At 63.6% G+C, this 57,671-nt stretch carries 41 protein-coding genes, 1 tRNA gene and 1 pseudogene (1 of these 43 running past the window's edge); 11 read left to right on the top strand and 32 right to left on the bottom strand.

All coding sequences use genetic code 11. From position 1 onward, the window contains the following. On the bottom strand, positions 1-4,038 hold the 5' portion of the coding sequence (locus tag ACQ7JA_RS23050) for a glucoamylase family protein (protein ID WP_430902042.1). 4,002 nt of this gene lie to the left of the window's left edge; the window shows 4,038 of its 8,040 coding nt (coding positions 1-4,038); its start codon is at positions 4,036-4,038; its stop codon lies beyond the left edge, outside the window. 207 nt (positions 4,039-4,245) lie between these two features. Next, a complete protein-coding gene (locus tag ACQ7JA_RS23045; RefSeq protein WP_430902041.1) occupies positions 4,246-6,180 on the bottom strand; it encodes an aminotransferase class V-fold PLP-dependent enzyme in 1,935 nt (644 codons plus the stop codon). A gap of 149 nt (positions 6,181-6,329) precedes the next feature. Here ACQ7JA_RS23045 and ACQ7JA_RS23040 point away from each other — a divergent pair, with 149 nt between their 5' ends. The 3 genes from ACQ7JA_RS23040 to ACQ7JA_RS23030 all read left to right on the top strand — a co-directional run bounded on the left by ACQ7JA_RS23040 (position 6,330) and on the right by ACQ7JA_RS23030 (position 9,851). Beyond that, on the top strand, positions 6,330-6,815 hold the full coding sequence (locus ACQ7JA_RS23040; protein WP_430902040.1) for an Lrp/AsnC family transcriptional regulator: 486 nt from the start codon (positions 6,330-6,332) through the stop codon (positions 6,813-6,815). An 81-nt stretch (positions 6,816-6,896) separates the two neighbouring features. Then, positions 6,897-8,027, top strand: coding sequence for a branched-chain amino acid ABC transporter substrate-binding protein (locus ACQ7JA_RS23035; RefSeq protein WP_430902039.1), 1,131 nt, complete (start codon positions 6,897-6,899; stop codon positions 8,025-8,027). A gap of 12 nt (positions 8,028-8,039) precedes the next feature. Next, entirely contained in the window at positions 8,040-9,851 is a 1,812-nt protein-coding gene (locus ACQ7JA_RS23030; RefSeq protein ID WP_430902038.1) for a DUF885 domain-containing protein, read from the top strand. Between the two features lie 70 nt (positions 9,852-9,921). On the opposite strand, the gene prfH is transcribed toward ACQ7JA_RS23030, so the two are convergent. After that, entirely contained in the window at positions 9,922-10,545 is a 624-nt protein-coding gene (gene prfH, locus ACQ7JA_RS23025) for a peptide chain release factor H (protein ID WP_430902037.1), read from the bottom strand. Beyond that, positions 10,545-11,738: an RNA ligase RtcB family protein gene (locus ACQ7JA_RS23020; protein ID WP_430902036.1), complete on the bottom strand. Its 1,194-nt coding sequence runs from the start codon at positions 11,736-11,738 to the stop codon at positions 10,545-10,547. Before ACQ7JA_RS23020 ends, prfH begins: the two co-directional genes overlap by 1 nt. 282 nt (positions 11,739-12,020) lie before the next feature. Here ACQ7JA_RS23020 and ACQ7JA_RS23015 point away from each other — a divergent pair, with 282 nt between their 5' ends. Beyond that, on the top strand, positions 12,021-13,475 hold the full coding sequence (locus ACQ7JA_RS23015) for a hypothetical protein (protein WP_430902035.1): 1,455 nt from the start codon (positions 12,021-12,023) through the stop codon (positions 13,473-13,475). Between the two features lie 43 nt (positions 13,476-13,518). On the opposite strand, the gene ACQ7JA_RS23010 is transcribed toward ACQ7JA_RS23015, so the two are convergent. The 6 genes from ACQ7JA_RS23010 to ACQ7JA_RS22985 form a co-directional block, all read right to left on the bottom strand. After that, the gene (locus ACQ7JA_RS23010) at positions 13,519-13,929 is read right to left on the bottom strand and encodes a YybH family protein (protein ID WP_430902034.1); all 411 of its coding nucleotides are present in this window, start codon (positions 13,927-13,929) and stop codon (positions 13,519-13,521) included. A 103-nt stretch (positions 13,930-14,032) separates the two neighbouring features. Next, a complete protein-coding gene (locus ACQ7JA_RS23005; RefSeq protein ID WP_430902033.1) occupies positions 14,033-14,392 on the bottom strand; it encodes a VOC family protein in 360 nt (119 codons plus the stop codon). A gap of 44 nt (positions 14,393-14,436) precedes the next feature. Next, positions 14,437-16,125 carry a M14 family zinc carboxypeptidase gene (locus tag ACQ7JA_RS23000; RefSeq protein WP_430902032.1) on the bottom strand — a complete coding sequence of 563 codons (1,689 nt, stop codon included), beginning with the start codon at positions 16,123-16,125 and terminating at the stop codon, positions 14,437-14,439. A gap of 24 nt (positions 16,126-16,149) precedes the next feature. After that, positions 16,150-17,658 (bottom strand): HAMP domain-containing sensor histidine kinase, encoded by a 1,509-nt coding sequence (locus tag ACQ7JA_RS22995; RefSeq protein WP_430902031.1) that lies wholly within the window; start codon positions 17,656-17,658, stop codon positions 16,150-16,152. After that, positions 17,655-18,638, bottom strand: coding sequence for a hypothetical protein (locus ACQ7JA_RS22990; RefSeq protein ID WP_430902030.1), 984 nt, complete (start codon positions 18,636-18,638; stop codon positions 17,655-17,657). Before ACQ7JA_RS22990 ends, ACQ7JA_RS22995 begins: the two co-directional genes overlap by 4 nt. Before the next feature lie 6 nt (positions 18,639-18,644). Then, positions 18,645-19,295 carry a response regulator gene (locus ACQ7JA_RS22985; RefSeq protein WP_258826508.1) on the bottom strand — a complete coding sequence of 217 codons (651 nt, stop codon included), beginning with the start codon at positions 19,293-19,295 and terminating at the stop codon, positions 18,645-18,647. 310 nt (positions 19,296-19,605) lie between these two features. Here ACQ7JA_RS22985 and ACQ7JA_RS22980 point away from each other — a divergent pair, with 310 nt between their 5' ends. The 3 genes from ACQ7JA_RS22980 (at position 19,606) to ACQ7JA_RS22970 (ending at position 24,391) form a co-directional block, all read left to right on the top strand. Further along, positions 19,606-20,271, top strand: a complete 666-nt coding sequence (locus ACQ7JA_RS22980) for a TonB family protein (RefSeq protein WP_430902029.1) — start codon at positions 19,606-19,608, stop codon at positions 20,269-20,271. A 141-nt stretch (positions 20,272-20,412) separates the two neighbouring features. Then, the gene (locus ACQ7JA_RS22975; RefSeq protein WP_430902028.1) at positions 20,413-22,689 is read left to right on the top strand and encodes a M28 family peptidase; all 2,277 of its coding nucleotides are present in this window, start codon (positions 20,413-20,415) and stop codon (positions 22,687-22,689) included. 67 nt (positions 22,690-22,756) lie between these two features. Continuing rightward, positions 22,757-24,391 (top strand): M28 family peptidase, encoded by a 1,635-nt coding sequence (locus ACQ7JA_RS22970; protein WP_430902027.1) that lies wholly within the window; start codon positions 22,757-22,759, stop codon positions 24,389-24,391. 128 nt (positions 24,392-24,519) lie between these two features. Here the strand turns inward: ACQ7JA_RS22970 and ACQ7JA_RS22965 are convergent, their stop codons facing one another. Both ACQ7JA_RS22965 and ACQ7JA_RS22960 read right to left on the bottom strand, forming a co-directional pair. After that, complete coding sequence (locus tag ACQ7JA_RS22965; RefSeq protein WP_430902026.1) at positions 24,520-26,043, bottom strand: acetyl-CoA hydrolase/transferase family protein; 1,524 nt, start codon at positions 26,041-26,043, stop codon at positions 24,520-24,522. A gap of 21 nt (positions 26,044-26,064) precedes the next feature. Beyond that, on the bottom strand, positions 26,065-27,006 hold the full coding sequence (locus ACQ7JA_RS22960; protein ID WP_430902025.1) for a bestrophin family protein: 942 nt from the start codon (positions 27,004-27,006) through the stop codon (positions 26,065-26,067). Between the two features lie 117 nt (positions 27,007-27,123). Between ACQ7JA_RS22960 and hpaR the strand changes: the two genes are divergently transcribed. After that, on the top strand, positions 27,124-27,588 hold the full coding sequence (hpaR, locus tag ACQ7JA_RS22955; RefSeq protein WP_430902024.1) for a homoprotocatechuate degradation operon regulator HpaR: 465 nt from the start codon (positions 27,124-27,126) through the stop codon (positions 27,586-27,588). A 126-nt stretch (positions 27,589-27,714) separates the two neighbouring features. Here hpaR and ACQ7JA_RS22950 read toward each other — a convergent pair whose 3' ends face one another. From ACQ7JA_RS22950 to ACQ7JA_RS22935, 4 genes are all read right to left on the bottom strand, one after another. Continuing rightward, on the bottom strand, positions 27,715-28,422 hold the full coding sequence (locus tag ACQ7JA_RS22950; RefSeq protein WP_430902023.1) for a LamG-like jellyroll fold domain-containing protein: 708 nt from the start codon (positions 28,420-28,422) through the stop codon (positions 27,715-27,717). 56 nt (positions 28,423-28,478) lie between these two features. Continuing rightward, positions 28,479-29,003: a superoxide dismutase [Cu-Zn] SodC gene (gene sodC, locus ACQ7JA_RS22945; protein ID WP_430902022.1), complete on the bottom strand. Its 525-nt coding sequence runs from the start codon at positions 29,001-29,003 to the stop codon at positions 28,479-28,481. 103 nt (positions 29,004-29,106) lie between these two features. Further along, positions 29,107-30,111: a helix-turn-helix transcriptional regulator gene (locus ACQ7JA_RS22940; protein WP_430902021.1), complete on the bottom strand. Its 1,005-nt coding sequence runs from the start codon at positions 30,109-30,111 to the stop codon at positions 29,107-29,109. A 72-nt stretch (positions 30,112-30,183) separates the two neighbouring features. Continuing rightward, a complete protein-coding gene (locus tag ACQ7JA_RS22935; RefSeq protein ID WP_430902020.1) occupies positions 30,184-32,949 on the bottom strand; it encodes an ATP-binding protein in 2,766 nt (921 codons plus the stop codon). A 241-nt stretch (positions 32,950-33,190) separates the two neighbouring features. Between ACQ7JA_RS22935 and ACQ7JA_RS22930 the strand changes: the two genes are divergently transcribed. Beyond that, positions 33,191-33,532, top strand: coding sequence for a hypothetical protein (locus ACQ7JA_RS22930; RefSeq protein ID WP_430902019.1), 342 nt, complete (start codon positions 33,191-33,193; stop codon positions 33,530-33,532). 15 nt (positions 33,533-33,547) lie between these two features. Here ACQ7JA_RS22930 and ACQ7JA_RS22925 read toward each other — a convergent pair whose 3' ends face one another. Continuing rightward, positions 33,548-33,985 carry a phytanoyl-CoA dioxygenase family protein gene (locus ACQ7JA_RS22925; protein WP_430902018.1) on the bottom strand — a complete coding sequence of 146 codons (438 nt, stop codon included), beginning with the start codon at positions 33,983-33,985 and terminating at the stop codon, positions 33,548-33,550. A gap of 524 nt (positions 33,986-34,509) precedes the next feature. Here ACQ7JA_RS22925 and ACQ7JA_RS22920 point away from each other — a divergent pair. Further along, positions 34,510-36,270, top strand: a complete 1,761-nt coding sequence (locus tag ACQ7JA_RS22920) for an ATP-dependent nuclease (protein ID WP_430902017.1) — start codon at positions 34,510-34,512, stop codon at positions 36,268-36,270. 206 nt (positions 36,271-36,476) lie between these two features. Here the strand turns inward: ACQ7JA_RS22920 and ACQ7JA_RS22915 are convergent. Beyond that, positions 36,477-37,300: pseudogene (locus ACQ7JA_RS22915) on the bottom strand (DNA-directed RNA polymerase subunit beta'); the annotation flags it as partial. Positions 37,301-37,457: 157 nt separating this feature from the next. On the opposite strand from ACQ7JA_RS22915, the gene ACQ7JA_RS22910 reads away from it, so the two are divergent. Continuing rightward, the gene (locus tag ACQ7JA_RS22910) at positions 37,458-37,901 is read left to right on the top strand and encodes a very short patch repair endonuclease (protein WP_430902016.1); all 444 of its coding nucleotides are present in this window, start codon (positions 37,458-37,460) and stop codon (positions 37,899-37,901) included. Between the two features lie 2 nt (positions 37,902-37,903). Here the strand turns inward: ACQ7JA_RS22910 and ACQ7JA_RS22905 are convergent, their stop codons facing one another. The 14 genes from ACQ7JA_RS22905 to ACQ7JA_RS22840 all read right to left on the bottom strand — a co-directional run bounded on the left by ACQ7JA_RS22905 (position 37,904) and on the right by ACQ7JA_RS22840 (position 57,549). Then, positions 37,904-39,337: a 5-methylcytosine restriction system specificity protein McrC gene (locus ACQ7JA_RS22905; protein ID WP_430902015.1), complete on the bottom strand. Its 1,434-nt coding sequence runs from the start codon at positions 39,335-39,337 to the stop codon at positions 37,904-37,906. Then, entirely contained in the window at positions 39,334-40,713 is a 1,380-nt protein-coding gene (locus tag ACQ7JA_RS22900) for an McrB family protein (RefSeq protein ID WP_430902014.1), read from the bottom strand. Before ACQ7JA_RS22900 ends, ACQ7JA_RS22905 begins: the two co-directional genes overlap by 4 nt. Next, entirely contained in the window at positions 40,706-42,169 is a 1,464-nt protein-coding gene (locus tag ACQ7JA_RS22895; protein WP_430902013.1) for an AAA family ATPase, read from the bottom strand. Before ACQ7JA_RS22895 ends, ACQ7JA_RS22900 begins: the two co-directional genes overlap by 8 nt. A 26-nt stretch (positions 42,170-42,195) precedes the next feature. Next, a complete protein-coding gene (locus tag ACQ7JA_RS22890; protein ID WP_430902012.1) occupies positions 42,196-43,362 on the bottom strand; it encodes a DNA cytosine methyltransferase in 1,167 nt (388 codons plus the stop codon). Continuing rightward, complete coding sequence (locus ACQ7JA_RS22885; protein ID WP_430902011.1) at positions 43,359-44,711, bottom strand: DNA cytosine methyltransferase; 1,353 nt, start codon at positions 44,709-44,711, stop codon at positions 43,359-43,361. The genes ACQ7JA_RS22890 and ACQ7JA_RS22885 overlap by 4 nt, the downstream gene beginning before the upstream one ends. Positions 44,712-45,020: 309 nt before the next feature. Continuing rightward, positions 45,021-49,268 (bottom strand): DNA-directed RNA polymerase subunit beta', encoded by a 4,248-nt coding sequence (gene rpoC, locus ACQ7JA_RS22880; protein ID WP_430902010.1) that lies wholly within the window; start codon positions 49,266-49,268, stop codon positions 45,021-45,023. Between the two features lie 228 nt (positions 49,269-49,496). Continuing rightward, positions 49,497-53,606 (bottom strand): DNA-directed RNA polymerase subunit beta, encoded by a 4,110-nt coding sequence (gene rpoB / locus ACQ7JA_RS22875; RefSeq protein WP_430902009.1) that lies wholly within the window; start codon positions 53,604-53,606, stop codon positions 49,497-49,499. A gap of 310 nt (positions 53,607-53,916) precedes the next feature. Further along, positions 53,917-54,294 (bottom strand): 50S ribosomal protein L7/L12, encoded by a 378-nt coding sequence (rplL, locus tag ACQ7JA_RS22870; protein ID WP_211518321.1) that lies wholly within the window; start codon positions 54,292-54,294, stop codon positions 53,917-53,919. A 69-nt stretch (positions 54,295-54,363) separates the two neighbouring features. Beyond that, positions 54,364-54,888: a 50S ribosomal protein L10 gene (rplJ, locus tag ACQ7JA_RS22865; RefSeq protein WP_258826530.1), complete on the bottom strand. Its 525-nt coding sequence runs from the start codon at positions 54,886-54,888 to the stop codon at positions 54,364-54,366. Positions 54,889-55,196: 308 nt separating this feature from the next. After that, positions 55,197-55,892 carry a 50S ribosomal protein L1 gene (gene rplA / locus ACQ7JA_RS22860; RefSeq protein WP_430902008.1) on the bottom strand — a complete coding sequence of 232 codons (696 nt, stop codon included), beginning with the start codon at positions 55,890-55,892 and terminating at the stop codon, positions 55,197-55,199. Beyond that, on the bottom strand, positions 55,892-56,323 hold the full coding sequence (rplK, locus tag ACQ7JA_RS22855; protein WP_211526658.1) for a 50S ribosomal protein L11: 432 nt from the start codon (positions 56,321-56,323) through the stop codon (positions 55,892-55,894). The genes rplA and rplK overlap by 1 nt, the downstream gene beginning before the upstream one ends. A gap of 110 nt (positions 56,324-56,433) precedes the next feature. Then, a complete protein-coding gene (gene nusG / locus ACQ7JA_RS22850; RefSeq protein ID WP_258826532.1) occupies positions 56,434-57,048 on the bottom strand; it encodes a transcription termination/antitermination protein NusG in 615 nt (204 codons plus the stop codon). Then, positions 57,048-57,437, bottom strand: coding sequence for a preprotein translocase subunit SecE (gene secE / locus ACQ7JA_RS22845; RefSeq protein ID WP_258826533.1), 390 nt, complete (start codon positions 57,435-57,437; stop codon positions 57,048-57,050). The genes nusG and secE overlap by 1 nt, the downstream gene beginning before the upstream one ends. 36 nt (positions 57,438-57,473) lie before the next feature. After that, positions 57,474-57,549, bottom strand: a tRNA-Trp gene (locus ACQ7JA_RS22840). Positions 57,550-57,671: the final 122 nt, after the last annotated feature.

Here is a 57,671-nt window from a genome sequence, read left to right as displayed (position 1 = left end):
GACGCGCAGCGGGCGCTTCAATCGCCACCAATGGCGCTGGCCGAGCTGGCCCTGGGCCACCGCCATATAGCTGGCCATGCTGGCTTCCGAAGCCAGCAGGTCGCAGCTGCCGGCGTCGAGGCGCTCTTCGCGCACATGGCAGCCGAGCGCCAGCAGGCCGATGGCAGGGTCGTACAGGGCCGCGCAATCCATCGCGGCGAAGCCGCGCGCCTGAACGGCGAGACCCTGGAAGCGTTTCATCAGCTTGCGCGCGTGTTCGCGTCCGTCGCGCACGTGGCGCGCCAGGCCGGGATGCATGCCGGGCAGGGGCTCGAAGGCGGCGAGCTCGCGCAAGGTGGGGATGCGCGTGAGGCCGGCGTCGAGCACGTATTCCTGCTCGGCGCGCATCCAGGGCGCGAGCTGCAGGAGGTCGTCCTGCAGGGCGTGGCAGTGCGCCACCAGCCGCGCGGCCCAGTCGCGCAGGGGATCCTCATCTTCCAGTGCGGCGCGCGGCAGGCCTGCATGCAGGGCCTCGCCCGCCGCGACGATGTGGCGCAGGCAGTCGGCCAGGCCGGGCAAGGTGTCGGCCGCACGGCAGCGCTGCGGGTCGAGCGCGGCCCAGGCGGCGGCCACCAGTTCGCGCTCGCGCATCGAGCGTCCGGCCGCCAGTTCGTCCACCACGTGCAGTGTCGCGCGGACGCCTTCCAGCGCCTGCGGTCCGGCGATGGGTGCGTCCGGCAGTTCGTCGAGTCCGGCGCCGAGAATACGCAGCGACAGCGCGAGCCAGCCGCTGCCGGACGTGGACACGGTGGCCGGCTCGATCGGCGCCAGCCTGGCGTTGTCGTAGGCCGCCAGGAAGTGGCCGCGCCAGCGCTCCAGCATGCCCATCGAGGAGAGCGCGCCGTCCAGCCGCTCGTGCAGGGCGCCCAGCGGCAGGAAGCCGAAGTCGCGCGCGGCCAGCGTCGACAACAGGGACACGGCCATGCCCTCGGGCGTGGTGCGTGCGTCGGCCAGCATCTCCGGCTGCTCCTGCACGCTTTCCGGCGGCAGCCAGTTGTTGGCGGGGCCGGCGAAGTCCTCGAAGAAGGCCCAGCTGCGCCGGGCAACCCGCTGCAGCAAGGCCTGGCGCGCCGCCGACAGGCGCGGCGGGCGCGCACGCGCCGGCAGTCCGGTCCACCATGCGAGCAGGGGCGAGAGGAACCAGACCAGCAGCAGCGGCGCGGACGGGAACAGCGAATAGGGATTGGCGAAAGTCAGCAGCAGGGCGATGGCAACCGCCAGCACGGGCGCGAACCACATCGTCACGAGATAGTGGACGACCGCGGGCATGGCGCGCGTCCTGGCCGGTTCGGGCCACTTGAACAGGGCGCGCAGCAGCGCATCGCACTGGGACCAGGCGGCGTGCGGCAGGAAGCTGGTGGCCAGCGCCGCGCGCACCAGCGGCACGCGCGCGCCCCATGTCCAGGCTTCGAGGTGCTGGCGCCAGGGGGCGTCGTGCGGCCGGTCGATGAGCGCCACCAGGCTTCCCAGCAGCCCGGGCAGGAAGAACACCGCGAGCACGGCCGCGGTCCAGAAAGCCGGTTGGGTCAGCGCCGTCCAGCACAGCACCAGCAGGAGCAGCAGCGCCGGCGCCACCAGGCTGTCGCGCAGCGCGTCGAACAGGCGCCAGCGCGCCTGCGCCGTCATCAGGCCGGGGCGCCGCAGCCGTCCGGCCGACTGCCAGGCGGCGCGTACGGCGCGGCGCCGCGCCACGGCATGCTCGCCGTAACCGCAGGGGAAGGCCTGCTCCAGGCGGACTTCCTCGTCGCGGCGTGCGTGCAGGCAGCCTTCGTCCACGATGCCAGGTTCTAGAGGCTCGCCCCCCATCATCCGCTCCCAGGCATCGACCTCGTAGATCGCGGCCCAGCCGAACATGCCCTGGGCCTCGGACTCGCGCAGCGCCTGCGGTGCGGCCCAGCTGCCCCTGCCCTCGGCCCACAGGCGCTGGTAACGGCAATCCTGCCTGCCGGGGAGCGCGCCGCCGAGCGCCGGGCGCAGCATGGCGTGGCCTTCCACGACGCGGGTCGCGCCGGCGTCGAGGACCACCTGGTTGAGCGGATGCGCCATCGCCGCGACCAGCTTGCGCGCCGCGTCGCGCGGCAGGTCGATGGCGGCGTCCAGCGCGATCACATAGCGCGCTTCCGCCAGCCCGGCGCTGCCGCCCGCCACGGTGGCAAAGCGCGCGCGTCCCTCGTCCTCGGGTTTCGCGGCCAGCCAGGCATGCAGGTCGGCCAGCTGGCCGCGGCGCCCTGCCCTCGTGCGCATGCGCGAACGCTGCAGCAGGAGGAAAGGCTCGACGCGTACCCTGTGCGTGGCCGGCTGGCCGTCCTCGTCGACGACCGGGAAGCGGTGTTCGCGCGCGTGCCTGCGATTGAGTTCCTCGATCGCGCCCACCGCCTGCGCCACCAGCGCCGCGTCGCCGGGCAGCTCCTCTTCTGCCGCCTCGGGCAGATCGGCCAGCAGGCAAAAGCGCAGGCGCGGATCGCGGTTGGCCAGGTAGCGCTGTTCGAGATCGCGGCACAGGCCGGCGACCTGCTCCGCATGCGCCAGCTGCGCCGACACGGCCACCAGGGTAAGTTGATCGGCCGGGATGCCGGCCTCGAAATCCATGCGCGGCATGGCCTGGGGGCGCGGCGCCAGCCAGGCCGCCATCATGTCGCTCAGCGCGACCGCCAGCTGGCTGGCGCCGGCCAGGGACAACAGTCCGATCGCCGCCTGCAGCGCCGGGCCGGCTCCCTGCGTGCGTGCGCAGGCGACGACACAAACAGCGAACAGCAGCGACAGGAGGGCCACCGCGCCGATGCGCAGGACCAGCGGCGCATGCGGCCTGCGCAGGCGTGCCGCCAGGCCGGATTGCGGCCGCAGGCGCTGCATCAGCGCTTCGCGTCCCGGGCCGGCGAGGTAGTAGCCGATGTGGCGGCGGCGCAGGTCGAGGCCGCCCTCGCCCGGCGCGCGGTGCACGCCCGCCAGCGCCAGCGCCTCCTGGGCAACTTCCGCTTCCAGGCGGCGCGCGCGCAGCGCCAGGGTTTCGACGGCATGGCGGTACAGGTCGCGCGTCGGGCCGTCCATGCGCGGGTAGCTGCCGTCCGGATCGGCGCGCAGCAGCGCCTCCACCGGGCTGGCCTCTTCCAGCAGCGCGCGCCAGTTGACACCGCCGAGCAGGCGCAGGCTCGCCAGGCAGTGCGCGGTGATCGCCGCGTCAAGCGCCAGTGCACCGCGCTCGCGCTCGACCAGCTGGCCGATGCCGGACCCTTCGTCCTGCAGGCGCGCGTCGATCCAGGCCAGCGCCTGTTCCAGTGCGCCGCCGCGGCCATGCAGGCGGCGCGCCAGTTCCGCCACGAAGGCGGCGCCCAGCGGCTGCACGGCGCGCGCCATGTCCGCCACCAGCAGGATCAGGTCGCCCGAGCGCTGCTGCGCGGTATCGAGCATGCGGCCGGCCCAGTCGGCGGCCAGCAGGCGTTCGCGGCAGGCCTCGGCGCTGCGCCCGGCCACGTGGCGCAGGGTGTCGAGCAGGGCCAGGCGCAGCGCGCCGGGCAGCAGGCGCAGCTCGGCCAGCCGCAGCGCCTTGTCCTCGAGTCCATCCTGGTAGGCGGCGAGCATGGCGGCCAGTTCGGCGCGCGTGATCTTCCCTCCTCCCTGCGCCACCGCCTCGCCGGCCAGCGCGTGGATGCGCGCCTGGCCGTCGGGCGCCAGCCGCGGCAGCACGCCTTCGTCATGCAGCAGCTGGCCGCGCGCTTCGCGCAACTGGGCGTCGATCAGGGGATAGCCGTCGAGGACGACGCCGGCGGCGGCCGGCAGTTCGCAGCCCTTCAGGCGCGCGCCTTCGAGCGCGTCGCAGGCGGCATCGAAGGCGGTAAGCTGGGTGGACAGCAGCATGCGCAGCGCGGGCGCGCCATCGCCGCGCTCCAGCCGGTGGCTTGAAGCGAGCCGCTGGAAATGCGCCGCAAACTGGGCGGCCTGGGAAGCCGCTTGCTCGTCGATGGCGGCGGATCCGGCCTTCGCTTTGGTTTCTTGCTTCAACAGGGACCTCGACACAGAGGCGTGCGCAGTCGACCGCTGGCGCGCAAGGCGCCCGGGGCGGATCGGGAGGACGGGAAACGCTGGGCGCGCACGGCCACCGCCATGCTAGGAGATGCGGGCGGCGGTCACTGTGCGGTGGCGTACACAGGCGGCCGATGGGCCGGCCTGTGCCGCCGGTGTGGTAGGGAGAACAGGCCTTTTGGCAGATCAGCCGGCCAGCGCCAGGCCACCGGCCACGTGCCAGCATTGGGCATGGCCGAGGCGGCGCAGGGTGCGCGCGGCGCGCGCGCTGCGGTTGCCGCTGCGGCACACGAAGACCAGGGGACGCGGCTGGTCGAGCCATTGGGCGGCCTGGCCGGCCAGCTGCGACAGCGGCACGTGCTGCGCCGCGCGTCCGTGCAGGCGGGCGGCGCCGGCCTTGTGCTCGGGCAGCTCGCGCACGTCGACCAGCAGGGCGTCGGGGTGCGATTCGAGGTAGGCGGCGGCCGAGACGGCATCCAGGTCGATGCCTTCGTCCGGCAGCGGGTCGACGCCCGGCCGCGAAACCGCCGGTTCGCCGATGCGGTGGCAGCACAGGGCGCCGCCGGCGACGCCCTCCAGGCTCGAGGCGCCGAACACGAAGCGCACGTCGTCCAGCGCCAGCACACCGTCGCGGGGGCGGCCGAACAGGAAGGCGCCGCCGCGCTGCACCAGGAGGTCGTGGCCGAGGGCGATTCCCGCTCCTTCGCCCGGCCAGCCCGGCAGCACGTTCATCAATTCTCCCAGCGCGTCGGCGCCGCCGGCGCCATGGCTGGTGTCGAAACAGGCGAGCAGGCGACAACAGCGCGCGCGCAGCTCGGCCGCGATGCGCGGCGCCAGCGCCGCCGGCGGATCGATCGCGATGCAGTCCTGGCCCGCTTCGTCGAACAGCAGCCAGCCGCTGGCCCCGCAGGATTCGAGCTGCTGCAGCGCGGCCGCCGGGCGCGCTTCGAGCAGGGCACGGCCGCAGCGCAGGATGCGCTCGCAGGCGGCGTCGATGAAGGCCTCGTCCGCGAGGGGACCGAAGGACAGGCGCACCGCGGACGCGCTGCAGGCGCCAGGCACGCCCATCGCATCCAGGACATAGCTGGGCGCGGCCCTGGAAGCCGAACAGGCCGAGCCGGCGCTGACCCGCACGCCGGCGGCGTCGAACACGTCGAGCAGTTCCTTGCTGCTCACGCCCGGCACCGAGAAGTTCAGGGTGGTCGGCAGCGTCTGCGCCAGCGGCGCGTTGAAGACCAGGCCCGGGAAGGCCTCGGCCAGGGCGGCGGCCAGGCGCTCGCGCATGGCCGTCAGCTGCCCATGGGTGCGGAAGGTGCCGCCTTGTTCGAGCGCTGCCAGGACGGCGCCCAGGGCAGCGATGCCGCTCATGTTCTCGGTGCCCGAGCGCTGTCCGGCCTCCTGCCCGCCGCCGCACATCAGGGGCGTGTAGGGAGCGCCTTCGCGCACGTACAGCAGGCCGATGCCCTTGGGCGCGTACAGCTTGTGGCCCGAGAAGGGAGCATAGTCGATGCGGCTGCGATCGAGCTGCAGGGGCAGCTTGCCGAGCGCCTGCACGCAGTCGACCATCCACAGGGCCGGGCTGGCGCTTTCCTGCAGGACAGCGGCGATGCCGTCCAGGTCGGACACGACGCCGGTCTCGTTGTTGGCGGCCATGGTGCACACAAACGCGGCGCGCGGCGCCAGTTCGCGCAGCACGTCGAGGCGGTGGCGTCCGTCGGCGCCGACCGGCAGCGCGCGCAGCTCCAGGTTGAGGCCCAGCAGGCGGTTCCAGTGCGCCAGGCTTTCCGGCACCGCCTTGTGTTCGGTGGCGCCGTACAGCAGCAGGTCGCCGCAGACTTCGCCGTGCAGGCGGCGTTCGCGCACCGCGCACAGCGCCGACAGCACGGCGGTCTGGATGCCCTCGGTCGCCCCGCTCGTGAACATCACCCGCCCCGTCGCCGCGCCCAGCACCCGGCGCGCCAAGGCGCGGGTGCCGTCCAGCAGCGCCTTGGCGCGCAGGCCGGCCGCGTGGCTGCTGCTCGGGTTGCCGAAGCAGGTGTGCATGGCCGCGGTGGCGGCCTCGATGGCGGCCGGCAGGACCGGGGAAGTGGCGTTGGCGTCGAGGTACAGTTCGCTGTTCATAAACCAATTACAAAAAAGTAAATATTTGCTGCGGAGCGTGTTATTTTTAAGTAATATGTTACGGAGTCGTGCCGGTAAAGATATCCCAATTTTTCGCCTTTGTGGCTGATAATTGGCATATGTGTTCTCCACATATCGATATAGGGAAAATGAACTCTCTCGACAAGTTTGATTGCGCTATTCTTGCTGCATTGCAGGCGGATGCCACCCTCTCGATTTCCGGCCTCAGCGAAAAGGTCGGACTGTCCAGTACGCCCTGCTGGAAACGCGTCAAACGGCTCGAGGAAGAGGGCTATATCGAAAGCCGCGTCAGCATCGTCAACCGCGAGAAAGTCGGCCTGCCCGTCACCGTGTTCGTGAGCGTGCGCACCAGCGAACATGACGAAAAGTGGCTTGCGCGCTTCGCCTCGGCGGTGGTGGCGCTGCCCGAAGTGCTGGAATTCCACCGCATGAGCGGCGACGTCGACTACCTGCTCAAGGTCGTCACCACCGACATCGCCGGCTACGACCGCTTCTACAAGAAGCTGATCAAGGCGGCGCGCCTGACCGGCGTGTCCTCGGCCTTCTCCATGGAGCAGATCAAGTGCACCACGGCGCTGCCGCTGGAGCTGATCTCGCACGGCCTGCCCTCCTGATTTCCTGCCGGGCGAGTGCTTCGCCCGGCCATCGATGTGTGCGATGATGGCGTCCGTTCGAATACAACGGAGACCAAGGGAATGCCATCCAAACTGCACCTGGCGGCGCTCATCGCTGCGCTGCTCGCCACCGCCACTTCCGCCAACGCCGCCGAACAGGTCGTGAAAATCGGCGTCAGCGGCCCGCTGTCGGGCGCCAATGCCTTCGCCGGCAAGGACAACGAGAACGGCGTGCGCCTCGCCATCGAGGAACTCAACGCGCAGAAGCTGCTGGTGGGCGGCAACACGGTCCGCTTCGAGCTGCAGTCAGAGGACGACGGCGGCGATCCGAAACAGGGCGTGACCGTGGCGCAGAAATTCGCCGACGCCAAGGTGAAGTACGTGCTCGGCCCCTACAACTCGGGCGTGGCGATTCCCGCCTCGCGCGTCTACAACGACAACGGCATCCTGATGTCGACCGTCGGCACCAATCCGAAGATCACGGCAGCCGGCTATCCGACCGTGTTCCGCATCGTCGCCAGCGACACCCAGGTGGGCGGTTCGGTGGCAGCCTACGCGGCCAAGGAACTGAAGGTGAAGAATGTCGGCGTGATCGACGACCGCACCGCCTTCGGCCAGGGCATCGCCATGGAATTCAAGCGCCAGGCCCAGGCCAACGGCATGAAGGTCGCCGGCCACGAATACACCACCGACAAGGCCACCGACTTCGCCGCCATCCTCACTGCCTTGAAAGCGAAGCGCGTGGACGCGGTGTTCTTCGGCGGCTACGCCCCGCAGGCGGCCCCGATGGCGCGCCAGATGAAGGCGCTCGGTCTGAACGTGCCGCTGCTGGGCGGCGATACCCTGTGCAGCCCGGAGATGGCCAAGCTCGGCGGCCCCGCCGTTGGCGAGAACGTGCGCTGCGCCCAGGCCGGCGCCATCGTCGCCAGGCAGCCGGGCGGCCCGGCCTTCATCAACGGCTACAAGGCCCGCTTCAAGCGCGACCCGGATGTCTACGCGCCCTCCTTCTACGACCAGACCAAGTTCATTGCCCAGGCCATGAAGAGCGCCAATTCGGTCGACCCGGCCAAGGTCGGCGCGGCCATGCATGCCATCAGCTACCAGGGCGTGGTCGGCACCTATGGCTACGACCCGAAGGGCAACCTGAAGAAGACCACGGTCACCGTCTACACCTTCAAGAACGGCGCCCTGACGCCGCTGGCCAGCTACTAAGGATTCGCAACGATGAAAACCCGATTCACCCTGCTTACGCTGGCCACGGCTGCGCTGCTGGCCTGTGCGCCGGCGGGCGCGGCGCAGCAGGCCGCCCCTGCCGTCAAGCCAGCACCCGCCGCGGCGACGCCCGAATCGCGCCAGATCAACGCCCTCGCCGACGAGTACTACGAATCGCTGGCGCGCTTCGAGCCGGTCTGGGCCACCGAGAACGGCGACAGCCGCTTCAACGACCAGCTGGGCCTGTCGATCTCGCCCAAGGTGCGCCAGCAGCAGTTCGCGCGCTACCGCAGCTACCTCAAGCGCCTGTCCAGCATCCCGCGCGACAAGCTGGGCCAGCGCGACCAGACCAGCTACGACATCCTCAAGTTCGAGCTCGACACGGCGCTGCGCCTGGCCGCCTTCCCCGAGCACCTGATCCCGATCGACCAGATGGTCAGCATGCCGGTGATCCTGGCGAACTACGCGAGCGGCCAGGGCGCCCAGCCCTTGACCACGCCGCGCGAATACCGCGCCTACCTGAACCGCCTGGCGCAGCTGGTGCCGCACATCGACCAGTCCATCGTCAACATGCGCGAAGGGATCAAGCGCGGCGTCGTGCAGCCGCGCGAGCCGATGCAGTCCGCCCTGCCACAATTCAAGCAGCTGGTCGCCGGCAAGGCCGAGGACAGCATCTTCTACACGCCGATCGCCAATCTGCCGGCCAGCTTCACGGCGGCCGAGAAGCGCAGCCTGACGGCAGCCTACCGCAAGACCATCGCCAGCAAACTAAATCCGGCCTTGCGGCGCCTGTCGACCTTCCTCGAGAAGGACTACCTGCCGAAGACCCGCACGAGCGCCGGCTGGAACGCGCTGCCGAACGGCGCCGCCTGGTACGCGGCCCGCGTGGCGGGCATGACCACGACGACTCTCACGCCGGAGCAGATCCACGAGATCGGCATCAAGGAAGTCGCGCGCATCCAGGGCGAGTACGGCGTCGTCGGACCGAAGATGGGCTACACCGGCCCGGCCGCCGGCCTGCCGCGCTGGGTGTCGGAACAGCCGAAGTACAAGCCTTTCACCTCGGACCAGCAGGTGATCGACGTCTACCGCGAACTCGATGCGAAGGTGCGCACCAAGCTGCCGGCCCTGTTCACCCTGATGCCGAAGTCCCCGCTCGACCTGCGCCTGGAACCGGAACTGTCGCGCGCCACCGCTTCCGACCACTACACCCCGCCGGCCGTGGACGGCTCGCGCCCGGGCGTGTTCTGGTCGGTGGTGAACGATCCGAAGCAGTACGGCAGCACCGGCATGGTGACGCTCTACCTGCACGAAGGCCAGCCGGGCCACCACTTCCACATCGCCCTGGTGCAGGAACTGGGCCTGCCGAACTTCCGCAAGTTCGGCGGCAACAACGCCTTCACCGAGGGCTGGGCGCTGTACGCCGAGACCCTGGGCAAGGAGATGGGCCTGTTCGAGAAGCCGGAAGATTATTTCGGCCACCTGAACGACGAGATGCTGCGCGCCGCCCGCCTGGTGGTCGATACCGGCCTGCATGCGAAGGGCTGGAGCCGCGCCAAAGCGATCCAGTATTTCCAGGATACGCTGGGCTACTCCGAGTCCGAGGCCCGCGCGCAGATCGAGCGCTATATGGTGTGGCCGGGCCAGGCGCTGGGCTACAAGATCGGCTCGCTGAAGATCATGGAACTGCGCAAGCGTGCGGAAAGCGCGCTGGGCGAGAAATTCAGCCTGCCGAAGTTCCACGAGATCGTGCTGGGTGAAGGCACCTTGCCGCTGGCGGTGCTGGAGGCGAAGGTGGATCGCTGGATTGCCGCGAGCAGGTAACAAGGCAATAAGCGCTGCGCGAACAAAAAACCGGGGTCAGTTCACATGCCCCGGTTTTCTTTTTTCGCCGTCAACGCTCGGCGAACTCGTTGCCGACAAACCGCTTGGCCACCACGTCAGCCGCCCGCGAGCAATGCCGCAGCCTGCGCTGCGCCCTGCTCTCCCGGCTCGCCTGCTCGGCGTGCTCCTGCACCTTCGCGCCGAGCAGCGCCAGTGCGGCCGCCTTGTTGGCGCTCTGGCTGCGCGATCCGCCGACCTTCACCGACAGGCCGGTGGCGACGTGCGTGGCCCGCACAGCCGTCTCGGTCTTGTTGGCGTGCTGGCCGCCGGGTCCGGACGAGCGCATGGTCTCGAACCTGACCTCCATGCCGAAATCGCGCGCCGGCTCGGCGAACAGCATGACGTCGAGGTACCAGTTCTTGCGCCGGTGCTGCGGACGCAAGGGGCTGGGGCAGACCCACAGGATGGTGCCGGCATAGGGCGTGGCGAACTGCCGGCAGGCCGCGTCCTCGCCTTCCAGCGCCAGGACGGCCGACTGCAGCAGCCCGCTCGCGCCGCCCCGCACTTCCTCGACGAGGGTGAGCCCGAGCCCGGCGGCACGGGCCTTCGCTTCCAGGTGAGCGATCAGCTTGACCACACCGAGGCAGCATTCTTCGGGACCGGTATTGGCCGAGACTTGCATGAGAATAGCCATCAGCAGCACTCCCCACGCGTCTTGTAGGTCAGCACCGGTCGGAAGCTTGCCACCACCTCGACCAGGCCCGCTCCCACCAGGCTGTCGATCACGGTGTCGATCGGCTTGTAGGCGGCGCCGGCTTCTTCATACACGAGGTCCTTGTCGTTGCAGATGATCCGGCTGCCCAGCGCACCCTTCGCGACATCCCTGGACGACATGCTGCGCCCGAGGCGTGCCTTGCAATCGGAGCGCATCCACTTGCGTCCGGCGCCATGGGCGAGCGAGCCGAGGCTTGCCGGTGCAGCCGCGGCAATGGGCCGCACCAGGAAGCTGAGGTGGTCGCGCGAACCGGGAATCAGGACCAGGTCCCCGGCCATCGGCGTGGCGCCCTTGCGGTGCACCCAGCCGTCGATGCCATCGAAACGCTCGCGCGTGACCGTGTTGTGGTTGACGTCCAGGCGCAACGCGCCCTGTACACCCAGGCGGACCAGCACCCGCACCGCGATCAGCCAGCGGTTGAGTTCCGCGAAGGCTACGGCTGCCGTGTGGCGGCGGATGTAGTCGAGCGCCTCAGGCGTCGATTCCTCGAGCCCGTGGTGGCCGAAACGTTCGACGTGTTCGCGCAGGATGCTTGCGCCCAGCCCGCGCGAGCCGCTGTGCACGACCAGATTCAGCAGCTTCGCGTTGAGTACCTGCGCCGCTTCATCGCCGGCGCTTGAAGCCTGTTCGAGCTTTTGCAGCTCCAGGAAGTGGTTCCCGGAGCCCAGGTTGGCAATTGCGCGCATGAAGCCCGTGTCCAGGCCGGCATTCGCCAGGGCCAGCTCGACCTCGCGCATTCTTCCTTCGACCTCCGGAAACGCGTCGGCCATGCGGCGCAGCTCGTCGTCACGGATCGGTCCGTCGATATTGCCGACGAGCCGGTCCAGTTTGTCGAGCTTGTATTTCGCGGCGGGCAGGCTGGTCGTCCAGACCGACACGCCGCAGCCGATATCCGATCCCACGAGCGCCGGATAGAAGCGCCCCTTGGTGAAGAAGGACGCGCCGATCGGATAGCCGCGACCCGGATGAAGATCAGGCATGCCGACAGCACGCACCATGCCGGGCAGCTGAACGGTTTTTGCTAACTGCTGGATTGCCGCGCCTTCGATCCACAGACGTGGGGCGGCAACGAGGGTCGCACGATCGGCGACCGGAGAAATATGATTTCCCATTGAATTCCCGTATTCATTTTTAGAGTTCCGGGAGCGGGACGAGGCGAGGCTGAGAGTTTGTTGGCGCCTACGCGACGACACCGACCCAGAGATTGGAGGCTGCTGGGCTGACTGGGTAACGCATGGGTGCCTCCTGTAGGGTCGGTTGATGGAGGCGCAATACTAGCGGATGAGGGAGTGTCAATGCAATGCGCGGGGCTTGTTTTGTTGTTAAGTCACGACATCGGACGTCCTCCTTTTGCAGGACCTCAGCACGACAGCATTGCTGCCGTTAACCCACGTATGAGCACGATATCGTCCCTCTTCCATCTGCAGGCGGCCACGCCCTATCAGGCCCCGTCCAGCCGTTCCGGCAGTGCCGTACAGGCTGTCGCCGCAGCACCATCGGCCGTCGTCAAACTGAGCAAGGACGGCCTTGCGGCAGCCGGGGAAGCGGCGCAGACACCCGTCACGACGGCCATGCGCTACAAGGATCTGGGCGCGGAACTGCTCGCGGCTTTCAAGACCCGCGCCATCAAGCCGGCAGCGGATGCGGCGATCCCGGACGATGTCGACAACCGCTTCGCGCTGGGCGTCACAACGGCGAGCGGGACGAAAGTCGACCTCGTGCTGGCCAATCGTGGTGACGAGATGTTCGTGCGCGTGGATGCGGACGCGGACCTCGGCGAAGACGAGCGCGAAGCCCTGGCCGGCCTGGCGAAAGGCTTCCAGGTGGCGATCGACGGCATGGCGATCGACCCGCCCAGGATACGGCTCGGCGAACTGGCGCGCCTCGATCCCCTGCTCGAGTCGATCGCGCTGCGCGCCGATGTGACGCTGCCGGGCGAGCCACCCCAGCAGCAGTCGCTGGACCTGCAGATCGATGCGAACCGGCGCTCGCTCGCCATCGACGGGCCGCGCGGTGCGATCTCTCTCGGCATCGACACCGGCAAGCTGGAACTGCTGGGCACGAAGCAGCAGCAGGCGCGGGCCATCGACACCTACCTGAAAGGCTTCGACCACGCCGTCCGCCGCGGCCATGGGAACACGGAACTGGCCACGATGTTCAAGGACGCGTTCAGCGACTTGAGCCGCACGTCAAACCGCGATGCGATCGATACCGGCATGCTGGCGGGAGAACGCAAGCCGCTGTCGAAAGTGGACCGCGCCGTGCTGACCGGCCTGGCGGACTTCGAGGCATCGGTCACCGAGGCGCCGCGGCAGGACAATCCGGCGCGCCGCGAGGAAGTCACGGGCTTTCATTACGCGCTGTCGCAGGCCACGCGGATGGAAGAAAAGGATGCGCGGCGTTCCCTGTCGCAGGTCCAGAATTCGCAGATGAAGGCGCAGTTCCATGAGGCGCTGAACAAGGGCGACCTCCCGGCTTTCGACTTCCGCTCCGAGACGCAGAACTACCGCTACCACGAGATCGACGACAGCGCGAGCAGCACGGTGCCCCTCGGCTACAAGGATGGCCGCCTGACGGGTGCGCGCATGGAGCAGTCGCTCAGCGAATCCGAGCGCGTGCGCAAATACGTGCTCGGCCGGCTGATGTCCGACGAGACGATACCGGACCAGTATGTGCTGGTGCGCGACCTGATGGACGCGCTGGCGCCGTATCAGCCTGGCCAGACCGGCACCCTCGACACGGGCGATAGCAGGAACGAGCGTTACCAGGGCTCGCTCGATGCGCTGAACGAAGAGCTGGTCTTGCTGGGCACGCGGCTGGCGCTTGTCGACCGCGATGCGCGGCTGTGATCAAGAGGACGACCGCAGGATACCGTCCCTCATCGATGTCTAATCAAGCGCCCGCGGGCTTGGAGATATGCTGATGGGCCACCAGCCATTCGCCCGAGCGCTTCTGCAGGCAGAAGGTGGCCCTGACGAGGTCTTCGAAGATCCTGCCGCCCTGCAGGGTGCCGCCGCATTTGATCAAGCCGCTCGCGAAGGCGACCTCGCTCCCTGCCACCACATCCAGCTCGGTGAATTCGAAGGTATCTTCTCCCTGCGTCTGGGGTTGCCAGCTGCTCCAGCTGGCGCGATAGGCGTCGGCGCCCCGGTAGAGCAAGGGTGGCAGGACATCGTAGACCAGGACATCGGGGTCATGCCCTTGCAGGATGGCGTCGTGTGCGCCGGTGCGGGTTGCGGTGGCCCAGGCCAGCAGGAGCTGGCGTACGCGTTCGGCGTCGGCAATACTCTGTTCCTGTTTCATCGTGCTTCCTTTCGTTTTGTCGGCGTGACCAACAACGACGTTCGGGGAAACAGGAATTCGACAGGGGCGCGAATATAATTTTCCGGCGAAGGACCAGGTCAGGCTACTGTTCGTCCGCCGTCCACACGGCCAGCTCATAGCCGTCGGGATCGATGAAGTGGAAGCGCCGCCCGCCGGGAAAAGAAAAGACATCCCGGCTGATGCGGCCTCCCGCATTCACGATCCTGCGCGCAACCTGCTCCAGGTCGTCGGAATACAGGATGACCAGGGGGCCGCCCGGGCGGACAGCCTCCCCGGTCGTGAATCCGCCTGTCAGCCGGCCGTCCGTGAATTCCGTGTAGACCGGGCCGTAGTCGACGAAGGTCCAGCCGAACACGTCACCGTAGAACTGCTTGCTCCTTCCGATGTCCAGCACATTGAACTCGATGTTGTCGATCTGGCTCTCTTTGCCTCGGGTGCTCATGATGTCTCCTCGACGTCGTCTGCTGCAAACAGGAAGGTCTTCCTTCAAGCCAGCATGAACACCGGATAGCGCCGCCATTCCGGTTCGCGATAGCGCTCGCAGTTCGCGAAGATGAAGTCCAGCACCGCCTCCTGGTTGCCCAGCAGCGCAGGATTCGCTTGCTTCCACGCGTCGAACTTCGCCAGCAGCGCCGGCTCGTCGTTGAGAAGCTCGGCCGCGTGGTCCTCGAACACATAATCCGAATACGCTTCCTTCTTCTCCAGCACGCTGTTGAAGAAGCCCCAGCGGAAGAAGCTGTCGTGGCCCAGCGGCTCCAGGGTCTCGACGGCGTAGCGCGCATTGTCCTGGTCGAGCGGCACGATGACGTCGCCCGCGCGCAGCTGGACCTGGCCGCGGCGCTTCTCCAGCACGACGTCATCGTGGAACATGTGGCCCTCGTAGGCGTTCGGACGCGAAGCCACGCTCACGATGTGGTAGTAGTCCACTTCCTGCATGCGGTCGGCTTCGACGCGCAGCAATTGCACGCCGTTCCACTGCAGGCGTTCGATCGCTTCACGCCACTGCTGCGGCACCACGTAGGCGCGCGGCGCGGGAACGTGGATGTCGGCCGGGAAGCGGTTGTACCAGGCGATGTCGCGCTCCCACGGGCTGGTGCGGTCGTACCACAGGCGCGTATAGGTGCCCAGCACGCTCGGCTTGTATTTTGCTTCGTAGCCCTTGAAGCGGAAGCTGTCGGGATTGTCCGCGTCCATCGTCCAGTGGATCGGCCATTCGGCGCGCGTGCGGCCAAGCTGCCTGGCCGCGCGGCGAAGCAGTTGGATCCGTTCGGCGTTCTGCACCGTGAAGTCGAGCGCGGTCTCGACCAGCGCGCGCATCGACGCGTAGCGGTCCTGGAAGGGCTTGAGCATGTGCGTCTCGGGCATGAAGCCGATCGTATGGTGCAGGGCCGCGTAGCCGGTCGAGAAGCGCGCCGTTTCGAGGAAGTCGGCGATGCCGTGGTCCGGGCTGTCCTTGACCGGATTCACATAGGGGCAGGTCGGCCAGCCGCGCTGTTCCATGCCGGCGTACATCGCGGGCAGCATGGTGGAGCGCAGGAACTCGCCCAGCGCTCCGCCCAGCTTGTCCGGCTGGGTGTGGATCAGGGTCATGGTGTAGCTGTAGTCGGCGCCGTTGGAGGTGTGGGTGTCGACCATCACGTCCGGGTCCCAGGCCGTGAACAGCTTGTTGAAGACCTGGGCCGTGAGGGTGTCGCACTTGACGAAGTCGCGGTTCAGGTCGAGGTGGCGGCTGTTGCCGCGGAAGCCGAACTGCTCGGGGCCGTCCTGGTTCACGCGCGAGGTGTCGGCGCGATTCAGGCTGCCGTCGACGTTGTACTGGGGGACGAACAGGAAGATGGTCTTGCCCAGCGCGGCGAGGCGCTCGGGCTGGGTGCAGAAGTCACGCACCAGGGCCATGCAGGCGTCCACGCCTTCCGGTTCGCCCGGGTGGATGCCGTTGTTGTTGAAGAAGACCGGACGGCCGCTGCGCTTGATTTCCTCGCGGTCGAAGACGCCGTCGCTGCTCACCACACCCGCGTGGATCGGCACGCCCGCGTCCGACACGCCCACTTCGAAGAAGCGCAGCACGCCCGGATGGCGCGCCGCGAGGTCGTGGTACCAGGCGATGCATTGGGCGTGGGTGGTGGTCTGGTTCAGGTTGCCCTTCTCGTAGGGCGTGAGCAGTTCGTTAAACATGGTCGTCTTTTGATGAGTGAATGCTTAGGTGGGTGCCGATGCGGGCGCCGGCGCGGTGAGCGGCAGGGTGAAGGCCACCACGGTGCCGCCGCCCGGGCGCGAGCGCACGTCCATCGTGCCGTGCACGGCGTAGACGCGCTCGCGCATGCCGATGATACCGATGCCTTCCGAGACGCTGGCCGGATCGAAGCCGTTGCCGTCGTCGGCGACCAGGATGCGCAGCGTCTGCGCGCTTTCGTCCAGCACCAGGCGCACCTGGGCCGAGGTCGCGTGGGAGTGTTTCATGACGTTCGACAGCGCTTCCTGCACGATGCGGTAGGCCGAGATGGCCAGCTCGTTCGACAGGCGCGAGAAGTCGCCCTCGCCGTGGAACTCGAAGCTGCAGCCGGAGCTGCTGTCGTAGTGGCGCGTCATCTCCTCGACCGCGCCGTGCAGGCCGAGCATGTCGAGCACTTCGGGGCGCAGGCGGCGCACCAGGCGGCGGCCGTTGGCGTAGAGGTCCAGTGCGAGCTTGGTGATGGCCTGCGACTTGCGGCCGATCTCGTCGATCTCAGGGCCAGGCGCCGCCTTGGCTGCCAGGGCGCCGATGGCCTGGGCTTCCAGGCGCGCGGCGATCAGGGACGCGTTCAATTCGTCGTGGATCTCGACCGCGATGCTCTTTCGCTCGTCCTCGATGATGGAGTTGACCTTCTGGATCAGCTTGCGCTTGTCGGCGTCGGCGCGCAGCGCCTCGTTGCGCGAGGCCAGCAGGTCGCGGGTGCGCTCGGCCACCTTGTTCTCGAGGTCGCGCTTGGATTCGTCCAGCGCCAGCGACATCTCGCCGATCGAGGCCTGCAGCTCGCCGACCTCGCCGCCGGTCCGGACCGGCAGTTGCACGCGGTAGTCGCCGTTGCGGATGCGGGAGAGTGCCCCGATCGCCTCGCGCAGCGGCACCGTCAGCGAGCGCGCCAGCACCCAGGCCATCACGGCGCTGGCGGCCAGCGCCAGCGCCGCGATCGACAGCTCGAAGCGGAAGCGGCGGGTCTGCTTGGCCATCATGTTCGAGGGCGACATCGTCACGCGCACCCAGCCGACGATCTCGGTGGTGAGCGTCGGCGGACGCAGGTCGCTGGAAGCGGAAACGTGCGGGGTGCCGTTGTCGGTGAACAGGTTGATCCACACCACCTGCTTCTTGATCGGCGCCTCGTAGTGGAAGGGCTGGGCGTCGATGGCGGATTCGGAATTCACGCGCACGGCCTGGGCCCCGTCCACGCCCACCACCTCGATGCGGTAGATGCTGCTGTCGGACTGCACCAGGCCGTTGATGGTCAGGCGCAGGTCAGAGAGGTTGCCGGAGATGACGTTGTATTCGCTGGTCTCGGCCAGCGCGCGCGCCAGGATGCGTCCGCGCTCGGCCAGTTCCTCGGTCACCTGGGCGCGGTGCGAGTACCAGGAATACCAGACGAAGGCGGTGAACAGGCAGACCACCGGCAGCATGGTGATGACGGTCATGCGCCGGCCGATGCTCCAGCTGCGCCAGAAACGCAGCGTCATGGCACCGGCGCCGGTGGAATGGGCGCCTGTGTGACGACCGGCGCGGCGGCGGCGGCGGGCGCCGGCGCCGGGCGCGCCGGGTGGCGGGCGAAGCGGCGCGCGTCGTCGGTCACGCGCACGTCGAGGGAGCGGGCCACGCCCTCGTTGACCACGGTGCGGAAGTAGCGCGGGAACTGCGGCGGGGCCAGCTCGCCGGTGGCCACGAAACTGGCCGCGATCTCGGCCACCTGGGTATTGATGTCCTCGATCTCCGAATAGGTGGTGGCCAGCGCGCCCACCTTGACCATGTCGGCCGAGAAGCCGATCACGCCCTGCTTGCGGCGATAGGTCGAGAGCAGGATGTTGCGCACGTTCTCGGGGTTGTAGACGTCGCCGTCGGGCAGCGCCAGCAGCACCTCGGCGCGCGTCATGCCGTTGAGCGTGTGGTTGATGTCGTCGCCCGCGGCGAAGGGCTGCACCTCGACCTCGCTCTCCAGCGTCGTGCGCAGGAAAGCGGTGTCGCGTCCCAGGATGGCGCCCACGCGCACCGGGCGCCCGTACAGCAGGGCCGCCAGGCGCAGCTGGTCGGCCGGCGCCGGTTCGGCGTAGACGGCCGTCAGCAGCGAAGTGCGGTTGCCGGCCCTGGCGGTGAGGGCGCGCCACACCTGGCTCGAGGTGAAGGCCGAGATGACCACGCAGTCGCAGCGGCGCGCCAGGGCGTCGCGCAGCGCGGTCGGGCCGATCGCGACGTAGACCATGCGGCGGCGCTGGGCCAGCTCGGTGCGGAAGGCGCCGAAGGTCGGCACCAGGCGCTTGTACAGGTCTTCGGCGATGCGGCGCGTGACCTCGCTGTCGTCGCCGGTGAGGATCTGGAAGCGGAAGCCCGTGACCTCGTCGTCACGTGGGACCGCTTGCTCCGCGCCGGCCTGGGCGGGGCCGGCCAGCAGCGCAAGGACGCCCAGCGACACCAGGAGCGCGCGCGTGTTCCGCAGTAGGGACATGATCGCTTAGGGCTCGATCAGGCCGTGCTTCACGGCCAGCAGGGTGATGTTGGCCTGGCGGTGCACGCCCAGCTTTTCCTTGATCGACTGGCTGATATTGCTGATGGTCTTGGTCGACAGGTCGAGCTTCTCGGCGATTTCCGCATTGGTCAGGCCTTCGGCCATCAGCTTGAAGATCTCCAGCCCGCGTTCATCGAGCTGCGACTGCGGCGTCACGTCGCCGCGCACCGCCATGCTGGCCAGGCGCGAGGCGATCTGCGGCAGGAAGTACAGCTTGCCGTCGTGGGCGTGGCGCACGGCGGTGACCAGGTCGGACGGGTCGCAATCCTTGGTCACGAAGGCGTGGGCGCCCATGCGGTAGGTTTCCTTGATCAGGCTGTCCTGGTCGAACTGGCTGAGGAAGATGATCTTCGCGCGCGGGTCGTCCTTCAGGATGCCCTGCGCCGCATCGAGGCCGGTGAGTTCGGTCCCGAAACGCATGTCGAGGATGACGACGTCGGGCTGCTGCGCCGCGTACAGCGCCACCGCCTCGCTGGGGGTCTTGGCCTGCCCTACCACCTGCATGCCCGCCGCTTCGAGCGACATGGCAAAGCCGGTCATGACGATGGGATGGTCGTCGGCCAGCATCACGCGGATAGGTTTTTTCTGTTCGGACACCACTCTTCTGCTCCTGTTCTGGGACCCGCTTACATTCGCTTACCAATCTGTGGCAGCTAAGTGTGCCAGACGACAGAAAGGATGCGGGTTGCAAGAGGATTATTTCATACAACGGTCACGGACGCGAGTGCCGGTTTTATCCCCTCCGCTGGCCAAGAACACTTACACATGGAAGCAAAATTGCCAAGAAAGCGCTTTACTAATTGCTATATGCTGGCATATATTAGTTCCATACATTGTCCGATGCGTATCTTTCCTGAAGCAAAAAGTTCTGCGATCCATGCGCAGGCGTAACAATAAGGAGATCGTCATGCACTTCTCTCAAATCAACGATGGGACCGGCAGCAAGGCCGGAAAGTTCGCCCTCGTCGCCGGCCTGCACGCGCTGGTGGCCATGGGTGTGATCAATGTGATGAATTCGAAGGCGATCAGCATCCCCGCCCTGGTGCAAGACACGCTGGTCTGGGTCAAGCCGGACATTCCGCCGCCTTCGCCGCCGCCGGAACCGCCCAAGCCGCGCATGGACGTCGCCAAGCCGCCGATCGTGGTGCCGAAGGTGGAGGTCGATGTCCCGCCTCCGCAGATCGAGGAACCGGTCCAGGCCACCACCGAGCCGCAGCCGATGCCGGAGCCGGCGCAGCCCGCCGCCAGCGAGGCGCCGCCCAGCCAGGCCCCCGCCAGCAGCAATACCGGCGCGATGCGCAGCGCCGTGCTGGCCGACGCCGACGGCTGCGCCAAGCCCGATTACCCGACCAGCGCCGCCCGCAACGGCGAGACCGGCACCGTGACCCTGGCCCTGTTGGTCGGCGCCGACGGCCGCGTGCAGGATTCGCGCATCCAGAAGTCGAGCGGCTCGCGCGTGCTGGACCGCGCCGCGGTCAACGCCCTGAGCCTGTGCCAGTTCAAGCCGGCCATGAACAACGGCGCGGCCGAATCCGGATGGGCGCAGATCGCCTACGTCTGGACCCTCGACTAGACCAGTAACGTTTCCCTTCTTCGCCCGCCACAGCCTCCCAGCCTGGCGGGCTTTTTTTCGACTCGAAAGGAGCCGATCCCCGTCACACGTCCACTGCACGCCCGTCGTACCCACAACAAGACAAATATTGGAGAGAGAGACATGCTTACCGCTGGACTACCAGGGGCGCCCGCGCGCGCCCGCGGCCTGGCCGCATTCGCGGCCATCTGCACCGTCCTGGCGCTGGCCTGGCTGGCCCGCCCCCACGACACTCCCGCATCGCCGCCGGCGGCCATCGATACCGCCCGCATGCAGCGCCACATGGCCAATCTCGCCGCTTCCACGCGGCCGATCGCCACCAGCGCGAATGCCGCGGCGCGCGACTACATCGTCAACCAGCTGCGCGGCATGGGCCTGCAGGCCAGCGTGCAGCGCACCACGGTGCAGAAATCCGTCGTCCATTTCTGGGGCGGCACCCATTACACGGTGGGCGTGGTCCACAACGTGGTGGCGCGCCTGTCGGGCAGCGCCCCGGACCGGGCGAACCGCCCCGCCCTGCTGCTGGCCACGCACTACGACAGCGGCAAGACGACGCTGGGCGCGGCGCGTTCGGCGCTGCCGGTTGCGGCGCTGCTGGAGACGGCGCGCGCCCTGTCCGCCGGGCAGGCGCCGCAGAACGATATCGTGATGCTGTTCGCCGACGGCGAAGAAGTCGGCGCCCTGGGCGCGCAAGGTTTCGCCGAGCGCCATCCGCTGGCGCGCCAGGTCGGGCTGGCGCTGCGCTTCGACAGCATGGGCAGCGGCGGGCCCCTGGTGCTGCTCGATGCGAGCAATGCCGGCGGCAGCGTCTTGAACGCCTTGCCGGACGCGGCGCCCGGCGTGGAGGGCTCGTCGCTGCTGGCGGCTTTGTACAGGCTGCGGCCGGAAGCGCCGCGCATCGGACCGCTCGGCCGGCTCGGCGCGCCGGCCCTGCTGTTCGCGCACACCGGCAAACCCTTCGACGGCGAGCGTACGCTCGATACCCTGGAGCGCCAGGAGACCGCCCTGCCGGCGCGGCTGGGCGATGCGATGCTGGGCCTGGCGCGCCACTATGGCAATGCCGACCTCGCGCGCGGCGCCCATGGCGCCCGTGCCTGGTTCACGATCCCGGGCCTGGGCCGGGTGCAGCATTCCACGATCCTGTGCTGGACCCTGGCGGCGCTGGCCACCCTGATGCTGGTGCGCGGCTACCAGCAGGCGCTGGCGCGGTCCGGCGAGACGGTGGCGCCGCTGGTGCAGGGCTTCTTCGGGGTGGCGCTGGTGCTGCTGGCGGCGCGCATCGCGCTGTGGGAGCAGCGCGAGGAGGTGGCGGCGCTGACGCGCCTTGGCGACAGCGGGCCGGCGCTGGCCTACACCATCGCCGGCGGCTGCCTGTTTGTCGCCGGCCTCTACCTGATGCGCCGCCTTGCGGGCGCGGCGCCGGTCTTCCTCGGGACCATGGCCTGGCTGCTGGTGGCGCTGGTGCTGGCGCTGCTGATGGCCCCCGAGACGGCTTACCTGCTGGCCTGGCCGCTGGCGGCGGCGCTGGGCGCCTGGATGGTGCTTCCGCGGATCTCGCATCTTGCGCTGCGCCTGCCGGTGCTGGCCGCCGGCCTGCTGCCGGCCCTGCTGCTGCTCGTTCCCGCGCTGGGCGAAACCTGGACGGCGCTGGCTCCGCGCGGCGTCTACCTGCCCTCGCTGGCGATCGCGGTGCTGCTGGCCTGCTTCGCCAGCCTGTTCCTGCTGCTGCCCGTCGGGCGCTACGTCGCGGCCGCGATGGTGCTGGCCTGCGCCGGCTGCCTGGCGCTGCCCACGCAAGCGGCGCGGCCGGCGCCAATCGAAACGCCCACCCTGGCGCCGGACCGCCTGGTCTACTTCAAGGACATGAACAGCTGGCGCGCCTACTGGCTGGCGCCGCCGGATCCGCTCGACAGCTGGAGCAAGAACCTGTTCCCGCATCTCGCGAAGCCCTCGATCCACGTGGACGTCTTCGGCTGGCACAGCCCGCGCCAATGGTTCTCGGTCGCACCGCGCGAAGACGCCATCGCCTACCCGGAAGGCTTCCTGCTGCGCATGCCCAGGCCGCGCAAGGAGGGCGGCGCGCGCCAGGTCGAATTCACGCTGCGCTCGAAGAACCGGGCCCCGCACATCGAGCTGTGGGCGGCCGGCACCAAGCCGCTGGGGTCCAGCGTCAACGGCCGCGTGCTCAGCGACAAGGAGACCATCTGGTCGATGTCGGTGTACGGGATGGAGGACACGCTGCTGCGCTTTACCATGGACATCAAGTCCGAGGACCTGCTGGCGGTGGTGGTCGAGGAGCGCATGCCGGGCCTGCCCACCCACCTGCTGCCGCCCGGCGCGCCGGCAAGGATGCCGGGAACGGGCATGACGATATCGTCCGACGTGCTGCGGTTTTACTGATCAGTTGGCATACAATGCAAGACGCACCCGGTGTGCCAACCCATCAACCCATACGCAGCAGGATTCCATGTACAAGATCGTCTCCTCCCTTGCCCTCACCGCCCTCGCAGCCGGCCTCGCCGTGGCCTATCCGGCCCACGCAGCCGGCAAGGCGCAAGCCGCTACCGTCAAGGAAGCGCCGCTGCGCGCCCACCTGGCCTTCCTGTCGTCCGACGCCGTCGAAGGCCGCGGCACCGGCCAGCGCGGCGGCGAGCTGACCGTCACCTACCTCGAAACCCAGTCCGCCGCGATCGGCCTGCAGCCGGCCAACAACGGCAGCTACCGCCAGCCGGTCAAGATCGCCGGCGTGCGCTCGCTGCCCGCGAAGAGCAATCTCGGCATCACCGCCGGCGGCCAGGCGCTGCCGCTGCAGTTCGGTCCCGACTGGGTCTGGGGTCCGGGCGACGCCCAGGCCGACCACACCCTGGACGCCGAGCTGGTCTTCGTCGGCTACGGCATCCAGGCGCCGGAAGAAGGCTGGGACGACTTCAAGGGCCAGGACCTGAAGGGCAAGGTGCTGGTGATGATGGTGAACGATCCGAAGCCGACCGCGGCGGAACCGAAGCGCTTCAACGGCGAGGGCCTGACCTACTACGGCCGCTGGACCTACAAGCTGGAAGAAGCGGCGCGCCAGGGCGCGGCCGGCGTCCTGCTGATCCACACCGATGCATCGGCCTCCTACGGCTGGAGCGTGGTGCAGAACAGCTGGGCCAACGCCGAGCGCTTCCAGCTGGCCGAGGGCAAGCTGGGTACTGGTCTGCAGGGCTGGATGACCGACGCCACCGCGCGCAAGCTGTTCGCCGCCGGCGGCCAGGATCTCGACAAGCTGCGCGCCGCCGCTGAAGACAAGAACTTCAAGCCGGTCGTGCTGAACGCCCGCGTGAAGGGCGAAGCGCGCGCCGAAGTGCGCACGCTGAACGAATTCAACGTGGCCGGCGTGGTGCCGGGAACCGATCCGAAGCTCAAGGACGAAGTGGTGATCTATAGCGCCCACTGGGACCACATGGGCAAGCAGGGTACGGAAGGTGACACCATCTTCAACGGCGCCGTCGACAACGCCTCGGGCACCGCGGCCCTGCTGGCGATGGCCCAGGAAGCCGTGCGCAACCCGGCCAAGCGCAGCCAGATGTTCCTGTGGGTGGCGGCTGAAGAGCAGGGCCTGCTGGGCAGCGCGGCCTACGCCGCCAAGCCGCTGTGGCCGATCGAGAAGACGGTGGCCAACCTGAACCTGGACAGCCTGAACTTCGTCGGCCTGGTCAAGGATGTTTCGACGCCTGGCAGCGAGCGCACCGACCTGGGCGCGATGGCGGAAGCGACGGCCAAGAGCATGGGCCTGACGGTGGCGCCGTCGCGTCCCGACCTGGCGGGCGGCTACTTCCGCAGCGACCACTTCAGCTTCGCCAAGGCCGGCGTGCCGGCGTTCTCGGTGGGCGCGGGACATGGCTGGGTGAAGGATGTGGAGGGTAGCCGCGCCAAGCAGGCAAGCTACCGCGCCAAGTATCACCAGGTATCGGATGAGTACGATCCGAACTGGGACCTGTCGGGCATGGTGCAGCAGGCGCAGTACACGCTGAACCTGGGCCGCATGGTGGCGGATTCGCCGAAGGCGCCGCAGTGGAAGGCGGGGGATCCGTTCGGCAAGGCCCGCACGGCCGCGAAGTAAGCAGTTGTAGGGTGGGCAGGTTTCCTGCCCACGCGTTCAGCCAGCGTAAGCATGGCCGATGTGCGTCATATCACCGTGTAGTTGAACGCGTGGGCGGGAAACCCGCCCACCCTACGGTTTACGGTGATTCAAACGCCGGTAGCCGCCGGCAGCATCGAGCCCGTCTCCCGATACCGCACGTGCCACGAGAACGCCTTCTCCAGCACGTGCGGCGTCTGCCCTCCCCCTTTGTTCGCCTCCTCCACGTAGTCCTTCAGCATCTGCCGGTACGGCTCCGCCACGCAGTTCTCGATGATGCGCTGCGCCCGTTCGCGTGGCGCCAGGCCGCGCAGGTCGGCTAGGCCCACCTCGGTGACGATGATGTCGACGTCGTGTTCGTTGTGGTCGACGTGCGCCACCATCGGCACGATGCTCGAGATCTTGCCGCCCTTGGCCAGCGACTTGGTCGCGAACACGGACAGATAGGCATTGCGCGCGAAGTCGCCCGAACCGCCGATGCCGTTCATCATGTGCGTGCCCTGCACGTGGGTCGAGTTCACGTTGCCGTAGATGTCGCACTCGAGGGCCGTGTTGATGGCGATGATGCCGAGCCTGCGGATCACTTCCGGATGGTTGCTCACCTCCTGAGGACGCAGCACCAGGCGGTCCTTGTAGCGCTCGATGTCGCCGAACACCTGGCGCGCCTTGGCCTCCGACAGCGTGATCGAGGAACCCGAGGCGAAGTCCAGCTTGCCCGCGTCGAACAGATCGAAGGTCGAGTCCTGCAGCACTTCCGAGTACATGCTCAGGTGCTGGAACGGCCCGTCGATCAGGCCGCCGACCACGGCGTTGGCGATGGTGCCGATGCCGGCCTGGATCGGCATCAGGCGCTCGGTCAGGCGGCCCTGTGCGATTTCTTCGTTGAAGAAACCGATCAGGTGGCCGGCGATGGCCGCCGTCTCCGCATCGGCCGGCAGGATGGTCGAGGCGCTATCCATCTTCTCGGTCATCACGATGGCGACGATCTTCTCGGGCGGGATGGCGATGGCCGTGGTGCCGATGCGGTCGTCCACGTTCATGAGCGGCATCGGTTCGCGGCGCGGGCGGTGCTTCGGGATGAAGATGTCGTGCAGGCCTTCGAGGGCCGGCGACTGGCTCAGGTTGATCTCGACGATCACCTTGTCGGCCAGGATGGCGAAGCTGGCGCTGTTGCCGACCGAGGTCGTTGGAATGATGGCGCCGGTTTCCGTGATGGCGACCGCTTCGATCACGGCCACGTCGACCGGGGCGATCTGGCGCGTGCGCAGCAGCTCGACGGTCTCGGACAGGTGCTGGTCGACGAACATGACTTCGCCGCGGTTGATCGCCGCGCGCAGCGCCGGGTCGGCCTGGAAGGGCATGCGGCGCGCCAGCGCGCCCGATTCGGCCAGGGTCTTGTCGATGTCGCTGCCGAGCGAGGCGCCGGTCATGAGCGTGATTTTCAGGGGTTCGCGGCGGGCGCGCTCGGCCAGGGCGAGCGGCACGGCCTTGGCGTCGCCGGCACGGGTAAAGCCGCTCATGCCAACGGTCATGCCGTCCCTGATCCATTCCGCCGCCTGCGCTGCGCTGGTGATCCGTTCGCGCAATGCGGGAAGGCGGATACGGTCGTGTTGAACGTGTTCGTCGTGGTGCATAAACGTCTCTTCTAAAACGTGCTACATGAGGGTGTAATCGACCGCCTGCAGGGGCGGCGGTACGTCGTCGTCGCCGAGCGCCGTGCGCAGATCGATCTCGATCGCCCGGCAGATCGCGTCCAGCGGCAGGTCGTTCGGCTCCATCCCGAACGGTTCTTCCAGCTCGTCGCCGAGGGCGTCCAGGCCGAAGAAGGTATAGGCCACGATGGCCACCACCACCGGCGTCATGAAGCCGATCGTGTCGACCAGGCCGAAGGGCAGCAGGAAGCAGTACAGGTAGGCGGTGCGGTGCAGCAGCACCGAATAGGAGAAGGGAATCGGCGTGTTCTTGATGCGCTCGCAGGATGCCGCAGCGGCCGTCATCGCGGAGAGCGTGTGGTCGATGTTGGCGGCCAGGCAGGGCTCGATGCGCTTCTCGCGGATGCATTCGCCGAGGTCACGGCCCATTTGGCGCATCAGGTAGTCCGGCCGGTTCGCCTGGTGTTTCAGCGCCTCGACTTCCTGCGGCGACAGGAGGCTGGCCAGGTGCGGGTCGAGCGGGCGGTGGCGCAGCTGGTCGCGCAGGGCGCCGCAGAAGGCGATGGCGCGCAGGACCATGCGTACGCGGACGTCGCCCAGGCCGTTCTTCATGTGCGCGGGTCCGTCGCCGTCCACCAGGCTCTGGCACTGGCGCGCCAGGTTACGGCTGCGCAGCAGCAGCTCGCCCCACAGCTTGCGGCCTTCCCAGAAGCGGTCGTAGGCCGAGTTGTTGCGAAAACCGAGGAAGATCGCGATCGGCAGGCCGATCAGGGTGAAGGGAATGGTGGTGAGCGTGATCTTCAGGTCCCACAAGTCGCCATGCGACCAGGTGACGAGGATGGCGATCGCCACGTTGACCGCCAGCGTCGGCAGGATGCGAAGCAGGACTGACCCGCGCAGGAGGAGGAACAGCTTGAGGCCGGAAGGCCTGTCTCGGATAATCACGGTCTTTGCCGCACGCGAAAAGTGATTCAGCGAACACAATATTCGCTAATATGTGCGTAAGTTAATCACTAATATGTTAGGCAGTCAAGCTCGCTTTACTGCACGAATGGAGTTCCCTTGCCCTACCGGATCACCCACCGTAACCTGCCCCAGCTGTTCCTGAAAGCGCGCGAGGCACTGATGGCGCATTTTCGCCCGGTGCTGAACCACTTTGGGGTTACCGAACAACAGTGGCGCATCCTGCGTGCGCTGGACGAGCACGGCCAGCTCGAGCCGCGCGAGCTGTGCGAGCTGTGCCAGATCCTGAGCCCGAGCATGGCGGGCGTGCTGTCGCGGATGGAAGAACTGGGGCTGGTCGAGCGCCAGCGGGTGGCCACGGATGCGCGCCGGGTATTGGTGCTGCTGGGGGAGAAAGGCGACCGCCTGATCGACGAGATCGCGCCGCTGATCCAGCAGCAGTACCGGCTGATGGAAGAAGCGTGGGGCAAGCGCGTCGTCGACGACCTGACGGATGCGCTGGAGGGATTCATTGCGGCGCAGGCGACCGAGGTGCCGCAAGTGGAATTACCGAAGAAACCGTAGGGTGGACGGCTCTGCCGTCCGCGCGTTCAACTCCAGTACGCATGAATACGGGCGCATGCTGTTCACGCACTTGTTGAACGCGCGGTCGGCGAAGCCGACCACCCTACAGAAAAGCGTCGGCGCGTATCAATTCGAACGGCGGCGGCGGGTAAAGCCCAGCAGCGCCAGGCCGGCGCCCATCAGGCCCAGCGAAGCCGGCTCGGGCACGTCCACATCCGGCGGCGTCAGCGCGCGCACTTCGTCCAGGCTCAGGGCCGTGTCGTAGACGCGAATGTAGTCGACCGCACCGGGATTGCCTTCCCCGGTCGTGCCCCCGCTGGTGTTGTCACGGAAGAAGTGGGCATAATTTTGGCCGAAATCGGTCACGCCCGCCGTGTCCAGCACGCTCAACACCAGTTCGCCGTTCTGGTACACCTTGAACATCTTCTGGGCGTCGCGGGTGACGGTCACGCGGCTGTCGACGTTGGCGTCCATATTGCCGCCGTTGCCGGTACCGGCAACGTTAAAGACGCGGAACTTGTCGCTGGCGGCGTAGAAACCTTCGTCGCCGTACAGGTTCTTGAAATCGATGATGCGGCCGTAGGTGCGGAAGCTGTCGAAGTGGAAGCTCATGTCGATGGTATAGACACTACCCAGCTTCGCTTCGAGGCGCAGGCCCTTGTTGGCATCGAACACGTAGGCGTCGGCGCCGACCGTGCCGCCCAAGCCCACCAGCGAGGCCGTACCCACCGAATCGGCCAGGGAACCGTTGATGTTGAATTGGTGGATCAGGCCGGCGTGGCTGTCCATGGAAACGGCCAGCAGCGCCGCTGCCATCAGGGAGTGAAATTTCATTTCGTTTTTGCCTTCTATTTGAAATTTTATTTCATCCCTGACAGCATCAGGGATGGCTATTGAATCACGCCGCAGGCGATCCGGCCGCCTCCGCCGCCCAGCGGCGCCGGGTGGTCGGCATGGTTGTCGCCGCCCGCGTGCACCATCAGGGCCTTGCCCTTGATGTCGGCCAGCTTCTTGAGGCGCGGCGCCAGGACCGGATTGCTTGCCGCGCCCTTGTCGTCGACCGTGAGCGCCGGCAGGTCGCCCATGTGGCCGTCGCCCCAGGGCAGGCCGTGCTTGCCGGTCTTGCCCGGGTCGAGGTGACCGCCCGCGGCACCTGCTGGCACCGTCTTGCCATCTTTCTGGTTCGGGCCGCAGCTGCCGTTTTCATGCACGTGGAAGCCGTGCAGGCCGGGTGGCAGATCCTTGAGCATCGGCGTGAACACGAGGCCGTGGCTGGTCTCGCTGACGGTCACGGTGCCGACATCCGCGCCCTCCCCCTTCTCGGTCGCCATCTTCATGGTGACCTTGGTATCGGCGGCATTGGCGACGGCGCAGCTCGCGCCCAGGAGAACAGCGCACATCAAGCGAATGTTCATGACAACCTCCTTCGAGATTCGGGTTAGATAATAAAAAGCCAAGCAAGTGTATTCCATCCCCTCGGGTGGGGGGTGTTCCGGAGAAACCGGACAGCGGGGCTGATTACATGCGCGAGATGGCCGGGCGCAGGATGGCCAGCAGGCCGGCCTCGGAGGTGCAGCCGAACTTCTCGTAGACGGCCTTGACGCAGTCGCGCAGCACGGCGTCGCTGACGTCCATGCGCGAACGCGCGGCCTCGCGGCCGCCGCCCAGGCCCATCCAGAACGCCACTTCCATCTGCTGCGGCGACAGCTCCACGCTGCCCAGGGCGCGCCAGATCCGCAGCGGCATCGGCACCACGAACTTCAGGAAGATGCCGACGGTGCGGCCGTGGACGGCGTCATGCGATCCGGCGCTCATCCACTGGGCGCGCGCTTCCAGCACGCCGCCGGCCAGTTCGAGGGTTCCCGCCGGCAGGCGCCAGGGATAGCGCTCGCCGAACACCACCGACTCCACCAGGCGCAGGCAGAACGGCGGCAGCGTACGGCGATCGAAGACCTGCTGCTCCTGCGAGGCCAGCTGGTCGAGCAGCGCGCCGGCCGAATCGCTCAGGAAAAGGATGTCGCCGCTGGTCGTGGCCAGCAGCATGGCTTCGTCCTCGATCACCCCTAGCAGGCCCGTGCCGGCGCTGGCCGCATTGCGCAGCGCGTAGTCGAAATAGTTGGCGACGCGGCCGAGGTCTTCCTCGTCGTCCTGATCGAAAGCGGCGCCGCTGTCGCGCAGCAGGGTGAGCGTGCCGAGGGGGTTGGCGGCGGAGCCGAGGCGCACTTCGAGCACGTGCTGGGCGCGCGCCTTTGCCTCGCTCGGGCGGACGCCGAAGTCCACCGAGTCGCCATAGAAGTAGCCGTTCGGCGGCGGCAGCACGCCCAGCACGTTCGCTTCGTGCACGCCGGTCTCCAGCACCTCCTCGGGCGCCTGCCCGGCGAGCAGATACAGCTGGGACGCGCTGTTGGGAATCAGCTCGCGCACCAGCTCCAGCGCATCGGGGATCAGGGTCATCAGGTGCAGGCCGCCGGAACACAGGATCCGCAGGCGCGCCCACTGGCGACTGTTCTTTTTACGGGACACGGCGAAGGCGAGAATGCAGATGTCGAGGAGTTAACAATATTGCTGACTTACTGCAACAAAGTCAACCAGCTTTCACTTCATGCCTGCGATAGCCGGTTCCTGGGCCGGGGTGCAATCGAGTCCCGCCAGGATGTCGGCCAGCGCGCGGAACTCCACCGGCTTGACCAGGTGATGGTCGAAGCCCGCCTGCTTCGACAGGTCGCGGTCGCGCGCCTGGCCATAACCGGTGAGCGCGATGAAGGTGGCATGCGGATGCTCGCGGCGCAGGCGGCGCGCCAGTTCGTAGCCCGTCATGTCGGGCAGGCCGATGTCGAGGATGAAGGCCTGGGTATCTGCGATGTCGTTCGAGGCGAGGGTGCGCACGCCGTCCTCGAACACGCTCACGGTGTGGCCCTGGGCGCGCAGCAGCACGGCGAGGGACTGCGCCGCATCGGTGTTGTCGTCGACGATGGTGAGCAGGCAGGGCGCGACGCCGCGGCGGCCGGCGCGCGATTGGTGCGGCGTCTGCGGACTGGCCGCATCGGCCCCCGCCAGCGGCAGCAGCACCGACACCGAGGCGCCGAGGTTCGGCCCGTCGCTGTGCGCCTCGACCTGGCCGCCGTGCATCTGCACGATGGTTTTCACCAGGGCCAGGCCGATGCCCAGGCCGCCCTGCGAGCGGTCCGGCGTGCGCTCGGCCTGGGTGAACAGGTCGAACACGTGAGGCAGCAGCTTGGCGTCCATGCCGGCGCCGTTGTCGATGACGGTCACGCGCGCCGACTCCAGGCCGGCTTCCAGGCGCAGCACGATGCGTCCGCGCGGCGGCGTGTACTTGGCGGCGTTGTTCAGCAGGTTGACCAGCACCTGCACCAGGCGCGTGCGGTCGCCCACCACGACCACCTGCTGCTCGGGCGCCTCCACCACCAGGGTGTGTTCGCGCGCCTCGATGTGCGGGCGCGCCTGCTCGACGGCGGCGCGCAGCACGGCGCTCAGCTCCAGCGTCTCGTGCTCCAGCTTGACCAGGCCGCGCGTCACGCGCGAGACGTCCAGCAGGTCGTCGACCAGCTCCGTCATGTGGCGCACCTGGCGCGAGATGATGCTGCCGGCCTTCAGGCGCAGCTTCTCGTCGACGCTCGGCATGTTCAGTAACTGGGCCGCATTGGTGATCGGCGCCAGGGGATTCCTCAGCTCGTGCGCCAGCATGGCGAGGAACTCGTCCTTCATCTTGCTGTGGCGCTCGGCCTCGGCGCGCGCGGCGCGTTCGCTGGCCAGCAGGCCCTCGCGCTCGCGGGCGGCACGCTGCGCCATGTCGTAGAGGCGCGCATTGTCGATGGCGACGGCCGCCTGGGCGACGAAGCCGGAGATCAGCTGCTCGGTGCGCTCGTCGAACATCTTCGGCTGCGAATGGCCGAAGAACAGGCCACCCAGCACCTCGCCCGAGCGCGAGCTGACCGACGCCGCCAGGTAGCTGCGCACCGGCAGGTGGCCCTTGGGCATCCCGTGGTGCGGGCCCATGCTGCCGTAGCGCGGGTCCTTGGTGATGTCGTCGCTGCGGATCGGCGGGCCGCCATCGAAGGTGGGCTTGAAGACGGCCGTCGGACGCGGATGGCCGAGCTTCTCGAAGGCTTCGCGCGGCGCGCCGCTGAGCGTGTAGAGCAGGTAGGCGTCGCCGTTGGCGTCCTTGCCGTTGTAGAAGAAGGAGCCGAATTCGGCGCCGGTCAGTTCGGTGGCGGCGTCGGTGACGGCCTGCAGCAGGGTGTCGATGTCGAGCGTCGAGGCGAGCACGCTGCCGGCGCGGTTCAGGAGTTCGAGCATGCGCGTCTCTTCGCGCAGCGCCTCCTCGGCGCGGATGCGGCGCAGCGCTTCCCAGGTGCGGCGCGCCAGGTCTTCGGCCAGGGTGCGTTCGTCATCGGTCCAGCGATAAGGATGGTCCTTGTAGAGGAAACCGGCGCCGTGCAGGCGGGTGCCGTCCTTGAGCGGGATGACGATCACCGAATGGATGCCCAGCATCAGGCAAGGGCCGGCGACGGCCGCGCATTCGGGGTCGGTCGAGACGTCGTCGATGCAGATGGTGGTGCCGGCGCGCAGGAGCTCGAGCTGGCTCGGGGACAGCATGTCGACCGGCAGCGTACCTTGCGCGGCGCCGGTTTCGACGCCATCCTTCCACTCTTCCTTCACCGTGAAGATGCGCTTGGCCTCGTCGAGTTCGACGTAGGCGACGTTCGAGTTGGTGAAGTACTCGCTGGTCAGGCGGATGGTCGCCTTGAGCATCGGGTTGAATTCGGTCTCGCGGCGCAGGGTGTCGGCCAGCTTGATCTGGTAGGCGTGGCGGCGCTCGCCCAGAACGGCCTTGGTGATCTCGGCGAAGGCGACCAGCACGCCCTCGACCTTGCCGGTGTCGCCGTAGATCGGGCTGTACGAATAGCTGAAGTAGCAGGTCTCGTAGTAGCCGTAGCGGTTGATCGTCAGCGGCAGCCCTTCCGAGCCGAGCGCTTGTCCCTGGCGCACCTGCTGCCACATGGGGCCGATGGTCGGCCAGATCTCGGCCCAGGTGACGCGCACGTCGTTGCCGAGCGCAGCGTCCTTCTTGTCGCCGAGGATGGGGACGTAGGCGTCGTTGAAGAACTGGACGTAGGCGTCACCCCAGGCGAGATAGGCCGGCAGGCGCAGGTCGAGCACGGTGCGGACGGCGCTTTTCAGGCTGTGCGGCCAGGTGTGGACCGGGCCGACGGGCGTGGTCTCCCAGGGGAAGGCGCGCATCCGGCGCTCCATCTCGGAGATGTGGCTGTCCGAGGTGCGGCTTCCCGACGTGAGGTCGGAGGCAGCGGCGTCCGGTGTCGTGTCAAAAGGCCAGGGCATATTGCTCGCGGGGACAGGGGTGTGAATAGTTCGATAACTCAGCCGCGGATCATAGCAGTCATTACGCGGACGGGGCGTACGGATGAGTTAAATGGATAACATTGTATGACACATTTGTAAGCATTTGGCATTACCCGAACAGGGTAAGTTGCCGAAAGCGGTTGCTGGACTGGTTTTAGGTTGGGGACGCGGTTCTACAATGGGCTTCTGTGCTGCCGCCCTCTCGTAAAAAGGAATTCAAGTGAAGCGTTCCATTCTGCTCGTCGCCCTGCTCGGCATCTTCGCAGCTCCCCTCACCCGCGCCGAAGAGCCATCCATGTGCAGGTCAATGTGTGTGGACACAAAACAGCAATGTGCGAGCCGTGCGGGCAGGCTGACCGAGCTCGATAACGTAACTAGGGAAGAAAAGAATCCGCTCGCGGATACGGCGAATCGGATGCGGCCGGAATCGGCGCGCGAGGCGGAGCGCACCGATTTCATGAAGCGCAAGCGGGAGCGGCTGGATGTGTGCGATGCGAGCTACATGCGTTGCACCCGCGGGTGTGCGCCGGCGATCTCAAAGAACGCAGCGTCAGCTAAGTAGGCATCTCCCGCTCGATCAGATCGGTCGCTGCCAGGACAAGCCATAGGGCAGCTTGCGGGGGCCGAACACGAAATGCAGGACACGACGGCGGCTGTGTCCTTCCGCTTTCGAGGAAGCGTGTAATACGAGCGGTCTCATGGCGAGCACGTCGCCCTGCTCCATCGTGCAGCTGACCATGAGGCCGGCCTGGCGTCGCAGCCGGGCCTCGTCTGCACTGATCTGCCCCGCCTGATGCGAACCCGGAACGAACTGAAGCGGGCCATCCTGTTCCAGGCATGCGTCGAGATGCACGCGCAAGGCGACCAGTTGTTCCAGCAAGGCGGCTGGCGGCTGGACAAACAGGCCGCCTTCCTTTTCCGACCATCCGCGCAAGTCCGGATGGTCGACGCGTACCGCAACTGAAATACTCAAATCCTGATCCTGATGCAAGGGCACGAGCCAGTTCCGTTCCACTGATTTTTCGAAGTAGGTGCACTGGCCGCCACGAAGCCGGCTGGGATGAGCGCAGCAATGTCGTCATGCTGGAGCAACCTTCCGGCAAGCGCCCCCACACCAGTCCTCGGCTAGCAGGCAGCGCGTGCCGCGCCGCGCGAAGTAGTCGGGCGAGGCGCAGATCGTCAGGCGGTAAGGTGCCAGCGGCTCAGCGATTAGGTGGAGATCCAGACCAGTACCGCCAAGATCAGGCTGCTGAAGTTCACTTTTCAGTCACGCCGCGCAAACTTTTTCGCTTGCCTATGAACAATATTTTGTAAGACGCAGATGCTTTATCGAGCTTCGCTAAGGCGACTCATTGGCCACATCTCGTCAAACCTTGGTAGAAGCGGGTAACGGATAGACGCTAGTAAACGCCACATGTGTTTCATGTCGGCTTGCCGATTTCAAACTACTGTGACTTTTCAATATATTTTTCAGCTAACGCTTTCTTAAAATAGTGTTGTTGCACTGACCACTGGAAAATTACAACTAACAGGTGAGAAATGGGATTACTGATTAGCGAATTAAAAATATTTAATTTCCGCTCTTGCAAGGCAGCAGAACTCAAATTATCGGCATTTACCCCTCTAGTCGGATATAACAACTGCGGCAAATCAAATATATTATCTTCAATACAGTGGCTCCTCCGTCGCAGCAGCTTAGACTCTTCTGATTTTTACGATGCCGAGCTGGCAGTAGAAATTTCAGGGACGATCACTGGAATAACTCCATCGATATTAGATTCGCTAGAAGCGAAACAACGCTCATCAATTTCTCCATATATTCACAAAGAATCTTTAACTGTTAAACGTTCCCAGCCCAAGCCGAATGTCAAGACAAACGAGATAGGACTGTTTGTTTTAAACCCAGAGAACTCCACATGGGTACCAAACCCGAATGGTATTGACAATGCTCTATCAGCGCTTCTCCCCGAGCCGATTCGTATTGGAGCGATGGAAAATTCTGCAGAAGATGCGAGCAAAGCAAAAACGACTACAACCATTGGCAAACTGTTAGCAGAGTTTCTTGCTCCATTGCGGACAGCGCACGGAGAGGAACTTTCGACACACCTTCGTGAGGTAGAGCGTCGTGTTTCGGCAGATGGAGATTTGCGCTTGGGCGAACTTACAGGGATTGACAGCTCTATAAACTCCAAAATTTCGGAGATGTTCCCCGGCTTAAGCGTGAAACTTGATTTCCCAGTGCCTGCTATAGATGATATTATAAAGAGTGGGACGGTACGTGTTTATGAGGACGAGGGACCTGGAAGAAATTTCATTTCGTACGGCCATGGAGCACAAAGGTCAATTCAAATTGCACTAGTTCGTCATCTCGCAGATGTAAAAAGAGCTACTAGCACCAAAGACAGGACTACACTTCTATTAATTGATGAACCTGAACTATACCTGCATCCGGTTGCAGTTGAACAAGTTCGTGCGGCGTTAAAATCACTTTCCAAAAATGGGTATCAAGTGGTGTTTTCGACACACTCCTCTTTATTAGTTGGAACTACAGACGCGCAACACACCTTGTTAATTCGGAAGAATGCAGAACTTGGCACACATTCGCGGCGTAGACTTTCAGATGCCATTCAAGCGGTTGTCCCAAACTCTATCCACCAGATGGAGCAGCTATTTACCCTCACAAACTCAAGCAAAGTGCTTTTTGCCGAACGCGTCGTGCTTACTGAAGGAAAGACTGAGTTAAGACTGCTACCGTGTATTTTTGATTCAATTTCTGGCATGACGCTAGGTCAGAAAAAAATCGCGTTAGTAGCACAGAATGGCGTGAATGATACAAGCAAGTCTAAACAAATTTTAGAAGCGATGGATTTGCCCACGAAAGCAATTGTGGATCTTGATTACGCTTTCAATGGCTGCGTTACTCATGGCTTTCTCACGGCAGAAGACGATGATTTAAAAACGCTGCGCAATATACTTTCTCAAATGGCCATGGTGGGGGCAATTACTCTGAACATGGATACAGGTCTTCCTAAGAAAGGGATAGTTAAAGCTGCGGACGCTTATGCGCTTCTTGCGAAAAATAATGACGCCAAGCCAGCAATTCAATCTTTGCATGATCGCTTGAAGCAAAAAGGAATTTGGCTCTGGACTTCCGGAGCCATTGAAGAGCATCTTGGCCTCACAGATAAGGATGAGAGCTGCTGGGCAGCATTTCAGTCGCGAGCTGAAACCGAAGGAATCACCGCCGTCTGCGCAGATTTAGCGTCAGTCAAAAACTTAGTAGAATGGCTTTGTGATTGAAATCACATGACGGCGCGACCGTGCTGTATTGCTCCTTTGCATAAATGCAATTCAATTGTGGCAAAATTAAGCGTCGTTCATACTGGCGCGTTTGCCGCTCAATAAGCTTTCATAGACACAATCGACTAAAGTATTGCTAAGCGATGTAACCAAAAAACGGCACCTCATAGGGTGCCGTTTTCATTTCAGCTTAACAGCTCAGACGATCACTCGCCCTCACCATAATGCTGCTCCGCCGGAGCCGCAGCATTCTGCTGGTCTTCGGCAGCCATATTGGCCTTCTCCTGCTGCAGCAGTGCCTGGCGCTCTTCCGCCTCCCGCACTTCCTTCTCCTTGCGGGCGCGGTGGAATGCCAGACCGGTACCGCCAGGGATCAGGCGGCCGACGATGACGTTTTCCTTCAGCCGCGCAGACCGTCGCGCTTGCCCATGATCGCCGCTTCGGTCAGGACGCGGGTGGTTTCCTGGAACGATGCGGCCGAGATGAAGGAGCCGGTCGACAGCGATGCCTTGGTAATACCCAGCAGCACGTTTTCGTACTGTGCTGGCAGCTTGTTCAGCGCGTTGACCTTGTCGTTCTCTTCCAGCAATTCCGAACGCTCCACCTGCTCGCCGACGATGTAGTCGGTGTGGCCTGCTTAGGTGATCTGAACACGACGCAGCATCTGGCGAACGATCACCTCGATGTGCTTGTCGTTGATCTTCACGCCCTGCAGACGGTACACGTCCTGCACTTCGTCCACGATGTAGCGGGCCAGCGCCTCGATACCCAGCAGGCACAGGATGTCCTGCGGATCGGCCGGACCGTCGACGATCATCTCGCCATTGTTCACCACCTGGCCGTCGTGCACCAGCACTTGCTTGTCCTTGGTGATCAGGAACTCGTGCTTGTTGCCGTCCATGTCGGTGATTTCCAGGCGCTGCTTGCCCTTGGTCTCTTTACCGAACGCGACGGTACCGGTGACTTCCGCCAGCATCCCCGCGTCTTTCGGCGAACGTGCTTCGAACAGTTCGGCAACGCGCGGCAGACCACTGATGTGGGAGGCACTCATGTTGCGGGACTAAAACAAGAGCCCATTTTTCTCCTTTGCACTTGAATCTTTCCGCTCATGCCAGCAATTAGGTTCTCAATACTTGATTTTTTCCTGAATCACGCGAAAGATTGAATTTACAGAACTCAAAAAAGTTATGGTAGATATTGTCGAGACACAGATCCGATCTCGCATGATGGCTGCAGTACGCGGAAAGGACACAAAGCCGGAATTAATTGTCCGGCGTTTTCTGCACCGGAAAGGATTCCGTTTTCGCTTACATGTAGCCAACTTGCCTGGGCGCCCTGACTTAGTATTTCGGAAGCATAAAGTCGCATTGTTTGTACATGGTTGCTTTTGGCATCGTCACCATGGCTGTCGTTACGCGACCTCCCCGCAGCAAAACGCACAGTTCTGGAGTGAAAAATTTGATGCCAATGTTGCCCGTGACAAGCGCAACGTCAAGCGCTTGATCGAGGCGGGATGGCGTGTAATCATAGTGTGGGAATGCAGTTTGCGCCGTGCGCAGGCAGTGGCGCAGTTGGATCCCTTATGCGACTTGATTCTGCACAGCGACGCGCCTATCGCCGAGTGGTCTTGAAGTCAACTTCTCAATGCAAGGCGTGTTAACCGGGACCAGATTTCCCGGACTTCGTTTTCAGCTGGAACAGTTACATTCCACCCGACGAGTTGGATGATTATTCTGGCATTTCCAACCCGGATTTCACGTCCCAAATCTGAAACGACAGCAGTGGTAGGGTAGATCAATGCTGCAAGGCATCCGGTGATGTCTTCGTTTCCGTAGGATGGCCGTCTGTGAAGCGTCTCAAGGGCATAGGCAGTTGCTTGGTAGAGGTCTTCGGGGCGCAAGCGCACCGGACCAGTGGCCGACAATTCGTTCGCAACAACGGCTTCGCTCTTCCGAAAGACTTGTTTCCACTTGGTGTCCATGACGATAGGAAATCGCTCTTGATCCCCGTCGATCCAGATGTCAGGGATCATGGTCATGGTTTTTGCCACCTCGGCACCGCTACCATCACGCGACTGTCTTAACAACGGCACTGACCACTCATCCTGTTTGTAAGCCTCTGGATGTAACGTTTGAATACAGTTGCAAAACGCTCGCTCATAAACTTTGTTCATATCGAGAGATATAGAGGTACCTTCGACTCGGCCTGCATTCACACCAACCCGGATATTGTTGAGCACAAGACGCGCCAAGGTCACTGCCTGTGCGTAATGCCGCAGGTTCGCCGGAAGCGCATGTGGGTCCGGCCATGGGGAAGGTGGCCGGACCAAGCGTGCTCCGGCGAACTGCCGATCCCTCTTCTCCAATCTTTCCACCAGTCGGTCCGAACGTGTGACGGTTCGCGCCACCGTAATTCCGACGTAAATTGCCCACCGCAAGAACCGGTTGACAGGGTTGTCGAACTCAAGCGATGGAAATTCGCACGGGACAAGATGGGGACGGCCGCGGGATACATTGCGCAACCATGGCACGACAAGAAGACGGCCCGTGACCTTGTTAACTAAGGTGGCATTCACCCGTTCATGAGTGTTTCGCAGTCCGCCACGCGCCAGCAACACATGGAGCGCATGGTCAAATGCGCCGATCGTCCATTCAAGCAACGCGTCTTCTACCGATTCCGAAACAAACACGCCTCCATTCCAATCGGGCATCATTTTCGCCAGCACTGCAAGCTCGAGCATTCGGGCAGTCCCGACCTTCGGCCTCACCCGGGCGAACAAGCGCATGCCGTCCGGTAGCAGCGATGAAACAACCCCCACGATGCTGGTCGCCTCGATCACTAGGCAAGTTCGCTCGCCCGGCGGGCGGCGCGTCTCTGCGGAGATCAGGCCCGCTTCCATCGCTCCCGAAAGTACCTCAAATACCTCTTCCAGAACGGAATGCGGACATTCAGGATCGATTTCGGCAGTGCGGGTCTCGTGTTCGGCCAGGTCCAGTACGCATTGGCCGCTCTCGTGCGTCATTTGCACGCCCAAGCGCGCAAGCACGACGGAGTACGACCACGTCAAGTCGTCTCCTCCAGGACAGCACGAATAGCGGCGGCTAGTCTTCTCGCTTCGGAGCGCCGTGCATCAAGGGACAGCTGAATGTCACGGAAAGCGACTGGGGATTCGTCACGCAACCCCTCTTTCACGTACTCGGACAACAACGGCAAGATGTGAAACGCGATGCGGCGCCCCATCCTTTCCGGCCATGTGTCGCGCGGCTCCGGGTTCTCAAGGAATGCCGCATGTCCGATCTGCAGCCGTGGTGGGAGTCCTTGGTTACATGCACTGAAGAGTTCTTGCGTTAACCCGGCTCGGACCTGATCCGCACCGAATCGCTGGGCGAGCACTCGCGCATCGGAAGGCACTTCAAGGAACCGGAAGCGGCGTCGGATCGCGTAGTCGACCATGGCGATGGAGCGGTCGGCCGTGTTCATCGTCCCAATGATCCAGAGGTTGCGTGGGACCGCGACCGCTGTCGCCAGCCCCGGCCCTTGATACTGGAGTCGGACTGCGGTGCCGCGATGCGGTGGATCGATGGCGAAGACGAATTCTCCTAGGATTGCGGCCAAATTACCACGATTCATCTCGTCAAGGATAAGCAGAACTGGCTTGTCCGGTCCGCGCAGGTCCGCAATCTTGCAGAGCCGCGGCAGCAGACCATCTTCCGTCATCAAACGAATGTTTCCATCTTGGGTCTTGGGGACTACGCGGCGAACAAGATCGTCATAAGAATAGCTGGGATGAAGCTGCACGAATTCCCATACCACGGGAGGCTCAAGCCATCGCGCTGTATCCGTTCCATCGGTTCCCTGTAACAATCTTCCATACCGGCATCCCTCGGCAGTGCTGGCTCCTTCCGTCGCGAGTGCCTCGACGAGAGCCAGCGCAAGACTAGATTTTCCAGTCCCTGGCGGACCTTGCAGCACGATATTAGGTGTTTCGCCAAGATTGATGCGCAGCTGCTGGACTTCTAACCGGCGCGACTCTGCATCCGGCCGCAGCTGCCCCTCGGAACGTGCCGGTCTTGTAGCGATGACAGGGTGCTGGACAGTCGAGACTTGAACGCCGAGCCCATCGGCCAGACCTGCCGCGTAACGGCTGTCCGGATAACCGACAACAGCCGCGCGACGGTTCGTGAGATCGGAGCCGAGAACAATAGCGGAATCGGGGAACTTAATTGGTAACGTCATTCGGCGCTGTGCGCCTTCGACGGCGATATCCTCTCGCGATCTCGCCAAGAAGATGCCAGCGGGCCTACGCGCCCTCGCTGGAGTGCAGCTACCCTCCCACAAGGCGTTGGCTTTGATCTGGGTGCCGTCCCGAATCTTGGCTTCCACGTCTTCGGCACTTACTCCAGCCGCTTCGGCGACAAGCGCTGCCAATTCCTGTTCAGTCATGAGTCGCCACCCCAGCTAGCAGATCGAGAATTACTTGGGCGGCACTCTCGCTGGATAGAGAAAGAAAATCAGGACCACCTGCCACCTGTATGGCGCCTAGAGGAATCCCCTCGTTGCGATACTCGTCAAATAACGGGCGAAGCTCATACAACACGCGTGCCCTCAACCTCTCAGCCCACACATTATCATTCATGTGCTCATGCCCAGATATCAGGAAATATGAATGCCCGGGCCTCAGTTCACGTTGCGGCATCGCGTTCGCAAATAAATCGAAGAGCTCGCCTGCGACCAGCGCTCTTGCGGGGTGAGTGGCATAGAACTGTTCCACGGCCTGTCTGGTTGACTCGACCCGTACGAATCGAAATCTTCGCCGGACCGCGAAATCCAGCATGGCAATCGAGCGGTCGGCGGAATTCATCGTTGCCAGCAGAAGCAGGTTAGGCGGCACGATCAGTGAATCACTGCCGTCAGGCGGGGCCTCATGCTGCAAGCGAACCTCGCTTCCGCGGTGCGCTGGATCGATGGCAAAGATGGTCTCGCCGAGAATCGCCGAGAGATTCCCACGGTTGATCTCGTCGATGATTAGGAGAGTCGGCTTGCCGGGACGTAGCTGGGCCGCCCGCGCGATCTGCGGCAGGACACCGTCCACGCTGCAAAGCGAAAACCCGACGGCATTGGGATTGGTGCGCAGGCCGCGGACAAACTCGTCATAACCGAAGGCAGGATGAAGCTGAACAATCTCCCAGACCAAAGGCGCATCTTGCAACGCTTGCGCGCACGCCTCGATCGACCTGCCGTTGAGAATCGTCTCAAAACGACATGCATTTGAGGCTCCTTGCGAGAGTTCGTAAACAACCTCGAATGCGAGACTCGTCTTTCCCGTCCCTGGCGCGCCCTCAAGCACCACATTTTTCGCTTCGCCGAGATGTTGGATGACTTCGGCCACCGTCACCGTCCTGTCGTCCTCCGCCCCAACCTCGGTGGAATATTGTGGCAGCATGAGGTCCGGGACCACAATTGCCTCTTCGGGAACGACTGGATCGGGCACCTTGATGATGCGCAGATCCTCCTCAAGTATGGTCGCAAGCCTTTCGCCGGTCGATGCATGATCATACTCGACCACAGTGTCAACCTCCCAGCCGTCCGCTCCCGCCTTGCCGATCACTATCGTGTCGAATCCTCCGTTCGAACTTGGACTCAGACGATCGCGAACTGCGCGAACCACATTCGCCGAGTTGGAGGTTTGATCCAGGAACACGAAAAGTTCGTGGGGAGACGAAATCGTTCGCCCCTGCCACACTTGATTGTGAAAACCGTTATTCGTCAGCTTCGCGACATAGATGTCGGATGGGCCGATCTGTCGCCCCACGAGCGCACTGACAGCATCTGCCAGTTGCTCCCTATTAGCGTCGTCCGCCGCGTATGCCTCAACGGCACGCCAGACTTCATCGGTCATCGCTCCTGTTGCCATCGCTCCCGCTATCAATTAAAAAGAGGGAGCGATTTCGCTCTCTCGATGTAGGTGGACATGCTATCTAAAAAGCCATCCGCGAACCGAATCGTAGTGCTCTCCAACGCCCGACTATAGAACCCCGATGCTGCCCGAATGGACAGGGGTTTGAGTTTATCATTCAGGAAGGTACCCAGCGCTGGCGCGTCCGCTTCAAACGCCCAGTTCGACACATCGACCGCAAAACGCTGCCCCCGCAATCCGAAAGCGGCGCCAGGCAACCGGGCCTTTTTCGAAATCGGTGTGATTTGAGCACCCAACCCCTGTGGCTCACCCACCTGCTGGCACAGCCATTCAACCATGGGCACACAGATCGTGTTCCCTACAAGTTTCCAACGCGCGCCTGCACGACCAGATGCGCGCACTGCAGGTTCGGTCCATCCTGAAGGGAAGCCGAACATCCGTTCGGCGTCCGTGATCGAGGGCGTCCCAAATTCGCCGGTGGCCGGAACCCAAATTGCTGGCGGAGACGGGATACCCAACGCCGAGCCCCCCTTAATTGTCGGCACGGCGTTCTTCACCCACCCTAGTCCACGTTTGCCTTCGGTCCAGTAAAAGCCATACAAGCTTTCCGGAATAACTGTGCCGACGGTGTCGTCGACATTCGGCTCGACTAATCCGGTTGGGAAGAGTACTTGAGACGGATCGTGGCTGCGCGACAATAAGATAAGGACACGTTCCCGCCGCTGCGGCAAGCCGAAACAGCGGGCGTCCAAAACCCGATATGCCCAGTTGTAGCCAAGCTCCTCGGCCCGGTTGACGATGTGGTTCATCGCAGCGCCTTGCTTCAACCTCAACATATACGACACGTTTTCAAGCACGACCCACTCAGGCTTACGCACGGCTGACTCAATTAGGCGGAACACATGGTCGACGAGTGACGAGCGGGTGCCACGAATGCCAGCCTTCGCGCCCGCCTGGCTCAGGTCCTGGCACGGGAAGCCAGCGGTCAACACGTCGGCATCGTTCACGGACGCAAGCGTCTCCACGTCATCGTACAGAGGAACGCCAGGGAACCGTTCGGCCAACACCGCCTTCGCTACTGGATCGATTTCGCAAAGCCCCACGCACTCCATGTCATGACGCGAGAAAGCGAGCTCAAAACCGCCAATGCCGCTAAATAAGCCAAAGACCTTCATATCAGAACTCCTTGGATAGCAGCACCGAGGACAATGGCTTGGCTAAGCTTGGGCGGCGCGGCATTGCCGATGATCTGCTGCATAGAGCGTCGTCCGGTCATGGCAGGAAATCGGAAATAGTCGGGGCCAAATTGCAACCTGAAAGCCTCATGGGGAGTCAGCGTGCGCCGGCACAACGGATGTACGAAGCGCCCTTGGCCAGTTGAGCCGAAGCCGCCGGTAATTGTCGGTGCCGGCCGGTCCCAGTACATCCGTCCATAGACCGAGACATAGCTGTGAGGCTTGTCGCGGTGGCACGGCGGACGTTCGGCATTTGGCAGGTCATGTAGATCGTTATCGAACAAGTAATTGATGCGCCGCTGGTTTTCCTTTGAGTGCATTGCCGACGAGTTGTAGATCGTTGCTTGATCGTATGCATCCTTCAGGTCATCGATTGCCCATGAAACGGGTCGCGTCTCGCTCGCGCTTGCGGCTAAAGCCGAGCCGATGTCGAGTTCACCGATACGCGAGGCAACGAGGACGAATCGCTTGCGTTTCTGCGGGACTCCGATGCCGATCATCTCGACCAGCGACGAGGTAACGCGATAACCGAGCTCCTTGAGGCCGTCAGCCGTGCGTTGCACTACCTGCCCCTTGTCGTGGATTACGCCGGGAACGTTCTCGACGAGAATGAATTCGGGCTGCAGCAGTTCTGCAAGCCGAACCACGGAAAAGTACAGGTTGTTCTTCGGATCTTGGCGTCGAGTGTGGTTGTTCAGATCACTGTGGCCCTGGCAAGGAGGACCTGCCACCAGCAAATCAACACCGCCGCCGACCGACTCAACAAACGCGAGTTCCTCTTTGGTGAATGGCTCGCCGAAAGCACCGTTAACAACGGTTGTGATATCCGCATGCAAGGCGACGGACGCAGGAAAGTTCAACTTGAATGTGTTGATCGCATCCAGATTGAAATCGAGACCAAATGCATGAACCGGCGTGAGGCCTACAGCACGCAAGGCCTCGTCGACGCCTAGCGAGAAAATGCCACCGCCGCAGAATGCATCTCCTACCTTGATGGTGCGCTCAGACGCGGACAACGCCGGTCGCTCGGGCGAACGCAGCCAATCATATTCGAATTCGGCCGCTCCATAGTTATTTCCCGTACGGCTACGGGAAGGAACAGTTGACCGTATTGCACGACCGTCACGCAACTGCACGGTCCGCACACCTTTTCCGTCATGCCAGCGGTAGCTGATTAGCTCGTCCGATATGCTAGCTTGTTCAATCTTTTGTTGGGAGACGTAGGAAACCCCGCCAGCGCGAGGGGAATCGTCTGATTTTAGTTCTTCAAAAACTGTTTCTAAGGTCATTTTTAATTTCCGCAAGTCGATATTAGACCATCAATTGCCCCCGCTCGCCAGATACGATGTGGCGAGTCGAGAAGAGTTTGGACATTCTTGCTGCCTGCAGTTGCTAGGCAGCATACCTGTATTAATATACAGTATAACTCTTCATTGCCAGGACCTATGCAATTGGCATACATCAAACAGTCTGGTCAGAGTAGGTTTCAATCGTGCAGAGGATTTGCGGACAAGCACTATTGATGGCTGAACGACATAAAAAAACGGCACCCCTAAAGGTGCCGTCTTTGTTAGTTGTTTATGTTGGGGCTACAGCGATCACTCGCCCTCACCGTGATGCTGCTCCGCTGGAGCCGCAGCATTCTGCTGGTCTTCCATCGCCTGCAGTTCGGCAGCCATATTGGCCTTCTCCTGCTGCAGCAGTGCCTGGCGCTCTTCCGCCTCCCACACTTCCTTCTCCTTGCGGGCGCGGTGGAATGCCAGACCGGTACCGCCAGGGATCAGGCGGCCGACGATGACGTTTTCCTTCAGGCCGCGCAGACCGTCGCGCTTGCCCATGATCGCCGCTTCGGTGAGGACGCGGGTGGTTTCCTGGAACGATGCGGCCGAGATGAACGAGTCGGTCGACAGCGATGCCTTGGTAATACCCAGCAGCACGTTTTCGTACTGTGCCGGCAGCTTGTTCAGCGCGTTGACCTTGTCGTTCTCTTCCAGCAGTTCCGAACGCTCGACCTGCTCGCCGACGATGTAGTCGGTGTCGCCTGCGTCGGTGATCTGGACACGACGCAGCATCTGGCGAACGATCACCTCGATGTGCTTGTCGTTGATCTTCACGCCCTGCAGACGGTACACGTCCTGCACTTCGTCAACGATGTAGCGGGCCAGCGCTTCGATACCCAGCAGGCGCAGGATGTCCTGCGGATCGGCCGGACCGTCGACGATCATCTCGCCCTTGTTCACCACCTGGCCGTCGTGCACCAGCACTTGCTTGTCCTTGGTGATCAGGAACTCGTGCTTGTTGCCGTCCATGTCGGTGATTTCCAGGCGCTGCTTGCCCTTGGTCTCTTTACCGAACGCGACGGTACCGGTGACTTCCGCCAGCATGCCCGCGTCTTTCGGCGAACGTGCTTCGAACAGTTCGGCAACGCGCGGCAGACCACCGGTAATGTCACGGGTCTTCTGCGATTCGGTCGGGATACGTGCCAGCACTTCACCCACCGAGACTTGCTGACCGTCCTTCACCATGATCAGCGCGCCGACCTGGAAGCCGATCGTCACGGCGTGCTCGGTGCCGGCGATCTTGACTTCCTGGCCTTCGTCGTTCAGCAGCTTGACCTGCGGACGCAGTACCTTGCCCGAACCACGGCGCTTCGGATCGATCGCGACCAGGGTCGACAGGCCGGTCACTTCGTCCACCTGGCGAGCGACGGTGACGCCCTCTTCCACGTTTTCGAACTTGATCGTACCAGCGTACTCGGTAATGATCGGACGGGTCAGCGGATCCCAGGTCGCCAGGGCGGTACCGGCTTTCACGGTCATGCCATCCTTGACGATCAGGCTCGCGCCGTACGGCACCTTGTGGCGCTCGCGCTCGCGGCCGTGGTCGTCGGTGATCAGGACTTCGCCCGAACGCGAAATCACGATCTGGACGCCCTTGCCGTTGGTGACGTAGCGCATGGTCGAGGTGAAGCGGACGGTGCCGTTCGACTTCGCTTCGACCGACGATGCCACCGCTGCACGCGATGCCGCACCACCGATGTGGAAGGTACGCATGGTCAGCTGGGTACCCGGCTCACCGATCGACTGTGCTGCAACGACGCCAACTGCTTCGCCGCTGTTAACCAGCATGCCGCGGCCGAGGTCGCGACCGTAGCACTTGGCGCACAGGCCGAAGCGGGTGTCGCAGTTCAGCGGGGTGCGGACCTTCACTTCGTCGATGCCGACGCGTTCGATCTCTTCCACCATGTCTTCGTCCAGCAGGGTGCCGGCTTCGTACAGGGTTTCCTGGGTTTCCGGATTCACGACATCGGTACCGGTCACGCGGCCGAGGATACGGTCGCGCAGCGGCTCGATGACTTCACCGCCTTCGACCATCGCCTTCATGTGCGTGCCGTTGCTGGTGCCGCAATCGTCCTCGATCACCACCAGATCCTGGGTCACGTCGACCAGGCGGCGGGTCAGGTAACCCGAGTTCGCGGTCTTCAGTGCCGTATCCGCCAGACCTTTACGAGCGCCGTGGGTCGAGATGAAGTACTGCAGAACGTTCAGGCCTTCGCGGAAGTTCGCGGTAATCGGGGTTTCGATGATCGAACCGTCCGGCTTGGCCATCAGGCCTCGCATACCGGCCAGCTGGCGGATCTGGGCTGCCGAACCACGGGCGCCCGAGTCGGCCATCATGTAAATCGCGTTGAACGATTCCTGGGTGCCTTCGGTGCCGTCACGCTTGGTGACCGGTTCCACTTTCAGCTGGTCCATCATCGCCTTGCCGACTTCGTCCGAGGTCTTGCCCCAGATGTCGACGACCTTGTTGTAACGCTCGCCGGCGGTGACCAGACCCGAAGCGTACTGCTGCTCGATCTGCTTCACTTCCGCTTCGGCGGTCGCGATCATGCCCTTCTTGACGTCCGGGATCAGCATGTCGTCGACGGCGATCGAGATGCCGGCGCGGGTCGCCAGGCGGAAGCCCGACTGCATCAGCTTGTCCGCGAAGACGACGGTCGCACGCAGGCCGCACTTGCGGAACGACGTGTTGATCAGCTTCGAGATTTCCTTCTTCTTCAGGGCGCGGTTCAGCACCGAGAACGGCAGGCCTTTCGGCAGGATCTCGGACAGGATGGCGCGGCCGACGGTGGTCTCGTAGCGGGTCACGGTGCGGTCGAATTCACCCTCGGCGTTCTTCGGGTGCTCGACGATACGCACGGTGATGCGGGTCGCCAGTTCGACTTCCTTGTTGTCGTACGCGCGGATGACTTCCGACACGTCCGGGAACAGCATGCCTTCGCCCTTGGCGTTGATCGCTTCGCGGGTCGCGTAGTACAGACCCAGCACGATATCCTGCGACGGGACGATCGACGGTTCGCCGTTCGACGGGAACAGGATGTTGTTCGAAGCCAGCATCAGGGTGCGGGCTTCCATCTGTGCTTCGATCGACAGCGGGACGTGGACTGCCATCTGGTCACCGTCGAAGTCGGCGTTGAACGCCGCGCAGACCAGCGGGTGCAGCTGGATCGCTTTACCTTCGATCAGGACCGGCTCGAACGCCTGGATACCGAGACGGTGCAGGGTCGGCGCACGGTTCAGCATGACCGGGTGCTCTTTGATGACTTCTTCCAGGATGTCCCAGACCACCGGCTCCTGCACTTCGACCAGCTTCTTGGCGGCCTTGATGGTGGTCGCGAGACCCATCAGTTCCAGCTTGTTGAAGATGAAGGGCTTGAACAGTTCCAGGGCCATCAGCTTCGGCAGGCCGCACTGGTGCAGTTTCAGCTGCGGACCCACCACGATGACCGAACGGCCCGAGTAGTCGACGCGTTTACCCAGCAGGTTCTGACGGAAGCGGCCGCCCTTACCCTTGATCATTTCAGCCAGCGACTTCAGCGGACGCTTGTTGGCGCCGGTCATCGCTTTGCCGCGACGGCCGTTGTCCAGCAGCGAGTCCACTGCTTCCTGCAGCATGCGCTTCTCGTTACGCGTAATGATTTCCGGAGCGCGCAGTTCCATCAGGCGCTTCAGGCGGTTGTTACGGTTGATGACGCGGCGGTACAGGTCGTTCAGGTCGGAGGTCGCGAAACGGCCGCCGTCCAGCGGGACGAGCGGACGCAGCTCCGGCGGCAGGACCGGGAGCACTTCCATGATCATCCACTCGGGCTTGATGCCCGAACGCTGGAACGCCTCGAGCACTTTCAGGCGCTTGGCGTATTTCTTGATCTTGGCTTCGGATTTCGACTCTTTGAGTTCCACGCGCAGGGCTTCGGCATCGCGGTGGATGTCGATCGAGCGCAGCAGTTCACGGATGCCTTCGGCGCCCATGAATGCGGTGAAGTCGTCGCCGTACTCTTCGTACTTGGCGGCGTAGTCGTCTTCCGACATGATCTGGCACTTCTTCAGCGGGGTCATGCCGGGATCGGTCACGACGTATGCTTCGAAGTACAGCACGCGTTCGATATCGCGCAGGGTCATGTCCAGGACCATGCCCAGACGCGACGGCAGCGACTTCAGGAACCAGATGTGGGCGGTCGGCGAGGCCAGCTCGATGTGGCCCATGCGCTCACGGCGCACCTTGGCCAGCGTCACTTCGACGCCGCACTTCTCGCAGATGACGCCGCGGTGCTTCAGGCGCTTGTACTTGCCGCACAGGCATTCGTAATCCTTGATCGGGCCAAAGATCTTGGCGCAGAACAGGCCGTCGCGCTCAGGCTTGAAGGTGCGGTAGTTGATGGTTTCCGGCTTCTTGACTTCGCCGTAGGACCACGAACGGATTTTTTCGGGCGACGCCAGGCCAATCTTGATGGCGTCGAAGCTCTCGTTTTGCTGAACTTGCTTGAATAGATCGAGCAGTGCTTTCATGTATCACTCCAAAGGTGATTGATTCTGTACTAGGTACTACTACCGCCGGCTTCTCACCGATTTTCGCCGGTGCTTGCTGGACCCACTACCCTTGAAAGCGTCATCCCCGCGCAGGCGGGGATCCAAGTGCGCCGGTCAACTCACCGGGCTCAGGCCCCAACCTGCGTCGGGGCGACGATTCAGGGGCAGCAGGCCGGGCCCGAAGGCCGGCGGCCATGCTGGCCTTGCTTAGTTGCGCTCGAGATCGATGTCGATACCCAGCGAACGGATTTCCTTCACCAGCACGTTGAACGATTCCGGCATGCCGGCGTCGATCACGTGGTCGCCCTTGACCAGGTTCTCGTACACCTTGGTACGGCCGTTCACGTCGTCCGACTTGACGGTCAGCATTTCCTGCAGCACGTACGATGCGCCGTACGCTTCCAGTGCCCACACCTCCATCTCACCGAAGCGCTGGCCACCGAACTGGGCTTTACCGCCCAGCGGCTGCTGCGTCACCAGCGAGTACGGGCCGGTCGAACGGGCGTGCATCTTGTCGTCGACCAGGTGGTGCAGCTTCAGCATGTGCATGAAGCCGACGGTGACCTTGCGCTCGAACGCTTCGCCGGTGCGGCCGTCGAACATGGCGACCTGGTTCTTGGACGGGGTCATGCCCAGGTGGGCGGCGATGTCGTCCGGGAACGCCAGGTCCAGCATGCGGCGGATGTCGTCTTCGTGGGCGCCATCGAACACCGGGGTCGCGAACGGCACGCCGTTCTTGAGGTTGTGCGCCAGGCTCAGGATTTCTTCATCGCTGAAGCTGTCCAGGTCTTCCTTGCGGCCGGTTTCGTTGTAGATCTTGCCCAGGAAGGTGCGCAGGTCTGCAGCCTTCGCTTGCGCAGCCAGCATTTCGCCGATGCGCCAGCCCAGGCCCTTCGCTGCCCAGCCGAGGTGGGTTTCCAGGATCTGACCGACGTTCATACGCGACGGAACGCCCAGCGGGTTCAGCACGACGTCTGCCGGACGGCCATCGGCCATGAACGGCATGTCTTCGACCGGGACGATACGCGAGACCACACCCTTGTTACCGTGGCGGCCTGCCATCTTGTCGCCCGACTGCAGGCGGCGCTTGACGGCCAGGTAGACCTTGACCATCTTCTGCACGCCAGGCTGCAGCTCGTCGCCTTGCGTCAGCTTCTTGCGCTTCTCTTCGAAGGCCAGGTCGAACTGGTGGCGCTTCTCGTTGATCGATTCCTTGATCGCTTCCAGCGCGTTCGCGGTGTCGTCGTCGGCCGGACGGATGTCGAACCAGTGGAACTTGTCCAGGTCCGCCAGGTAGTCGGCGGTGATCGCGGCACCCTTCGCCAGCTTCTTCGGACCGCCGTTGACGACTTTACCGATCAGCATGCGCTCCAGACGCTGGAAGGCGTCGCCTTCCACGATACGCATCTGGTCGTTCAGGTCCAGGCGGTAGCGCTTCAGCTCGTCGTCGATGATCTGCTGGGCGCGCTTGTCGCGCTGGATGCCTTCGCGGGTGAACACCTGCACGTCGATGACGGTGCCGACCATGCCCGAAGGCACGCGCAGCGAGGTGTCTTTCACGTCCGAGGCCTTTTCGCCGAAGATCGCGCGCAGCAGCTTCTCTTCCGGGGTCAGCTGGGTCTCGCCCTTCGGGGTGACCTTACCGACCAGCACGTCGCCGGCTTGCACTTCGGCGCCGATGTACACGATGCCCGATTCGTCCAGGCGCGCCAGCTGGTTCTCGGCCAGGTTCGAGATGTCGCGGGTGATTTCTTCCGCGCCCAGCTTGGTGTCGCGTGCGACAACCGACAGCTCTTCGATGTGGATCGAGGTGTAGCGGTCGTCCTTGACCACGTTTTCCGAGATCAGGATCGAGTCTTCGAAGTTCAGGCCGTTCCACGGCATGAAGGCCACCAGCATGTTCTGGCCCAGTGCCAGTTCGCCCAGGTCGGTCGATGCGCCGTCGGCGATCACGTCGCCACGGGCGACGCGGTCACCAACCTGCACGATCGGACGCTGGTTGATGTTGGTGTTCTGGTTCGAACGGGTGTACTTGATCAGGTTGTAGATGTCGACACCGACTTCGCCGGCCTGTGCTTCGTCATCGTTCACACGAATCACGACACGGCCCGCGTCGATGTAGTCCACCACGCCGCCGCGCAGGGCCTGCACGGTGGTGCCCGAGTCGACCGCCACGGTGCGCTCGATGCCGGTACCGACGACCGCTTTTTCCGGACGCAGGCAAGGCACGGCCTGGCGCTGCATGTTGGCGCCCATCAGTGCACGGTTCGCGTCATCGTGCTCGAGGAACGGAATCAGCGAAGCTGCAACCGACACGATCTGGCCCGGGGCCACGTCCATGTACTGGATGCGTTCCGGCGAGACCAGGATGGTTTCGCCTGCTTCACGTGCCGACACCAGTTCGTCGACCAGCTGGCCTTCTTCGTTGATGGCAGCATTCGCCTGGGCGATGATGTAGCGGCCTTCTTCGATCGCCGACAGGTACTCGATCTTGTCGGTGACCTTCGAACCGTCGACCTTGCGGTACGGAGTTTCCAGGAAGCCGTATTCGTTCAGGCGGGCGTACAGTGCCAGCGAGTTGATCAGGCCGATGTTCGGGCCTTCAGGCGTTTCGATCGGGCACACGCGGCCGTAGTGGGTCGGGTGCACGTCGCGCACCTCGAAGCCTGCACGTTCGCGGGTCAGGCCGCCCGGGCCCAGTGCCGAGACGCGGCGCTTGTGGGTGACTTCCGACAGCGGGTTGGTCTGGTCCATGAACTGCGACAGCTGCGACGAACCGAAGAATTCGCGGATCGCGGCCGAGATCGGCTTGCTGTTGATCAGGTCGTGCGGCATCAGGTTGTCCGCTTCGGCCTGGCCGAGGCGTTCCTTGACAGCGCGTTCCACGCGCACCAGGCCGGCGCGGAACTGGTTCTCAGCCAGTTCGCCGACGCAACGCACGCGGCGGTTGCCCAGGTGATCGATGTCGTCGACTTCGCCGCGGCCATTGCGCAGCTCGACCAGGATCTTGATCACGGCCAGGATGTCGTCGTTCGACAGGGTCATGTCGCCCACGAGTTCGTCACGGCCGATGCGGCGGTTGAACTTCATGCGGCCGACAGCCGACAGGTCATAGCGTTCCGGGCTGTAGAACAGGCCGTTGAACAGCGCTTCGACCGATTCTTCGGTCGGCGGTTCGCCAGGACGCATCATGCGGTAGATCGCCACGCGTGCGGCGGTCTGGTCGGCGGTGTCGTCGGTGCGCAGGGTCTGCGAGATGTAGCCGCCCTGGTCCAGGTCGTTGGTGTACAGGGTCTGGATCGCCGACACATTGGCGTCGCGCAGCTTGCCCAGCAGCTCTTCGGTCAGCTCGTCGTTGGCCACGGCGATGATCTCGCCGGTATCCTGGTCGACGATGTTCTTGGCCAGCACGCGGCCCAGCAGGTAGTCTTCCGGCACCGAGATCGACTTGATGCCGGCCGATTCGATGTCGCGGACGTGCTTGGCGTTGATGCGCTTGTCCTTGGTGACGATGGTCTTGCCCGACTTCGGATCGACGATGTCGAAGCGCGCGACTTCGCCGCGCAGGCGTTCGGACACGAACTCCAGCTCGCCGCCTTCATCGCGGAGATTGAAATTGTCGAAGACGAAGAAGTTCGCCAGGATCTGTTCCGGCGTCATGCCGATGGCCTTCAGCAGGATCGTCACCGGCATCTTGCGGCGGCGGTCGACGCGGAAGAACAGGATGTCCTTCGGGTCGAACTCGAAGTCCAGCCACGAGCCGCGGTAAGGAATGATACGTGCCGAGAACAGCAGCTTGCCCGACGAGTGGGTCTTGCCGCGGTCGTGTTCGAAGAACACGCCCGGCGAGCGGTGCAGCTGCGAGACGATGACGCGCTCGGTACCGTTGATGACGAACGAACCGTTCGTGGTCATCAGCGGCAGTTCGCCCATGTACACTTCCTGCTCTTTCATTTCCTTCACGACCGGCTTGGTCGGCGATTCCTTGTCCAGGATCACCAGACGCACCTTGGCGCGCAGCGGCGACGCGAAGGTCAGGCCACGCTGCTGGCACTCTTTCACGTCAAACGCGGGGTCGCCCAGCACATAGGACAGGAACTCGAGGCGCGCAAAACCGTTGTGCGACACGATCGGGAAGATGGAGCTGAAGGCGGACTGCAGGCCTTCGTTCTTGCGCACGGAGGGAACGGCGTCCGCTTGCAGGAAATTCTCGTAGGATTCGAGCTGGGTAGCCAGAAGATAGGGAACGTTGTGAACGTTGGCGCGCTTCGCGAACGACTTGCGAATGCGCTTCTTCTCAGTAAATGAGTAGTGCATGGACACTCCGTGAGTGACAGAAAGGATGAGAATTCAGGAATTGCCAGTGGTGGTCGCACCACACGCAAGGCCTGAAGCCTCTGCTTTCCCGCCAGGTGATTAAGACAGCCGTACTGCTGTGTTACGATATTTCTGACCGCTGATGCTGCTGGTGCTGCTCTTTACTGCTGTGTTGCTTATCGGCACCTGATGCAAACGTTTGCTGCAGGGACGACAAAAGAGCCAAAGCCGCATCCCCTCCCTTTCGGCAGGTTCCGCAAGCTTTGACTCCCGCGCTGGGCACCCTCGATGAGTGCCCAATGCATATGTATTACTTCAGCTCGGCCTTGGCGCCAGCTTCTTCCAGCTTCTTCTTGGCGGCTTCAGCGTCAGCTTTCGGCAGGGCTTCTTTCACGGTCTTCGGTGCGCCGTCGACCAGGTCCTTGGCTTCTTTCAGGCCCAGACCGGTGATTTCACGGACTGCCTTGATGACGCCGACCTTGTTCGCGCCGACTTCCGACAGAACAACGTTGAACTCGGTCTGCTCTTCAGCAGCAGCTGCGCCGCCAGCTGCGCCGCCAGCTGCCGGTGCTGCCATTGCAGCTGCCGACACGCCGAACTTCTCTTCGAAAGCCTTGACCAGGTCGTTCAGTTCCATGACCGACATTGCGCCAACTGCGTCCAGGAACTCTTCTTTGCTAATTGCCATTTGAAACTCCAAATATTGTGTGTGTGTAGTACAGGTTTGGTTCTACTTGAACAAAAAGTCGCGAAGCGATTACGCTTCGGCGGCTTCCGCTGCCGGAGCAGCCGAGCCTTCGCCTTTTTGTGCTGCGACTGCAGCCAGAACTCGTGCGAAGCCCGACACCGGTGCCTGCATGACGCCCAGCAGCTGGGCGATGAGGACTTCACGGCTCGGGATGCTTGCCAGCGCGGTCACGCCAGCAACATCCAGTTGCTTACCGGCGTAGTTACCAGCTTTCACGACCAGCTTGTCGTTGGTTTTAGCGAAGTCATTGATGACTTTAGCTGCTGCAACGGCGTCGTCCGAGATCGAGTAGATCAGCGGACCGGTCATGGAATCTGCCAGCGAAGCGAACTGCGTGCCTTCGACCGAGCGACGAGCCAGCGTGTTCTTCAGAACACGCAGGTAGACGCCCTGGGCACGTGCAGCTGCACGGAGTTTGGTCAAGTGAGCAACCTGGATGCCACGGTACTCAGCCACGACGATGGTCTGCGCGGTTGCAACTTTCGCGCTCACCTCTTCGACGACGGCCTTTTTGTCATTCAGATTAAGACCCACGGTCAATCTCCTTAAATGATGCGAACAACATGTTCACATCGGTTCGAACACGGCGTCCGAAGTTAAGAAGTCAATCTAACGCGGATGAACTCACGCAGCGTGGACTACAAAACTTGTTCGGGTCACCATCTGCGTTGGGTGGTCTATTAACCTCCAGCTTAATCAGAGGGGACAGAGCGCTTCGCGGTCTTTCCCCTGGTTGACGCTTTCGGCCCAACGGTCTTTGATTGCCTGCCGGAGCGATGATTTGCCCCGACAGCCCAAAGATGCGCCTCGCGATGCTCCGCGAGGACTTAATGCTTTAAAACTTAAGCAGCGATCGAAGCGTGGTCGACGCGGACGCCGGCGCCCATGGTCGACGACAGGGCGACCTTGCGCAGGTACACGCCCTTCGAGGTTGCCGGCTTGGCCTTGTTCAGGGCATCCAGCAGTGCTGCCAGGTTGGTCTTGAGCTGCTCGTCCGAGAACGACTTGCGACCGATGGTGGCGTGGATGATGCCTGCCTTGTCGGTACGGTACTGGACCTGACCGGCCTTGGCGTTCTTGACGGCTTCAGCGACGTTCGGGGTCACGGTGCCGACCTTCGGGTTCGGCATCAGGCCGCGCGGGCCCAGGATCTGACCCAGGGTACCGACGATACGCATGGTGTCCGGCGAAGCGATCACGATGTCGAACGGCATGTTGCCGGCCTTGACCATGTCGGCCAGGTCTTCCATACCGACGATGTCGGCGCCGGCTGCCTTGGCAGCTTCAGCCTTGTCGCCCGAAGCGAAGACAGCGACGCGCACGGTCTTGCCGGTGCCTGCTGGCAGGACGACCGAACCGCGGACAACCTGGTCCGACTTCTTCGGGTCCACGCCGAGCTGGATCGACACGTCGATCGATTCGTTGAACTTGGCGGTTGCGAATTCCTTGATGATCGACACTGCGTTGTCGAACGCGTAGACCTTGTTACGGTCCACTTTTTCTTTCATTGCTTTGACGCGCTTGGACAGCTTAGCCATTACACACCCTCCACCGTGATGCCCATCGAACGTGCCGAGCCGGCGATGATACGCACTGCTGCGTCCATGTCGGCAGCGGTCAGGTCCGGCTGCTTGGTTTTTGCGATTTCTTCAGCCTGGGCACGGGTCAGCGAGCCAACCTTGTCGGTATGTGGCTTCGGCGAACCCTTGGTGATGCCAGCGGCTTTCTTGATCAGGTAGGTTGCCGGCGGGGTCTTCATCACGAAGGTGAAGGACTTGTCCGCGAAGGCGGTGATCACGACAGGAATCGGCATGCCCGGCTCGAAGCCTTGGGTCTGGGCGTTGAACGCCTTGCAGAATTCCATGATGTTCAGACCGCGCTGGCCCAGTGCCGGACCGATCGGTGGGGATGGGTTTGCCTTACCAGCCGGGACTTGCAGCTTGATAAAGCCAATAATTTTCTTTGCCATGAATGGCTCCTAGATTGGCATTGAGTAGTAGCGCCCCACCACTACTACTCTGGCGGGGCTCCTCTTACCGGATTCCGCCTTGCTGCTGCGAACGCTCCGATTACGGCGTTTTAGACTTTCTCTACTTGCCCGAACTCCAGTTCCACCGGAGTTGCGCGGCCAAAGATGGTGACAGAGACACGCACCTTCGATTTTTCGTAGTTGACTTCCTCGACGTTGCCGTTGAAGTCGGTGAACGGGCCTTCCTTGATGCGCACCTGCTCGCCCACTTCGTACAGCACTTTTGGACGGGGCTTTTCGACGCCTTCCTGGACCTGCTGCATGATCTTGTCGATCTCGCGCGCCGGGATCGGCGTCGGCTTGTTCGACTTGCCGCCGATGAAGCCGGTGACCTTCGAGGTGTTCTTCACCAGGTGCCAGGTCTCGTCGGTCATTTCCATCTCAACCAGGACATAGCCCGGGAAGAAACGACGCTCGGAGACGGCTTTGGTGCCATTGCGCATTTCGACGACTTCCTCGGTCGGAACCAGGATGCGGCCGAACTGTTCCGACATGCCCGCGCGCTCGATGCGCTCGGTCAGGGCGCGCATGACGCTCTTTTCCATGCCGGAGTAGACGTGGACGACGTACCAGCGCTTGTTGCTGACCGGGACACTCACGGGAGCCGCACCAGCGTCTTGCGCCGGGTCTTGGCCCGGCGCATTGTCTTGCACGTTTTCGCTCATCAGTTTTTCCATCCCAGGACCAGGTCGTACAATACGAACTCCAACACCTTATCCGTGCCCCACAGGAAAATCGCCGTCACAACCACGAAGGCAAACACGATGCCGGTGATCTGGGTGGCTTCCTTGCGGGTTGGCCAAACAACTTTCTTGGTCTCGCGCACCGACTCCTTGGCGAAGTTCAGGAAATCACGACCGGTAGTGGAAGTCCACAAAAGCAGGACAGCAAAAACTAAACCAGCCACGAGGGCGCCGGTGGCGACCAAGGCTGGTTTGTTTTGGCCTTTCAGGTAAAAGAACCCGACAACGCCTGCAATCGTGGCAACTACCGCCAGTGCGACCTTGAACTTGTCATTCGAGGTGCTGACAGTTTGCACGGATTGATTGGACATCTTCTTTTCTTTCGATGCTTGCGCACCAGAATTCGGTGGCAGGGGCGGAGGGAATCGAACCCGCGACCTTCGGTTTTGGAGACCGACGCTCTGCCAATTGAGCTACACCCCTACGAAAACTTCTCGCTGAATCCAGCATTATACATGGTACGCGCGCACCAGACAATGCTGTTCGAGGGAAGCGTTGCTCCGCTTCCCTCTTGCATCACTTATTAGGCGATGATCTTGGCAACC

The sequence above is a fragment of the Massilia sp. BKSP1R2A-1 genome (assembly GCF_050586525.1).
GTDB lineage: Bacteria > Pseudomonadota > Gammaproteobacteria > Burkholderiales > Burkholderiaceae_D > Telluria.
This window is presented reverse-complemented; position numbering and strand designations above follow the sequence as displayed.

What these genes read in the sequence shown, in the direction of transcription:
- ACQ7JA_RS23045 (WP_430902041.1), bottom strand. Translation starts at nt 6,180, where the DNA reads ATGAACAGCGAACTGTACCTCGACGCCAACGCCACTTCCCCGGTCCTG.
- ACQ7JA_RS23040 (WP_430902040.1), top strand. Translation starts at nt 6,330, where the DNA reads ATGAACTCTCTCGACAAGTTTGATTGCGCTATTCTTGCTGCATTGCAG.
- ACQ7JA_RS23035 (WP_430902039.1), top strand. Translation starts at nt 6,897, where the DNA reads ATGCCATCCAAACTGCACCTGGCGGCGCTCATCGCTGCGCTGCTCGCC.
- ACQ7JA_RS23030 (WP_430902038.1), top strand. Translation starts at nt 8,040, where the DNA reads ATGAAAACCCGATTCACCCTGCTTACGCTGGCCACGGCTGCGCTGCTG.
- prfH (WP_430902037.1), bottom strand. Translation starts at nt 10,545, where the DNA reads ATGGCTATTCTCATGCAAGTCTCGGCCAATACCGGTCCCGAAGAATGC.
- ACQ7JA_RS23020 (WP_430902036.1), bottom strand. Translation starts at nt 11,738, where the DNA reads ATGGGAAATCATATTTCTCCGGTCGCCGATCGTGCGACCCTCGTTGCC.
- ACQ7JA_RS23015 (WP_430902035.1), top strand. Translation starts at nt 12,021, where the DNA reads ATGAGCACGATATCGTCCCTCTTCCATCTGCAGGCGGCCACGCCCTAT.
- ACQ7JA_RS23010 (WP_430902034.1), bottom strand. Translation starts at nt 13,929, where the DNA reads ATGAAACAGGAACAGAGTATTGCCGACGCCGAACGCGTACGCCAGCTC.
- ACQ7JA_RS23005 (WP_430902033.1), bottom strand. Translation starts at nt 14,392, where the DNA reads ATGAGCACCCGAGGCAAAGAGAGCCAGATCGACAACATCGAGTTCAAT.
- ACQ7JA_RS23000 (WP_430902032.1), bottom strand. Translation starts at nt 16,125, where the DNA reads ATGTTTAACGAACTGCTCACGCCCTACGAGAAGGGCAACCTGAACCAG.
- ACQ7JA_RS22995 (WP_430902031.1), bottom strand. Translation starts at nt 17,658, where the DNA reads ATGACGCTGCGTTTCTGGCGCAGCTGGAGCATCGGCCGGCGCATGACC.
- ACQ7JA_RS22990 (WP_430902030.1), bottom strand. Translation starts at nt 18,638, where the DNA reads ATGTCCCTACTGCGGAACACGCGCGCGCTCCTGGTGTCGCTGGGCGTC.
- ACQ7JA_RS22980 (WP_430902029.1), top strand. Translation starts at nt 19,606, where the DNA reads ATGCACTTCTCTCAAATCAACGATGGGACCGGCAGCAAGGCCGGAAAG.
- ACQ7JA_RS22975 (WP_430902028.1), top strand. Translation starts at nt 20,413, where the DNA reads ATGCTTACCGCTGGACTACCAGGGGCGCCCGCGCGCGCCCGCGGCCTG.
- ACQ7JA_RS22970 (WP_430902027.1), top strand. Translation starts at nt 22,757, where the DNA reads ATGTACAAGATCGTCTCCTCCCTTGCCCTCACCGCCCTCGCAGCCGGC.
- ACQ7JA_RS22965 (WP_430902026.1), bottom strand. Translation starts at nt 26,043, where the DNA reads ATGCACCACGACGAACACGTTCAACACGACCGTATCCGCCTTCCCGCA.
- ACQ7JA_RS22950 (WP_430902023.1), bottom strand. Translation starts at nt 28,422, where the DNA reads ATGAAATTTCACTCCCTGATGGCAGCGGCGCTGCTGGCCGTTTCCATG.
- sodC (WP_430902022.1), bottom strand. Translation starts at nt 29,003, where the DNA reads ATGAACATTCGCTTGATGTGCGCTGTTCTCCTGGGCGCGAGCTGCGCC.
- ACQ7JA_RS22935 (WP_430902020.1), bottom strand. Translation starts at nt 32,949, where the DNA reads ATGCCCTGGCCTTTTGACACGACACCGGACGCCGCTGCCTCCGACCTC.
- ACQ7JA_RS22920 (WP_430902017.1), top strand. Translation starts at nt 34,510, where the DNA reads ATGGGATTACTGATTAGCGAATTAAAAATATTTAATTTCCGCTCTTGC.
- ACQ7JA_RS22910 (WP_430902016.1), top strand. Translation starts at nt 37,458, where the DNA reads ATGGTAGATATTGTCGAGACACAGATCCGATCTCGCATGATGGCTGCA.
- ACQ7JA_RS22900 (WP_430902014.1), bottom strand. Translation starts at nt 40,713, where the DNA reads ATGACTGAACAGGAATTGGCAGCGCTTGTCGCCGAAGCGGCTGGAGTA.
- ACQ7JA_RS22895 (WP_430902013.1), bottom strand. Translation starts at nt 42,169, where the DNA reads ATGACCGATGAAGTCTGGCGTGCCGTTGAGGCATACGCGGCGGACGAC.
- ACQ7JA_RS22890 (WP_430902012.1), bottom strand. Translation starts at nt 43,362, where the DNA reads ATGAAGGTCTTTGGCTTATTTAGCGGCATTGGCGGTTTTGAGCTCGCT.
- ACQ7JA_RS22885 (WP_430902011.1), bottom strand. Translation starts at nt 44,711, where the DNA reads ATGACCTTAGAAACAGTTTTTGAAGAACTAAAATCAGACGATTCCCCT.
- rpoC (WP_430902010.1), bottom strand. Translation starts at nt 49,268, where the DNA reads ATGAAAGCACTGCTCGATCTATTCAAGCAAGTTCAGCAAAACGAGAGC.
- rpoB (WP_430902009.1), bottom strand. Translation starts at nt 53,606, where the DNA reads ATGCACTACTCATTTACTGAGAAGAAGCGCATTCGCAAGTCGTTCGCG.
- rplL (WP_211518321.1), bottom strand. Translation starts at nt 54,294, where the DNA reads ATGGCAATTAGCAAAGAAGAGTTCCTGGACGCAGTTGGCGCAATGTCG.
- rplA (WP_430902008.1), bottom strand. Translation starts at nt 55,892, where the DNA reads ATGGCTAAGCTGTCCAAGCGCGTCAAAGCAATGAAAGAAAAAGTGGAC.
- rplK (WP_211526658.1), bottom strand. Translation starts at nt 56,323, where the DNA reads ATGGCAAAGAAAATTATTGGCTTTATCAAGCTGCAAGTCCCGGCTGGT.
- nusG (WP_258826532.1), bottom strand. Translation starts at nt 57,048, where the DNA reads ATGAGCGAAAACGTGCAAGACAATGCGCCGGGCCAAGACCCGGCGCAA.
- secE (WP_258826533.1), bottom strand. Translation starts at nt 57,437, where the DNA reads ATGTCCAATCAATCCGTGCAAACTGTCAGCACCTCGAATGACAAGTTC.